This window comes from Nostoc sp., from assembly GCF_036917755.1.
Taxonomy (GTDB): domain Bacteria; phylum Cyanobacteriota; class Cyanobacteriia; order Cyanobacteriales; family Nostocaceae; genus Nostoc.
Map to the genome: position 1 here is coordinate 1 of NZ_JBALFC010000148.1, position 51,635 is coordinate 51,635.

Sequence of the window (51,635 nt, forward strand, 5' to 3'; positions counted from 1 at the left end):
TTGGTTTGAGGTTTAATCTGATTGCTGCTCTTTACAATTACGAGCTTCATCTCCTCCAATCCAAATTTGCCTGAGCGACTTTTGCAAGAGGTCTATTGATTTTAACTTGGGAGTTAAGCCTTGTTCCTGTGCTTCTGTGTAGCCTTGCAGGATTTCTGGTCGTAAATTTTCAGGGTTTATGTCCCAAAGAGGATGTATGAGGGAGCATCCATTTTTGCAGAAATACCGATTCCTGAGTGTAGTATGGGGAGAACACAATACTGACTTAAACCATAGCCATGACCCCTGAAGAAAAAGAACTTTAAACTCCAATAATGAAAAAACTCCAGAAATGTTTGTGGCAAATCTGGAGTCAGGAAAAATACGCATTTACCTATATCAAATTTTCACCATGAGAGAATCCTACGTCATCAGGGTATACACTCAAATCTAGATAAAGGTGTCTGAGGATAAGCCACTGTGCTTCTCGTTTACACACCTTCTCTGTTGGAAGTACGCAAAACAGCCCCAGATGAACTGGGGCTGTTTTGCGAGAGTTGCTTGGTAGGAGGGGAGGGGTACATCAATAAGTGATGCCCTGTGTTCGATATAAATAATTCAGTATATATCGTTATTCAGCCGTGTTCTGGTACATCCGGCTGATTTGGAAAATTTCGTAGGCGCAGCCCGTCGTAGACATCGCTTTTTCCCAAAAGAAACTCCAGATGCGCTTAAGGCATTCTGGAGTAGTAACAGGTTTCTAACATCAATCAATTCTTACCTATGCGATCGCCAGATGTCGTTGGGGTATATACTCAAATGTATTTTATGTCTGATTATCCGCCAATTGAACAGCAGGTTACTTTCTTTTATACCCATGATCTCGATGTGTCCACAGAATTCTATGAACAAAAGCTGGGCTTGGAGTTGTGGCTTGACCAAGGAACCTGTCGAATTTATACTGTTAGTGGCTCTGGATACTTGGGATTTTGCCAAGCAAGCGAAATATCAACTTCTCCAGCCGATAAGCACTCAAGTGTCATTTTTACCTTAGTAACACAGCAAGCAGGGCTGGCTCGTCTACACAGGCAAAACCCACGGAGGTGAGTTTTAAACCCTTAATTTTTCCTTAGTCCGCGCAGGCGGACTTCGTTTGTGTAGCCGCGTACTCCTACGGAGAAGCAAGCTACGCGTCAGCGTGCCGGAGGCTCTATTCTATTCACCCTGTCTCAAGTTGACTATTTCTATAGTTATTATTTTTAAAGTATCAATGTTTAATCTATCGGTTCACTAAATATTCTCTAAGGGTGACTGTATGACAGCCGAAAAAATCACATGGCTACGCACAACATTACAACTTAAAGGTTCGGTGATTAAAGCAATTTATAAACATATTTTATGGTGCGGAGCTTTCGGATTTTTGATTTCTCTACTTTACCATTTTGATGTCCCTGTATCCCAACCTATTTTAGGAAGTGTTATTCCTAGTATTGTTTTAGGTTTGTTACTTGTATTTCGGACAAATACTGCTTATGAGCGATTTTGGGAAGGGAGAAAATGCTGGGGTTCTTTAGTAAATAACATCCGAAATCTGGCGCGGCAAATTTGGGTATCAATTGATGAAATCTCACCAGAAGATAAAGAAAATAAAATTACAGCATTAAACTTAATGGTAGCTTTTGCTGTGACAACTAAATTACATTTGCGGGGAGAAGCAGTCAATAGCGAGTTAGAAGATTTAATGCCATCTAGTAAGTATATAAAACTGAAGATTATGAATAATCCTCCCATAGAGGTTGCCTTTTGGATCGGAGATTATTTACAGGAGCAGTATCATCGCAATTGCCTTAATAGCTACCAGTTAACATCTATGCAAGAATTATTGAATAATCTTGTGGATAATTTAGGTGCTTGCGAACGTATTTTAAAAACACCTATGCCATTAGCTTATTCTATTCATCTGAAGCAATTATTGTTACTATATTGTTTCCTGTTCCCATTTCAAATAGTGGAGAGTCTGGGTTGGTGGACAGGTTTAATTGCTGCGTTCGTTGCTTTTACAGTATTTGGGATTGAAGCCATCGGCTTGGAGATAGAAAACCCCTTTGGTTATGACCCTAACGACTTACCTCTAGATGCGATTTGCGAGACAATGAAACGCAATATTGACGATTTAATTACTCTAACTCCAAATGCGCGATCGCATCCAGCTAATTTGACTGACCGATTGAGAAAAGAGCATCAAGTTTGAATTTTAAGGCTTGGTTATAGGTGTCAACTCCCATCTCCTCACGCTCACCATCTTTTTTCGCAGTATTATATAAACGCGAAACTATCTCTTCACTGGTGGATGTGCAATGATGCCTGTACGTCAAACTTTATCAAAGCCTGATATCCAACTTTCTTACTTAGAGTGGAAGCAAGGTCAAGAACCTTTACTGCTGTTACACGGCTTAGGCGACCATGCTTTAGTGTGGTCTAGTTTAGGAGATTACTTAGCGGCAGACTACCACATAGTTGCACCAGATATGCGGGGACATGGCCAAAGTAGTAAGCCTGAGAGAGATTATAGCTTTGAAAGTGCGATCGCAGACCTCGAAGCACTCATGGATCATCTCGGATGGACTTTTGCCCATATTGTCAGCCACTCGTGGACAGGCAAATTAGCCGTCATCTGGGCAAGGCAAAACCCAAAGCGTTTGCGGAGTATAATTTTGGTCGATCCGATTTTCATTTGGAAAATGCCCAGCCTTTTCAGGGTAACTTTTCCGATGTTGTATCGCTTCTTGCCTTTTCTCAAAAGCATGGGTCCCTTTGCCAGTCATGAAGAAGCCGAACAACAAGCACAGCAGTTAAAGCAATATCAAGGATGGAGTTCCTTACAGCAGCAAGTTTTCCAAGCAGGAATAGAACAAAAACTCGATGGTACTTGGGGCAGCAAATTTACTATAGCCGCCCGCGACGGGATTTTTGAGGAAGTCATGCAAGTGCCTGGTTTTACAATTCCCCTTGATACCCCTGCCCTCTTTGTCCAACCAGAACAAGGTCTAAATCGCCAAGATTGGCAAATCAAACCCTACAAAACCTATCTCAAAAACCTACGCACCTGCCAAGTTCCCGGCAATCATTGGCCGTTTTTGACACAACCAGAGGCATTTAACCAAACTGTAGCAGCTTTCTTGGCAGAACACAAATAGGAAATCTGATTATTAATTAGACGGGATTATCATTACGACAACAGAAGAATTAATAGGAGCGATGTCTAGGGGGATTGGGCATGGGGCATTGGGCATGGGGCATTGGGCATTAGGCATTGGGCATTGGTTATTCTCCCCATCTCCCTCATCTCCCCATCTCCCCCATCTCCCTCATCTCCCTCATCTCCCCCACTCCCCACTCCCCACTCCCCACTCCCCAGTTACCCAGTCATGAGCCTTTGTATCAATCCCGTTTGCCCTAAACCAAATCACCCGAATAATCATCAAAACCGCTTTTGTCAAAGCTGTGGTTCCCATCTGGAATTGTTAGGGCGTTATCGGGTGACGAGCTTATTGAGTGACAAAACAGGGTTTAGTAAAGTTTATGAAGCATACGAAGAAGATACCCCTAAAATCCTCAAGATACTCAAAGAGAATCTATCAGGCGATGCCAAAGCAGTAGAACTATTTCAGCAAGAAGTAACCGTATTGCGACAATTCAAGCATCCCGGCATTCCTAACGAAGATAGTTACTTCCAGTATCAAACCCGAAACGGTTTAGTGTTGCATTGCATTGCAATGGAAAAAATCGATGGGTACAACTTAGAACAATGGCTACAGCAGCATAATCAGCCTATTTCTCAAGAACAAGCGATCGCCTGGTTAAAACAGTTAATAGAAATTTTGGATTTAGTGCATAGCAAACAGTACTTACATCGAGATATTAAGCCATCTAATATCATGATTCGATCCCCCCTTGGGAAGAGTTGGGGGGATTTGGTACTAATTGATTTTGGCACCGCCACTGAAATGGACAGAACTTACCCAAACCAACTCAGCAACGGCGACGGGATGACAGCACTTATGTCATCTGGCTACAGCGCTCCAGAACAAATGAATGCTCAAGCAGTACCGCAATCAGATTTCTTTGCCTTGGGACGCACATTTGTATTTTTACTTACGGGATACCATCCCTTCGATATGTATGATATGCAGCACAATTTGTTGCACTGGCAAAATCATGCCATCCATATCTCACCCTTACTATTGAATTTAATTGATTGGTTAACACTACCGGATATAGAAAAGCGTCCTGCCAATACTAAGGAAATTTCACACCGCCTAGAAGAAATTGAAACCCAACTAACAGAAACTACTCCTACAAATATTAATTTAGTAGGCAATCTTAACACCGAGCAGTTATCCGCGCCAATTACTAAAACTTTGTCGCCTCCAGATAAACAGCCAGAAGAAGTACGACTACTGGCATTTTTTGCAGTCATGCTAGTAATATTAGGATTACTGAGTATAGTAGCTTTAGCAACGCGGACATCAAAATTTACTTTGATGGCAAATTCCGAACAATCTCCAGATAAAAAAGGTAAGATTGATTATTTTCCTTATAAAGAAGGTAGGGACAGTCAGGGGAAGGTGGCGGAATTTAATATAGCTGTTTTATCACTAGAATATAAATGGCTTTTAGGTAGCAATTTTCAAATTAAATATAATAATGAAATTATTAGTCTAGACCTTTTAAAGTTGAACTTAGAACAAGAAGGTATACAGAATATAATGGAAGACCCTAGTGAGATTATCTCTGTAGGTACAGTTTCTTGTAAAGGTGATATAGCAGTTCAAGAACGTATGGCTCTAGAACGTTCCAAACAAATACAATATTTAGTGAAAAATTTATTTATTAATACACCAAGCGTCAAAGGTTATCGTATATTAAATTTGGGACAATTTCAACGGAGTGATTGTCAGGGGAATCAGGATTTAACTAAATATCAGAAAAGTATTATAATTATTGGGGTTAAAAAACAATCAGCAGGTTTAATTCTGGATGAGGCATTACGAGATAGGTTGGAAAAGAAACCTTTTGCTGATTTTAAGTTAGAAGATTATTCTTTGGGGTCGGCGGAAAAGTTTAAGACCATACCGAGTAATTTATAAAATCTCTAGCAAAGTACATCAGTGCATAGGTCTAACCCATCGTAGATATCGTCACTTTAGCCATAAACTACAACTATGGTCATCTACATCTCCTATGGCTAAAGCAGCAGATATTAGCACCAAGCGATTAATCAGCCTCGCGCCCGAAAATTGGCTAAAATGGGTAACACCCTAAAGGGTTCGCCAGTCGCTACAACGGCGGGAACCCCCGCAACGCGCTGGCTCACAGATTCCCGATATTGTATTCGGAGAAATTATCAACTCCGAATTCCAGTGGATTAGCCGTGAAAGCGATGTATTAGTCCGCGCCACCAGTCCCCAATATGGCGAATTTATAGTACTTAACGAATTACAATTACGCTACAAATCGAAATGCCCAAACGGATGCGGGCATACGCAGCACTGGCAGAAGAAAAGTACAATTTGCCTACCTATCTGGTACTAGTTAACATCCTCAAAGAAAGTGATGTTGAAATTCCCACCAGCTATGAATCGCAATTTGCAGGTTTACAGGCGCGTCAAGACTACCGGGTTATCAACCTTTGGGAAGTCGATGTGGAAATCGCTTTTACTCAACCTGTTCCTTCCTTGCTTCCCTTTGTCCCAATTCTCAAGGGAGGTGCAGAAGAATCCACTGTGCAACGGGCATTGCAAATTCTCCGCGCCGATGAACAATTGAGCCAGTTAGAAACCGTCATGGCTTTTTTTGCTACCTTCGTATTAGACAGCGCTATAGTTCAGCAAATTATGAGGTGGGATATGGCAATATTACACGAATCTCCCTGGTATCAACAAATTTTGAGAGAAGGGGAAGAACGTGGGGAAAAACGTGGGGAACAACGTGGCGAAGAACGAGGACGGCGAGAAGGACGGCGAGAAGAGATACTATCAGGTATTGAACTCGCTTTGGAGATAAAACTCGGCACTGAGGGATTGCAAGTGATGCCAGAAATCTCTCAAATTTCAGATTTAGATAGATTAAAAGCAATTCAGCAGGGAATTAAGAGCGTGAATACTTTAGATGAATTACGGCAATTCATTTGAAGTAATGGAACTTTCTTGAGTTTGGCAAATTATGAGGTGGTATATGTCAGTGTTCGAGAAATCTTTCTTTTATCAAGAAAGTTTCAAAAAAGGTTATAAAAAAGGTTGGCGAGAAGGTTTTCTGCCTGAACTTGAATCTGCTTTAGAGAGAAAATTTGGCTGCGAAGGATTAAAACTGATGTCAGAAATCTCTCAAATTTCCGATTTAGAACAATTAAAGGCAATTTACCGAGGCGTATTAAAGATGAATACTTTACATGAAGTGGATGAACTTATCCGCAGCCTTAAAATTTCCTCAACTTAGCCAAACTCTGGGGTGATAAACCTCATAATTAAGAATTGTTCATGCTCCCATCCCAGAATACCGCTTCAAACCCGCACGCCAAAGCAAGCGATTCGCACCCCAAAACACTAATATCCATCCCAGCATTGACCAAAATCCCCGCACTATATCCACGGGTAGCCCTACCAAAAGACTCGCAGGAAAATTAATCAAATAGGGAAAAGGCGTAAACATCACTATTTTCTGCACAGGTTCTGGAAAGACCTCTAAAGGTGCTATCAAACCAGATAAAAATAAATAAAACAACAACCAGAAATTTTCTAAAGCGCTAGCCCGTTCTGTCCAAAAGGCGAACATGGCAAAGGTGTACTGAATCATAAACCGCAAAGCAAAAGCTAGCACTGCGGACAATGTAAATAGCAAAAATCTACTCAAACTTGGTATCCAAAAAGCCTGGGGATAGAGAATAAAAAATAATGCGACTAAGAGAAAAGCAAACGTTAGGCGGGCAAATCTTTCAGAAATATGCCCCGCAACATGATGCCATACTGGGTCGAGTGGTTGTAGCAACCTGGGTGAAAGCTTGCCTTCCACTACCTCTGTTTCAAAGTCCCAAATTACCCAAACAACTGTGAGTTGTCTGATAATGAAAACCGTGATAAAGTAGCGGACAAAATCCACAGGTGATAGCCCAAACTGTCCCCCTTGTGCCGCCTGTATCCAGACACCCATAAGGATAATCGGTAAAGACCCAGCCAAAACCCATAAGATTAGTTCTGCCCGATATTCAACCATATAGGCGTAGTATACTGACAGAAAAGTTAGAGCTTTTCTAATAAATTTTTTCATCTATGATGCATTCTCCCCTTGGCAACTCTACTCCTATTAGTTAACTACACAACACCTGCCTGAAAAACTCGTCCAATCACTTCTTCTACAGGCGGTTCGGTGACAGTTAAATCAATTACCTCCAAATCCGCCAAAATCTGAGAAACGGTGCGGGTGAGCGCCTCTCTCGACACCATAAAACGCACCGATCGCCCTTCTAAAAGTTGTACATTACCATAGGTCATAAGTTTTTCTATCGGTAGAGGTTGGGCTAACTCTATATGGACTTCCCGATAAGGAGCAAAACTTTCCAGCAGTCCATTTAAGCTACCGTCATACATCAGCTTCCCCTCGTGAATCAACAGCACCCGTTGACACAAAGCTGTGATGTCAGCCATGTAATGACTCGTCAACAGCACTGTAGCCTGATAACGCTGATTGTACTCGCGCAAGAATTCGCGCACTGCTGCTTGAGCATTTACATCCAATCCCAGCGTTGGTTCATCTAGAAATAATACGTGGGGACGGTGCAAAAGTGCTGCTAGCAATTCTGCCTTCATCCGCTCACCCAAAGACAGTTTCCGCACTGGTTGGGTTAGCTTGCCTTCTAGGGAAAGCATCTCTGTTAATTCCCCTACCCGCCGTTGGAACTCTTTATCAGAGATGTCGTATACAGCAGCGTTTATTTTCAAAGAATCCAGCGCTGGCAAGTCCCAAATTAGCTGCTGCTTTTGCCCCATTACCAAGGTAATTTTTTGCAAAAATGTTTCTTTACGATGAAACGGAATTTGTCCTGCGACTGTGACTGTACCGCTAGAAGGATGAATCAGCCCTGTGAGCATTTTGAGTGTGGTGGTTTTACCAGCACCATTTGGCCCCAAAAACCCCACTACTTCACCAGGGGCAATTTCAAAGGAAACATCCTGAACTGCTTTAATTGAGCGGTAGGTGCGGTGGAAAAAGTGGGTGATTGTACCTTTAATACCCGGATTTTTAACTGCTACTGGATAAGATTTACTCAGATTTTCAGCAATGATGATTGACATATTTTTTATATTAGAATCACAGATGTAAGTAAGTGGGCAAGAATAAATCAAAGGATGTTACGTAATATAAGTTTAATTAAATTGGCTATTAGTAAGGCTGGAGCCGCTTACTACAGTGAGCATTTCACTTTTGTAAAAGCCTTGTAAAACCTCACCCCAACCCTCTCCTTAGTAAGGAGAGGGAGCAAGAATATTGTTTCTCATCTGGTATATTTGCTTTCACTGAGATGCTCCCCTTAGTACAAATCTTTAATTATTCATACCCATTTACATAGGTAAACACACATAAATCATTGGTGTTTAGCGCTGTTTACAGCAGGAGTCATTGAATTTTAGATTTTAGGTTTTAGATTTTTCCTTCAATCCAAAATCTAAAATTGGCAGGGTCAGAAGTAAAATTGCTGTATGTATCTGTGGTTCTAAATACTGAAGCAGGGATTTTTGCTAGTGACAGCGATCATAATTTCCTAGCACAACATATAGGTTTTACCGTAAACGCCCCGATCGCAATGTACTGATAATTAACCACAAACCCAATAAACTAGCGACTGCAAATAGAATGCTGCTTAAAAAAGATAGCTCTGTTGTCTGCGCTCTGGTGGAAATAATTGCTGCACCCATAATCAGCGAACCCACTAAAATACTAAAAGATAGTCGGTTAGCCGCATCGTCCATAGTCCGCCGCACACCATCTAATCCCCGCAGCGATAGATTCCACTGTAAGGTTTCTGAGGTAACTCGGTCTAATAATAGTTCTATTTGGCGAGGAGATTGGAGAGACAGACTTTTAATATCCAAGGCTGTTCTTAGGAGCGATCGCACTGGATTATCGCCTAGTAATTGCCGACGAAACAAGTCTGTAATTAATGGTTTAACTTCATCAAAAAAATTAAGCTCCGGGTTGAATGTCCGCGCTACACCCTCTAAATTCGCTATGGTTTTGGCATACAAACCCATATTACTAGGCAACCTAATTTTATTGTTGCGGGCAACTTGTAAAACTTCATAGATTATCTGACTGAAGTTTATTTGCGTTAGGCTGACGTTGTGATATTTTCGTAACATGCGATCGTAATCATTTTCTAACCGCGATAAAATTACTGGTTGAGCAGAGTCTGAGAGCTGCAAAGTTAACTGAGCGCACCTTTGAGCATCTAAATCAACGATCGCTAACAACATTTCTGTTAATATCTGCTGTGTACGCGGATCAAGTCTTCCCACCATGCCACAGTCTAAGAGGGCAACACGACCATCTTTGAGATAAAACAAGTTTCCTGGATGAGGATCAGCGTGAAAAAAGCCATCAATATATAGTTGCTGAAAAAACACCCGAAATAACAAAGTAGTTATTTCTTTACGCTGTACAGCAGGGTCTTTACCATTGGTGTTGCTGTTCAAATCCGCCGACAGGAACGGCACTCCATCCAACCATTCCATCACCAGTAATTTTTCTGTGGTCAATTCCCAGTTAATTTCCGCAACCACTATTTGTGTCGGATCAAACCAACGACTTTTAGATAAGTTGCGCCGCAGTTGGTCTGTAAAACCCGCTTCCCGTTTAAAATCTAATTCAGCTTCTAGAGCTTTGGTAAATTCTTCGGCGGTAGATTTGATTTCGTAGGTTTGCCCAAACTCAGTACGTGCCACTAAATCGGCAATCCCTTGAATTAAGGCAATATCTTGGGCAATAGTAATATCAATTCCCGGACGTTGCACTTTCAGAGCGACTTCTCGACCGTCTGCTAATGTAGCGCGATGTGTCTGAGCAATTGATCCTGCCGCTACGGGAATCGGGTTAATTGTGCTGAAGGTTTCTGCTAGTGAACGTTTTAATTCTTTGCGGAGGACTATTTCGATCTCTGACCAAGGAACTGCTGGTACTTCATCTTGAAGAGTTGACAGTTCCTCAATGTAGGCGGCGCTAAGTAAATCTGGACGGGTGGAGAGTAGCTGACCAAGTTTAACGTAAACTGGCCCCAAGTCTACCAGGATATTTTTTAAAACCGCAGGTGTAGGTAGCTGGGGTTCATCAGCTTTGCCACCAGTAAGTAGCCTTCGCATATAGTCCCAACCATTGCGAAGGAATACTTCAAGAATTTCTCGTTGACGGGGAACAGTTTGGGTGAGGAACATTTTGGGGAGTGGGGAGTGGGGAGTGGGGAATGGGGAATGAGGAATGGGGAATGGGGAGTGGAGAGTGGGGGAGATGAGGGAGATGAGGGAGATGAGGAAAGAATTTTCCCAATGCCCCATGCCCAATATCCAATGCCCAATGCCCAATGCCCAATGCCCCATGCCCAATATCCAATGCTCTGCTTTTGGACAGTCAAGTTATAATGGAAAAATAGACTTTTTCGCCTCTGCCAGGGGTTTTAACTTTTATAGCAGGTCAGTAAATCGGGAATCGTTTTGGAGAATTTTGAGGATCTGCTTGATTTCCTGGGTACGTTCTTTTTTAACAATAAGGGTGACATTGCGATCGCGCACAATCACCACATCCTCTAAACCAATAGTAACAACTACGTCTTCTGGATTTGAGGCATAAATAATCGCTCCCTGCGTATCCAACCCTACGTGAGTAGCGAGTTCCACATTTGGAGTCTCTTCTGTCTTCAGTAAGCGTTCGATCGCATTCCAATCTCCTAAATCATCCCAACCAAAATCAACTGGCAAAACGTATGCTAGAGTTGTCTTTTCCATTAGCGCATAGTCTATACTTTTCTTAGGCAACTGGGGATAGATATCAGGACCATGTTGCTCTAAAGGTTCGATAATTTCTGGAGCATGGGTATGTAGTTCCTTGAGAACAACCCCTGCCCGAAAAACGAACATTCCACTATTCCAGCTAAAGCGTCCCGTAGATAAAAAAGTTTCTGCTGTTTCACGGTCGGGCTTTTCAGTAAAACGGTTGACGTGATAAGCTGGCAACTCATTAAAGCTACCTATTTTTTCACCTTGTTCAATGTAGCCATAACCGGTTGATGGAAAAGTAGGCTTGATCCCCAATGTAACGATCGCTGCTGTGCTTGCTGCCAGTTGCGTAGCCGCGCTTAATGTGTGTGCAAACGCCTTTTGGTCAGCAATCCAGTGGTCAGCAGGGAAAAAGCCAATCACAGCGTCTTCTCCATAGCGCTGTTTGATTTCTAAACTTGTCCAAGCAACGGCTGCGGCTGTGTCTCTTCCTTCCGACTCGATCAGTAAGTTTTCAACTGGTAGATCAGGTAATTGTTGTCGTACCCCTTCAGCTATCTGACTAGAAGTGATAACCCACAAGGAATCCCAACCGCCACCGAGTTCTATCAATCGATCGGCGGTTGCTTGTAATAAGCTTCTAGAGCTACCATCAAGACTTAAAAATTGTTTGGGTCGGTCTTTGCGACTCAGAGGCCAAAAACGTTCACCTTTACCACCAGCAAGGATTACGGGGAACAATAAAGTATTCATGTTGTCATACACGCTTACCGAAGAACATTACAAGTTTACAGTGACCTTTTCCACTGGCAATATTTGTAGCTTCGATTAACATAACTTTTAGGGAGTGGTTGAGTGGGGAAATAATTGTGATAAAACAAGTCGAATGGTCGGAAAATCCGCTGACATCTCAGCAAGTAGTAGAATTTGAAACTGAAGTGCGATCGGCGCAAATTCAACGAACGGAAAATCAGGTAACGCCTGCACTAGTAGCAGACTCAGAGGAGGAAGATGTCGAACTAAACCAGCCAGCGAATCCGAACCGTAGCGTCGTCGAATCAGTGGGTGCAATTCCCAATCAGCTTTATGAGAGACTGGGCTTGACCATGCCTCGATGGCTGTTGTGGATCATGACGGTTGTCATCGGCATCATCTTATCTGGTTTGCTGGTATCAACGTTAGCGCTGTGGACTCCGTTATGGAGCAATCTAGATCGAACAGATGAAGATTTAGGAACTACTGCTAAAGACGAGGTAAAAATACCACTACCTGGGGAGTTATGGAGCAAACTCTCACAGTACCAGCTTTCACGACCGATGAATATTTTAATTATGGGGATTGAACCAGTCAGTGGTACTGTTGATGGTTCACCAGAAAGCTTTGCTGGCAAAAGCGACACCATGCTGCTGGTACGCCTGAACCCTAGTGACAAATCTGTACGGGTGCTTTCCATTCCCAGAGATACGATGATCGCCATCCCCGAAAAGGGAGAAAAGGGATTAACTAAGGTATCTGATGCCAATACCAAAGGCGGCCCAGTCTTGGCAGCACGGGTAGTTAGCCGTACCTTAAACAATGCCCCAATCGATCGCTATATCCGTATTTCTACTAGTGGCTTACGGCAGTTAGTCGATCAGTTAGGCGGAGTAGAGGTCTTTATTCCCAAATCAATGGAATATAAAGACTCTAGCAGTCGGCTGTCGATTAATTTAGTCAGTGGCTGGCAAACCATCAACGGCGAACAAGCAGAAGAGTTTGTCCGATTCCGCGAACCAGGTTTGGGAGATTTGCCGAGAGTGCAGCGTCAGCAAGCACTAACAGCAGCCCTGCTGCAACGCTTAAATAGTCCTACCGTCTTACCCAGGTTGCCTCAATTAACTCGTTTGATGCGAAAATACTTTGATACCAACCTGAAGATGGAAGAAATGATGGCGTTGGTGAACTTCGGTCTGAACTTGGATCGAGATAATTTCCAAATGACCATGTTGCCTGGTACGTTTAGCCGTTTTAGCAAAGATCCTGATAGCTATTGGCTGAACATGACTGGACAACAGAGCCTGTTGAATGATTATGTTGGGGTAAATGTACCTGGTCTGAAACCAGATATGCGCCGGGTTCCTAACCTCAAAATTGCTATTCAAAATGCTTCCAATCAACCTCAGCTAACTGAAAAAGTTATTGCTTATCTCAAACAGAAAGGCTTTACTAATATTTACAAAGTGCCTGATTGGCCAGATACCCAACGTCAAACTCAGATTGTTGTCCAAAAAGGCAACCGGCGAGTTGGAGTTGATTTGCAAAAAGTCTTAGGCTTGGGTCAAATAGAAGTGTCGGCGATCGGTGATTTAGAATCTGATCTGACAATCCGCATTGGTAAAGATTGGAAATAGGTAAGAGTCATTAGTCATTGGTCATTGGTCATTAGTCATTGGTTAAATGACAAAGAGAGAAGTCTGAGCGCCGGCTTCCGGCGATCAGAACTTCGGGGACTAGTGAAAAATAATAAAGTTATGAAAAAGATTTTACTCAGGTTTTTTAGTTTGATTGCGATTTTGATACTAGCATTTTTGTGGATAATACTTAATCCCAAACCGGCTTTTGCTCAAGCAAACACAATCAACTACAACAATATAAATTTAGAAAATCGTGACTTTTCTCATGCTGATTTGGCAGGTGTGACTTTTGTGGCAGCAGAAATGCGGGGGGCGAATTTCCAAGGGGCGAATTTAAGCAATGCAATTCTGACTAAGGGAATTTTATTAAAAGCAAATCTGGAAGGTGCGAACTTGAGCGGCGCTTTAGTCGATCGCGTGACTATGGATAGTGCTAACCTGAAAAATGTCATTTTTACAGAAGCAACTTTGACGAGCAGCCGTTTTTACGATGCTGATATCACTGGTGCTGATTTTACAGACGCTTTGATTGACCGTTATCAAGTGTCGCTGCTGTGTGAAAAAGCCGATGGCGTAAATTCGGTTACAGGTGTGTCAACGCGAGATAGTTTAGGTTGTAAGTAAAAAATCTCCGCGTTGAGCATAAAAACAGAGACATTTTACAGAAAAAATGGAAAATACAAATTCTGTATTAAACTATGTCTTATTAATTCTGCGATCGCACCCCAAATTATCCTAAACTATATTGAGTATAGACGAAGGTAGCAACATGACTACAACTAAACAAATAGTTACCTTTGACCAATATTTAACTTATAACGATGGCACTGACACACGCTATGAACTGGAACGGGGAGAATTGATACCAGTGGCTCAACCTCGTGGTGGACATGGTGAAGTTATGCACTTTCTAGAACGTGGTTTGACAACAGAAATTGAGCGACTAGGACTAGATTGGGTTGCGCGTCAAGCTGCTATCGGCGTCAGAGTCCCTCAAGTTGGTAGGCGAGATACTTCTAGAGTTCCTGATGTCACAGTTTTGCCTTTGGAACAGTGGAAAAGTCTGAGAAACAGAGAAGCCGTCATTGAACTCGATGAACCCCCACTTTTGGTTGTTGAAGTCGTGAGTGCAGGAACTGAAAGCCGTGACCATCGAGCCAAAAGAGCAGAATACAATATTCTTGGCATCCCAGTTTATCTGCTGGTTGATTTTCTGGACTTTGACCAAAATGGCAAAGTGATAGATAAGCGGGTAACAGTTCTAACTTTGGTTGAAGGTTTTTACGATGAAGCAGTCTATAGGGGAGAACAAATTATTGAAATTCCCACATTCCCTGAACTGAAGCTGACTGCTAACCAAGTTATTAATGCTGGTGTATAGCTAGCGTAACGCAATACGCTGTATGATGCCTTCGGGGAACGGAGGAAACCTCTGCTTATCCTGGCTCCCCTACTTAAGATTAACTGAGAATTGTCGAAAATCATTCACCTTTAACTAGTGGTGGGAATTTCAATCAAAAACTCTGTTCCTTCTCCTGGTTTAGAGGAACATTTAATCTGACCATGATGTTTTTCAACCACGATTTGATAACTGATAGATAATCCTAACCCTGTACCTTTACCTATTCCTTTGGTGGTGAAAAAGGGGTCAAAAATGTGCGATCGCACCTCTTCTGGAATCCCCAAACCATTATCAGCTATTCTAATTACAATCTGGTTATTAACGGCTTGCGTACTAATCCAGATAGTCAAGGGTATTATCGGACACCTTTGGGACAAATTCAAATAGTTTTCCTGTATAGTTTTAAACTTTTCCTCTAATGCATCAATACTGTTACTCAAAAGATTCATAAACACTTGATTTAATTGCGCGGGATAGCATTCGAGCAAAGGTAAACTACCATATTCTTTAACAATCTCAATAGCTGGGCGTTTTTTATTATTTTTGAGGCGATGCCCTAAGATTAGCAAAGTACTATCCAATCCTTCATGAATGTCTACTGGCTTCAATTCAACCTCATCTGTACGAGAAAAGTTACGCAGTGATAGCACAATCTCACAAATCCGCTCTGTTCCTACTTTCATTGACTCAAGGGTTTTGGGTAAATCTTCCATGAGAAAGTCCAAATCAGTCTTGTCAATTTGCTGTTGGACAGTTGGCAATAAGGAGGAGTTTTGACGGTAAAGTTCCACAACGTTTAACAGTTCTTGAGTATATTCATTTAAATGGATCAGATTACCAAAAATAAAACTGATAGGATTGTTGATTTCATGCGCGACTCCAGCAAGTAGTTGTCCTAAACCTGCCATTTTTTCACCCTGAATTAACCAAGTCTGAGTTTGTTTTAATTCTTGCAGGGCTTGAGTAAGTTCTAAGGTTTGACGTTTAGTTTGTTCGAGTAATTCCGCTTGCTGAATTGCAATTCCAAATTGCACCCCTACTTGAGCCAATAAATTAATTTCTTCCTCTTTCCAATAACGCGGTTGCGAATTTTGATAAGCAACTAATAATCCCCATAATTTTTCACCTTCCCGAATCGGAACAAAGGTTTCGTTACGCGGAAGTTCGTTATCGTCGTCTGTATCCTCAAAAGTTTCTCTAATCATTGGTTGGGCTTGTGTAACAGGTTTCCAACCATCTTTAAAGGAATCTGCCACAAATTTACCGCTCCAATCCGAGTTGAAGCGGTAGATTGCAACTCGCTCCACTTCCAGCAACTCTCGCACAGATTGAGTAGTAGTTATAAAAATAGTTTTAATATCGAGTGACTGGCGGATTTTATCAATGGTTGCAGCCAGCAGTTCTTGCCGTTCCATTGATTTCTCCCGTTCGGTGGCTTCTGCTAACTGGACAACCTGCATTTGAACTTGCTTTAAATAAGAATCCTGTTTTAATGCGACTCCCAATTGCTGGGCTATTTGACTGGCGAATTCAATTTCAGAGGGTTGCCAGTCACGAGGAGCGTTACATTGGTGAATACACAGCAATCCCCAAAGTTCACCTTTTTTCAAGAGAGGTGCGACCAGATTTGCACGCACTTGAAATTTTTCTAGGATTTGGACGTAGCAACCTGGAAACTTTGCTTGATAAATGTCAGCGATCGCATTTACTCGACCTTGCGCGTAAAGGTATGCAAAGTTTTCACCGAAGCAATAATCATAAACTTTTTCTGCTATTACCGAGTTACACTCAGGTACAACATCCTCAGAAATAAATTCTGCTTCCCAATCTTTTTGAAGGTCAAAACGAACGACTGTCACTCGGTCTGCTTGCAGCATTTGTCGTACCTCGGTGACAGTAGTCTGGAAGATTGTATCTAAATCTAAAGACTCCCGAATTCGAGTAATCACGCTAGTTAATGTCTTTTGTTGCTCTGCTTGGTACTGAGCATATCCCAGCAACTTATAGTGTCGCAGTGCCACACCAATTTGTGTGCCGATTTTGGTCAATGATTCGACTTCATAAGATTGCCACTGTCTGGGTGAGGTATTTTGGTAGGCAGCGATGACTCCCCAAAGTTGATCTCCCTGGAGAATGGGGGCAGTTGCAAAGGATTTTGCCTGGAATTGCTCCAACAGGGTTATATGGCAGTCTGTTAATCCGGCTTGATAAATGTCATTAACTGTAAATGTCTGATTGTCAACGTAACGTCCCCCTTGGGTGTGTTGTAAATAAGTATCAGCGATCGCAGGCTGAACGCCAACTAAGGGAGTCCAGCCTGACGCAAATGATTCAGCAACAAAGTTACCACTCCAATCTGGGTTGAACCTAAAGATGGCAACTCGATCAGCTTGCAGCAGCTTGCGTATTTCTTGAGTTGTGGTTTTAAAGATGGTTTCAATATCAATGGGTGAACGAATTTCATCAACAATCTGAGCTATTACTTGGTCGCGTTGAACTGCTTGAGCCAATTTTGCGGCTTGCAATTGGACTTCGTGGAAATGCTTCGCTTGTTGAATTGCAACGGAAAGATGGTCAGCAATTTGACGAATAAACTCAATTTCCGATTCTTTCCAGTCACGAGCTTCACTGCATTGATGAATGCAAAGCAATCCCCACAGTTCGTTCTCCCGCGATAGTGGGACAACAAGGTTGGACTGTACCTGAAATTTACTCAAAATTTCCAGATGACAATCACTCAGTCCCGCCTTGTAAATATCTGCTACTGCTTGCACTCTACCTTGTTGATAACTGGAAGCAAATTGTTCTCCAAAGCAGTGATCGTAAACTTTTAGTGCCAATACTGAGTCCCAGCCAAGTGCAACATCCTCAGAAATAAATTCTCCTTCCCAATCTTTTTCCAGGTCAAACTGGAAGACTGCTACTCGGTCAGCATTTAGCAACTGTCGCACTTGTGTAACGGTAGTTTGAAAAATTGTTTCTAAGTCAAGAGACTTCCGAATTCGTACAATTACACTCGCCAGAGCCTTTTGTTGCTCTAGTTGCTCTTGAAGTTGAGCGCTTGACAAGAGAAGTTGATTTTCTGTGAAATTTGAATTTGGTTCCATTGCTCTGGATTATTAATGATTCCTCATCCCAAACTTCATGGAGTTAAAGAGCCTCAAAAATATGACAAACTGCAAATTTTTGCAGTCTTTAACTATTTCCCAGAAGATGATTATTCTTATAGTTCCCCAATCTTTATCTATCTTCGTAATCGGTTAAAAAATAATTTTGGTTTGTAGACAGCAGAAGACATGACTAAGCACAGCTTTCCGTAAAATCTTAGCGAATTCTCTGCGCCCCTACCCTGCCGATCGCGCCGCGCCTATGGGTTTATAGCAGAAATCATGTATTTGAACCACATCTGTCGTAGGGGCACAGAAAAAGCTCATTGGTGTCAACTTAAGCAAAAACCCTTTTAAAATCTCGTTTCCAGCCTCTTGCTGGCAATGCTCTTCAATTGCGGCCTGCCGCAAGTCTTGAGGCGGCAGCCCTCTCGGAATGCATTAAGAGTCGGAGACTTCTTTTCGAGACAATCTTAAAAGCTGCCTAGAGACTGGCTTTCACGTTAAGTTGACACGTATGAGCATTGCTGTGCCCCTACCGCGTGGTCTATTTACCTGAAAATAGCTGTAAATTTCAACCCTCAATTCGCTGTATCATAGGAATCTCAGGAATTGAATTTTGGGCGTAGGCGTAGCCCAACCTAGGCATCGCACTTAAAATAACTAATTTGTCAAAAATTACCTGACAGATTGCGGAATTTCAGGTTAAATGTTTTAAAGTATGCACTCTGCAAGAGTTGTCGGGTAATATTCGTGACACAACAAGACCAAAAACCCTCTCGTTCTTTCGCTGGAATTGCTGGCATTGTTGCCGCAGCCACCTTAATTAGTAAAGTCTTCGGTTTAGTGCGGCAGCAAGCGATCGCTGCCGCTTTTGGTGTTGGTGCTGCTGCCACTGCCTATAGTTATGCCTATATTATCCCTGGCTTTCTATTAATATTACTCGGTGGTGTAAATGGACCATTACACAGTGCGATCGTCAGCGTTTTAGCCAAGCGTCGGCGAGAAGAAGCGGCTCCCCTAGTGGAAACTGTGACAACGCTGGTGGCTGGAGTGCTGTTGTTGGTGACAGTTGCTCAAGTTTTATTTGCGGATGCGATCGTTGATTTAGTCGGTCATGGTTTGGAGGCGACAACCAGAGCGATCGCCATTCAACAACTCCGCATTATGGCACCAATGGCTTTATTTTCGGGATTAATTGGCATTGGCTTTGGTACTCTCAATACAGCCAATCAATATTGGTTACTCTCCATTAGTCCTTTATTATCTAGTATTACGGTTGTTGCCGGACTTGGTATCTTGGCTATGCAACTGGGCAAAGATATTATTAAACCGGAGTACGCTTTAATCGGGGGAATGGTGTTAGCTTGGGGAACCTTGGCAGGAGCCGTTCTCCAGTGGTTAGTGCAGCTAATTGTCCAGTGGCGGTTAGGATTAGGCACATTACGCCTGCGGTTTGAGTTTAAATCCCCAGGTGTTCAAGAAGTAATTAAAATCATGACTCCGGCAACAGTTTCCTCTGGAATGATGCCAATTAATGTTGCCACTGACCTTTATTTTGCTAGTCCTATCCCTGGAGCGGCGGCAGGATTTAACTATGCCAATCTATTAGTGCAAACTCCATTAGGGATTATTTCTAATATCATTTTACTGCCCCTATTACCGATATTTGCCAAACTTGCCGGCCCCGAAAATTGGCCAGAGCTAAAATTACGGATTCGCCAAGGACTGCTACTCACTGCCTTCACCATGCTACCGCTAGGGGCGCTGATGGTGGCACTATCAGTACCCATTGTACAGGTGGTATATGAGCGTGGTGCTTTCAAGCCAGAAGCCACACAGCTAGTTTCATCCTTGTTAGTCGCTTATGGAATTGGGATGTTTGTCTATTTGGGACGTGATGTTTTGGTGCGGGTATTTTATGCTTTAGGCGATGGACAGACACCTTTTCGCATCAGTATTTTTAACATCTTGCTCAACATCTTATTAGATTGGTTTTTTGTTAAACCTTTTGGCGCTCCCGGTTTGGTGTTAGCAACAGTGGGTGTAAATTGCAGTTCAATGTTAATGCTGTTATGGTTGCTCGATCGAAAACTTAATGGTTTACCTTGGCGTGAGTGGAGTGTGCCGATTTTGGGTTTGACTGCTGGTAGCTTGGTAGCTGGGGTAGCAAGCTATGGGACATTGGTTGCTTCTCAACAGTTCTTAGGTAAAGAAGGTTTACTGATTCTGGTGTTGCAATTGTGTGTATCTGGCTTCGTGGGGATTGCAGTGTTTGCTGCGATCGCTTCATCGATGAAAATACCAGAAGTGAATAGATTTATATCTCGTCTGCGTCAGCGCTTTTTGAAGAAATAACTCTCACTTACAGCAGATTTCAAGGAAAGTCAAGTACACAACGATTCATTTCAAAGCCAGGTATAAAGCATGTTTTACTTCTGAATTCACCAATTCTGACTCCTGAATTCTGCTGTAAATATTTCAGTTGGTACACCCAAGTGGGTGAACAATAATTCAGCCACTTGGGTGAACCAAATGTGCGAGGTTACATTTTGTAAAAAAAGAGATTCTAGTACTAGAGAAGATTGATTTTACTTAACTTTGGTGAGAAGAATCCTATGAAATTTACAAAATTAGCTGCCTCTGTATTTGCTGTTGCTTCAATCGTCCTTTCGGCGGGAATTGCTTCTGCTCAAACAGCCGGTACAAACGGTAATTACATCGGTGCTGGGATTGCTGTTGGTGCAACCAGTGGCGGACAAGGAAATGATGAAGCACAAGTTGGTGGCAATATCCAAGGACGATACGCCGTTCCCAAAACACCTCTTTCAGTCCGGGGTTCTGTGCTGTATGGTGGTGATGCTGCCGCGATTATGCCCATAGTGACTTATGATGCGCCCATTGCCAAAAATACTAATATTTACTTCGGTGGTGGTTATTCTTTTGTAACTGACGAAGGTCAAAAAACCCCATTGGGCAATCAGAATGCACCTGTAGTCACCCTTGGTATTGAATCAGAAGTTAGCAACAATGTCATTGCCTATGGCGATACTAAATGGGGTATTGACGCTTACAGAAATAGTGATGCTGATGCCCTTAGCTTCCAAGCCGGATTAGGCTATCGCTTCTAGTAATTACGAGCTAGAAAACAGCTTATTCATAAGCTAAAGCAATGATGTTTGCCAGCCCTAGTATCGCGGTTCTTAATTGCATAGAATACAGGAGCCAGTCGCCTGGGCGGGTTTCCCGACTTGGGCGAACTGGCGTACCATTCGTAGGGGCACAGCAATGCTCATTGGTGTCAAGTTAACCCTCTTTTATCACTTTCGGGAGAGAATAATCTGTAATGCTTACAGCATAAGACTTTTACCAAAAAACCATGATTTTAGCCATTGTGTTAGAAAATAAACGCTCAAATGCCCGTTCTATCTACAGTTCAAAATTTGGCTTTGATTTTTATTTTCCCAGAGTGACAAAACAGGGTTAAGCCAAAACCCTTTTCAAACCTCGTTTCCACAGCCTCTGGCTGGAAATACTGCTCGTTGCGGCTCTGCCGCAAGTCTTGAGGCGGCAGCCCTCTCGCAATGCATTAAGAGTCGGAGACTTCTTTTCGAGACAATCTTAAAAGCTGCTTATAGACTGGCTTTCACGTTAAGTTAACACGGATGAGCTTTTTCTGTGCCCCTACCATGTATTGCATCCAAACGAGAGCCATAATAACCCAAGTTGCGTGGCAAAACAAAAGCTCGCTTTTGATAACCCTGATTAAATCATTCACCTCGTTTTGGGTGATTTAACCCTAGATTACATGGTATCTTATTTCTCTGCAACTCCTTAACTTTAAATTTAGGCTACAAAAGACGTAAGACACGATTAAAATAATTCGTAATTCGTAATAGAGCCTCCGGCATGCTACGCGAACGTAATTAAGTTTTGTAATGGGGATTTTACTCCAACACAAAACTTACCGGTTATAGAACCGGGGTACTTAAACCCACGGAACTAGTTAAACTAAACTCGTCAGGGAGTCAATTGACATGGTTAAGGAATCTAATGCTTATCTGTTGGGTGGTGGTATCGGCTCTTTGGCAGCCGCCGCCTTCATGATTCGCGACGGCGGACTCCCTGGCGGAAATATTTTTATCCTAGAAGCAAAGCCCCTCTTGGGCGGAAGTATGGATGGAGCCGGGAACCCTGGTGAAACAGTTCCGCCTGAAACAGTTCCGCCTGAAACAGTTCCGCCTGAAACAGTTCCGCCTGAAACAGTTCCGCCTGAAACAGTTCCGCCTGAAATAGTTCCGCCTGAAATAGTTCCGCCTGAAATAGTTCCGCCTGAAACAGTTCCGCCTGAAACAGTTCCGCCTGAAACAGTTCCGCCTGAAATAGTTCCGCCTGAAACAGTTCCGCCTGAAACAGTTCCGCCTGAAACAGTTCCGCCTGAAACAGTTCCGTCTGAAACAGTTCCGTCTGAAACAGTTCCGTCTGAAACAGTTCCGTCTGAAACAGTTCCGTCTGAAAGTATTGAAGAACTTGGGTTAAGCCAAGGCTCGATTCCTATCACAAATCGCAAATTATTACCACAATTTCTACAACATTGATCCATCAAATTTTTTGTATAAATTTAAAAGGAGATCAGCATGAAAGTTATTGAGCCTGAAATTTGGCAATTCTAGCTGTCCAGGTGAGGTATTTGACCGCCTTCGCGCCCGACTATGCAGTGAAATATGGCATGGGGTGCAGAGCGGGATTAGGTTTTCAAGTCGGTTATCTTCAGGCGTAAAATTGGCATGGTGTAACGAGAGTGTCATTACTGTCCATTCAGAGCGGGACAGTCCCTTTGGCTTCTCGCTCTTGTCGCAAACACTTTTGCCTACAGTGCTGACATTGCCACCGAGCCGCTTGTTTGACAGCTTAGTTTACCGCCGTAGGCATCGCTATTTCGTCCCAATTGTTTGCGTAGCGTTTTCTATAGATGGGCATTGCCGATGATACTCCCCAAAGCTGTTCGGTAGTCTTATCAACTCTACCAATTTTTGAGAGCAGCGATAACAGCCAAAGTGTAGCTTGACGTCGTAGATATCACTTATCATTCAAGCGAGGATGCATAGCGATCGCTCTCCCCATTCTTGGAGGAAACTATTTAGAGAAAAATCCTTGCTGTATTTAGATTTAAGTCTCAGTATGTTTTCAAAATTCAAACTGGATTCCTATAGCAACTTGGGTTAATAGTAATTCCTTCTGTCATATCTGAGTATGGATACTCAGATATGAGCCATTTTTTTAATCATTTTTATTTATGATTTTGATAAGCAATTATATTAGCTATTATAAGTAGTTTCTCTTAAAGTGAAATGACAAATTTTGAATACGCATAAAAGATATTACTCATGGAAAACATTAATCCCATTCCAGAAATAGTTGGTGAAACAACTGACGTGGAATCTTGGCTGATTCGAGCGGGGCTAAGATTTTCAGATTTAGGTAACGATGCTGCAAGTATTGCAATCCGCAAGCAATGGCGAGAGTACCAAGCCGCAGTGCAAAGATGCTGTGCAACCCTACACCAACTACCGTCAAGTGTTCAACTAAGCGGCGACTATGCCAAGCTGAGAATACCTGGTGCGGCATCAACTTATTCGGAAGCTAGGGCGGTGAAGTTTCTTAGGCGTGAGAGTGATTCCTTTGATCACTGATACAGCATTCAAGGAAGGTGAAGTACACAACGATTCGTCTCAAAGCCAGGTATAAAGCCTGTTTTACTTCTGAATTCTGACTCCTGAATTCGGAATTCTGCCGTAACTGTTTGACTAATTCTCCTGTTGCACACCGTTTACTACTGGCTTAACTTCCGAAAATGGATCAGTGCCGCCACCCCAGTTAAAATCACTAATTCTGATGCTGAACCCGCCTAACTCCAGCACCGGATTGTAACGCAAGGTGATGCCATACGTGCGACGGCTATATTCCAAAATGTAGTCGGTGCTAGTTTCTATACCAGTATCCAAGTTAACAGATGTTTGGAAGCCTAAGCGAACAGGGCCGTAGATTTGCTGTGATATCCCACCACTCAACACTTTGTTATCAACGGAGCGATCAAACAAAAAGGGTGATAATCCGTTATTTAACCCTTGGGAATAACTAATATTAAAGGCGGTATAGTCTAAAAAAGGTCGAGAAAAATGACCAATTTGACCTTGTAAGCCAATTGTACCAGTTAAGATGCTTTGGTTATCACCATTGCTGTAATAACTGCTAGTGCCTGTGATGGCAGCGATCGCTTGCAAGTAAGGAACTACAGGTTTTGCCGTGTATCGTAATCCCTCAGTGGCAGTGGGTGGTAATGGTTTTCCTTGCCACAGTAACAGCCCACGACTGAGGGTAGCGCTGCCTTGTAAACGACCTAGTGAGATGCGATCGTTTTCACGCTGTGGTTTTAGTAAGTCTTGGCGATCGGTGTTGGCATCGATATACTGAGCGCTAGCCTGATAGTTGAGGTTAATGCCACTTTTTCCTAAAGGAATCAGAGGAGAGGTAATAATGCCGCCAAAACTGCTCTGGACAGTTTGAAAGCCGAGGCTACCGTTGTAGAGGCGATCGCGGTAATTATATTGCAGATTAAAGATGTAGGGAAGGCGATCGCCTAATGTCTGGCGCAATGCAAAATTCGCCCGCAAATTGTTTTCCACCTGGCTCAAGTCAAGACTGGTTAACTGCCCAGTCCCCTGAAATGTTGTCCGTGGACTCAAAACGGAATTTATCGTTGTCTTCAAACCAAACAGTGCGCCTAAGTCACCCGTGCCTTCTTGCACAGCTCTCTCTAATAATAACTGGGGTGTGATCGTCCAGCGAGTCTGGCTTGTACTAATCACTGAAAAGCCACGCTGAATATAAAAACCACCCCGATCAGTTCCATCAAAGCCAGGGGAGACTATAAAGGGTGTAACGTCCCGCTCCCGGCGGTCAATAGTATGCTCATCCACCGGAATTGGTAAAGACAATGTTTGATCCAATACCAAACGCTGTCCCTGTGTCCTGATCCGGTCTACCAAGGGTGTCTCTCGCGTCAGAGTTACTTTATCTGCGCGTAATTCTAGTTCTGGGGGCGAAAAAGGATCGTTGGTGATGCGGACATCGCTTCCTTGCCAGCCTTGCGGATAGAAATCAATATGTTCAGCTTCAAACCTGAGCCGATTGACTACACCCCCTGATTTCGGTGGCGGGATATTGGTAGCGGCTGCCTGACCACCAATTGTTACATCAATTCCTCCAGGGCTGCTCACACCGGAAAGGGGCTGATTGGCTCTAATGCGATCGCTTGGCGGAAGTTTTGAGACTCCACTAGCCGTTACATCGGTGGGTGAGAAAGCAAAATCTGTTTGTGCTGAGGGTACATAAATTTCTCCTCTACCATTTTCCAGTTCCCCACTATCTTGAACAAAGTTATAAGTAAAGCGTTGTCCACGCAGTATCTGATCGCCCCGGGTTAAAGTTACGTTGCCTTCCCCCGCAGCGATCAAATTGTCCAAATTGACTTGCAGGCGATCGGCATCCACCACCGCCCCATCAAATCGCACAACTACATTACCTACAGCTGTAACAATTCGCCGTTGCTCGTCATACTCTTGCCGATCTGAAGTAACTTCCACAATTCTCGGTCTGGCTGGCGGCGTGCTAGCTGGTGCAGTTGTACCAGATGGTTGACTTTGTGGCTGATTAGTGGTATTGACCTGTGGCGTAGGTGTTGGTGCTTGGCTTTGTTGCTGGCTTTGGGACTTAAATTCTACAGTGATGGGTGCTGAGAGTTGGTTTGTCGGGCTGCGAGACTTGAATTCTATAAAATTTTGTACTGATTGAGAACTCGGTGCAAGATCAGCAGCAGATACAGAGATATTCTCTTGTCCTGAAGACTGTTGTGCAGTAATATCACTTTGCTGTTTTTGTTGGGTTAACTTCTCAGCTAAAATTTCCGCCTTCGACTCAACTAACTTCTCGGTGTTTGTGACACTTGGAGCAACGTCAAGCGTAGGCAGAGGAGCAGAGAGTATGGAGAATGGGGGAAGTTTCTCCCCATCTGTCCCAATTCGCACTCCGTAGGGGTTTTGAGTCTTACTGGTCTGATGGCGATTAGGGGCTAGAACCTCCTCCATAGGATAACCAACTACTACCGGCTGCCCCAAAAGTGCAGCACTCCTAGAAGCGGTAATGGGGGAAAATTCTAGTGGAAAGGTTTCTGGTGAATGAGGTATAGAGGAAGTTTTGGCAACTACCAAGTCATCCTGAGTTGAGTTGATCACAGTTGGCAATGGCGGATCAATCTTAGTGTCACCCGCAATTGCCAACTGAGCCAAAGCCTTGGGCTGCTTGAATTTGTCTATCTTTTCGTGTATTCCAGTCTCGACACCTGAAAGAAACTTTGAATGACTAGCAGATGAGGCGGGATTTACAGGTTGTAAAGATTCGAGGATCGGAGGCGGATCGGGCGGCAGAACTGGATGAAGCATATTTGAGCAAAATCGGGCTAACAAACAGCCAAATGACGGACGGAAGGATAAATATACATTTTGCCTTCCGACTGTCGTCTTCTGCTACCTGGAGTAAGCCACTTGGAAGAGGAAACTTACTAGGTGAAAGTTTAGTAAGTTTCCGTGGCGTTTAGTATCTTCCGCCTTCCAAAGTCGCGGATGATTTATCGAACAGAATAAAGGCGCCAGTCGTCAGAATTCAGAATGAATTCTGTACGATTGGCGGATGAATAACCGGGTTTAAGACCCCACCAAATCGTAGATTTGGTGGTGCAACAATTCAGTGGAGGGTCCCAATCCCCGACTGATTGATTGCTGAATTCTGAATTCTGGATTCTGCATTCTTCTTCAACGTTCTTTTACTCTGAGTCCCGACGGCCGGGGTTACGAGCAGGATCGTTCGATAAAAATCCGAAGATGAAGAGAGCGACGAAGAAGGCAACAACAATATAAACAGCGATTTTTAAAGTCAGCATAGAAATATCTCCAACGGGTAAGACTAAAGAGAGCTTTTCTTTCAGGATCTGCCATGCAGAAAACATAGCTCCTTTATATTACCCAAATCTCGTCCCTTTTTTAGAGGACTCTGGGGACTTGGGACTAGGAATTGGGGACTGTGGACTGGCACTACCTTTCCTACGGTTTTTGAGAATGGTGCAAGGTGTCAGTTGTCTGACTTTTAGATGCCCTTAAGAAATAACTCAGAGACGAATGGCACTAAGTTAAAATACAGCCCTTGCCCTGACCAGAGGTAGAACCTCTCGGAATACATTCCCAGCCTGGAGGCTGGGAACGAGGCAACACAAGCCTTTGGGCTTTACAAGCGTGCCATTCAACTCAGAGACTGTTTGTTCTTGTGACGTTGACTAACAGCAAAGGTTTCTTAAAAAAAAGGAAACAGGTTACAAGTTACAGGAGATAGTTATTATGCCCATGCCCAATGCCCCATGTCCCATGCCCAATGCCCCATGCCCAATCCCCCATGCCCTATTTCTCAGTTTGAACTAATGCTTAAGTCTTTGCCAATTCTGTTTTTGATTACTCGTGCAGGTATACCTACAGCAACGGAGAAAGGAGGAATATCTCTATTAACAACTGCTCCCGCACCAATAACACTGCCTTTGCCGATAGTAACGCCATCTAATACTGTTACCCCATGTCCTAGCCAACAATCATCCTCAATCACAATTCCCTTGCGAGTAACACCTTGGTATTTAATCGGCTCCATCGGATCGGCAAAATTATGATTATTGGCATATATCCCTGATTGGGCAGCAATCAAGCAGTGTTTACCAATTTTAATGTCTCCTGGCCCCTCAATACACACGTTGGGAGCAATGAAGGTGTCTTCATCAATATGTATATACGTATCTTCCAAAGACCCTATATCAACGTTACGCTCAATAGCGACTCTATTTCCTAGATGAATTCTATTATTTTTGTGTCCTCTAGCATCCATCCGCACACCCTTGAAAATATAGACTCCACTGCCGATCTCAATACACGAAGTACCGTTAAATTCAACACCATTTTGAATATACACTGGGCTACCTATCTGGGCAAAAATACTACGATATCCCAAATTACGCAGCTTTGACCCCAGAAGAAGTGTCGGAATATCTCCTAACACCGTAGTTACTAAAAGTTCTTGCACGCGCTGCAATTTTGAAAAATATTGCTCGTTAGGCATGGTTACATATCTCTTGAATCAATTGTTGTTGACAGTCTTGAAAGTTGTTTTGGCTGTATCCTAATCTTTTGCCAATACCAACAGTGCTAGTATTCATTGACACCGAAAGTCAATTGTCAATATTACCGAATTTTTCCCATATTTTTAGGTGGTTTTCCAACATTTGAAAAACCAGAGCATGGCTTTGAGTATGTGAGCAATTCTTGAACTTAGGTGTGTAGAATCACTCAATTTATATGCAAAATTGCGTTAATTCGCTAGAAGCTTTTGGGGAGCATCTCAATGAGTGTAGAAAGCCTAAACTTCACCCCAGCCTTCTCCGAACTCACGGAGAGGGAGCAGGAATCTTCTTTTTCCTATGGTGTAGTGTATTTGCTTTCACTGAGATGTTCACGTAAAAATTTGGCTTCTTTTTCATCAGCTAAATTAACAAAACAATTTCAGTGCATTGCCAGGCCAAACCTCAGACGATTAAATTGTCTGATGGGAAAATTTGCTGGTTTAAATAGGATACTGTTTTGGTTATCCAGTAAATTTGCAAAGCTTGTTACGCAACTAGGGATAGAGTTGTTTGCTTTGAGGCTACTTTCTCTCAAGCGGTTTTAGTCTTTTGAAACAACTCAGTTCCACAAGCTATTTTGCAACAAAAAATACATTTGACTAGACTATTTCAAAGATTTAGATAAAATTTTTGCCTAGCATGACAATGTAATTATTGTTGGATTTTTCTGGGTATTTTTGCCCAAATAAAACCCAATTAGGGTGGATTATCTCCCACATCAGCCATCACATTGAAGTTAACCATCGGTGCAAACAAGTAAGCGCTTCCCCGACTGCTATGACGGCTTTCTTGCAACGAATTTCTAGAGTATGCTGCTCCAATCATGTTGCACACGGATGATTTACAGACTAACCAATTCACGTTTATAATTAGATGAATGGTTTTTAATAACAATTGTTTTTAACGATAACACATTTTATTTTTAGTGGAACACTCTTAATAAATAAGTTGATTTCCAGGTTGCTTGTTAATGAGAATGGTGGAAATCAGTTAACTTTTTTACTGGAGCAATGCCTAGATTGGGCAAAGCCTACGCTACTCCCAAATAATTTTATACACTTAAATAAAATCCCTTGAGGATGGGGAGTTGAAAAATACTCTAAGCGGTTAATTGGCATTTTTGTCTACAAATTGTAAATCACCCATTCGGGTGAGCCAAGCGGGGGATGCGTTCTTAATACTACTTATTATAAATTCTATTGAGAGAGAGCTAAAACGTAGCTTAGTTTTCAGGAGAAGTCCACAAAAGAACATCAAACACCCAAATTGAGGTATCGGTTTTAACTCACACACTTGGTTCAAATTATGGCTTTAATTAAAAAAATTGTGCAAGAAGCTCTAACTACTGGCTATCTGAGTGTTGGAGCCGAAGATCAACTGCGATCGCAACTTCAAAGTAATTATGACTCAGAAGACCTAGATGCCTGGATCATTTTACAGCGAGCTATTGTCGCAGGTGATATCAAACAAGAGTCGCGCCGAAAAAAAGCTTCCCTCTCTCCTAAAGCCAAGGACACTTCATCGAGTATCAAACTTGCTTATCAAATGGCAGCGGAGATTGCTTATGCAGCAGCTGTAGCTCTGACGATGACAAAAAATACTAAAGATCAGCCTTCATTAGGTGCATAAAATAACACTCTACTAAGTTATTTTCGTGGTTTAGTTTCAATATTTAATACCAAGTAGTTAGCTATTCACCAAACAGTGGACAGAGCTAGACATCTAGTGCTGCTACTGGACAGATAGCGATCGCTTTTTCTGGTTAACTGCTTGGTACAGTTTTTACACGATCCAAAGGCGATGTCCACGACGGGCTGTGACGCTTGATGACTCGCTCTAAGCGAAGCTATGCCGTTCGCGCAGCGTCTCGTAGAGAAGGCTTTACGCTATGCTATCGATGACGCATCTCCTTAAGCTAACCTTAACCAAATAATCATCTAAGTCTTTTTTCTCACCCTGCCTCTTTGACAGCTTAAAAAATAATTAAAAATTTAACTTTCCGGGGGACAGCGATGAGGAATTTTCACCCTCAGCCAAGACCGTAGAATTGATCCCCGGAAGAAATACTAAAATAAATATAAATTATTTTTGAATAAATAATTTTTTTAAGTGAGATATGCCAGTAAATGATTAAATCTTAATATACCAAGTACAGGGCTGAGGGTAACGCATAGAATTAGAAACACCTTGGTGTAAACTTTACCAACGAGGTTAAAAAGAATTCTCAATGCTTAACAAAGTCATCGTTTTTTCACAAACTACAGTATAAAGAATTGGCAACATTGGGAAAGAGAGTAAACAATAACCATAGCTAAACTTGGAGTTTTGCCAACCTATGCAGCCAATTCGCACATTTAACGTATCCCCTTCACTACCGCCGCGACTCGAACCACTGCGGCGGCTAGCATATAACTTGCACTGGGATTGGAACGTTGACACTAAAGATTTATTTCGTCGCTTAGACTCCGACCTGTGGGAGTCTAGCCATCATAACCCGGTGTTGATGCTGGGTACTATCTCTCAATCGCGGCTTCTGGAAGTTGTCGAAGATGAAGGCTTTCTAGCGCAAATGGATCGATCTGACCGTCAGTTAGAAGATTATTTGCAAGAGCGCACCTGGTATCAGAAACAACGGGAGCAGAAACCAAAAGAATGCTACGCCTATTTTTCGGCGGAATTTGGACTTGTAGATTGTTTGCCCGTCTATTCTGGGGGCTTGGGCGTTCTGGCAGGGGATCACCTCAAGTCTGCCAGTGACTTGGGGCTACCGCTTGTAGGTGTAGGTTTACTGTATCAGCAAGGCTACTTTGCCCAGTATCTCAACGCCGATGGCTGGCAGCAAGAACGCTACCTGCTCAACGATTTCTACAATATGCCCTTGCATCTAGAGCGCAATGCCGATGGTTCAGAACTGCGGATTGCGGTAGATTATCCAGGACGCAAGGTGTATGCCAGAGTTTGGCGCGTGCAGGTGGGAACGGTGCCCCTATATTTGATGGACACCAACATTGAACCCAACATTACTTACGATCACGACATCACAGATCAGCTATACGGTGGCGACATCGATATGCGTATCCACCAGGAAATCATGCTGGGAATTGGTGGTGTGCAAATGCTCAAAGCCTTGGGGCTGAAAGTGACCGCCTACCATATGAATGAAGGTCACGCCGCCTTCTCTGCCTTAGAGCGTATCCGCTTGCTGATTCAGGAAGAGGGACTGAATTATGCCCAAGCTAAACAGGTGGTAGCTTCTAGTAATATCTTTACCACCCACACGCCAGTACCAGCAGGGATTGACTTGTTCGCTCCCGACAAAATGTTGTACTACCTGGGGTACTATGCAGAGATATTTGGGTTGCCCAAGGAGCAATTTTTAGGACTGGGGCGCGAGAATACAGGCGATTTATCTGGGCCTTTCAGTATGGCGGTGCTGGCGTTGAAGATGGCGACATTTTCTAACGGTGTAGCACAACTGCATGGTGTGGTGTCGCGGCAAATGTTCCAGGGCTTGTGGAAGAAGGTGCCAGTAGAGGAAGTGCCGATCGCAGCCATTACTAACGGTGTCCATGCTCGGAGTTGTGTTGCGAAATCGACTCAAGAATTGTACGATCGCTACTTGGGGCCAAACTGGTCATCAGCACCACCAGACAGCCAATTGTGGGAGCGGATGGAAGCCATACCCGATGAGGAGTTGTGGCGCAATCACGAACGCTGCCGCTTAGATATGGTTTTGTATGTGCGAGAGCATTTAGTCAAGCATTTGCGCGATCGCGGCGCTTCCGCCTCGGAAATTACCCAGGCACAAGAAGTTTTAGATCCTTACGCTTTCACCATTGGCTTTGCCCGTCGCTTTGCCACCTACAAACGCGCTACCCTCTGGATGCGTGATTTGGAACGCATTAAGCGGCTTTTACTGGCTAACAAAGACCGAAAAGTGCAATTCGTGATTGCTGGTAAAGCACATCCCAAGGATATTCCCGGTAAAGAACTCATCCGCGATATCAATCACTTTATCCGCGAACAACATTTAGAAAAACAGGTAGTGTTTGTTCCCAATTACGACATTTACATCTCCCGGTTGATGGTTGCAGGTTGCGATATCTGGTTAAATACACCGCGTCGTCCACGGGAAGCCTCTGGTACTAGTGGCATGAAAGCCGCAATGAATGGATTGCCGAATTTAAGTGTACTAGATGGCTGGTGGGATGAAGCTGATTATGTCCGCACGGGCTGGGCAATTGGACATGGAGAGAATTACGACGATCCTAACTACCAAGATGAAGTAGAAGCAAATGCTCTCTACGAGTTGTTAGAAAAGGAAGTTGTACCGCTATTTTATGAACATCGAGATAGTGATGGCTTACCCCGTCCGTGGGTTGCCAAAATGAAGGATGCAATTCGGTTGAATTGTCCATTCTTTAATACAGCGCGGATGGTAGGAGAATATGCACAAAGAGCTTATTTTCCGGCTAGCGATCGCTATCATACCCTGACTGTTGATCACTACGCTCCAGCTAAAGAACTAGCTGCTTGGAAAGAAAAACTGGGCGAACACTGGTTCAACATCAGAATCAAAGATATTGACGTATCGGCAGCTGTGGACATTGAAGTTAACCAAACTGTTGCTGTTAAAGCCAAGGTTGACTTAGCAACTTTGACAAATGATGATGTGCAGGTGGAGCTATATCAAGGTGCGATCGATGCCAATGGTGAGATTGTCAACGCTGTGCCAGTGGTGATGGATTACCAAGGTGAGGATGCACAGCAATTGAGTATTTACACAGGTAATATCACCTATACCGCTTCTGGTTTGCAAGGCTTGTCTTTGCGTGTATTGCCGAAAAATCAATACCTGGCTAATCCCTATGAACCAAGGTTGATTGCTTGGGCAGAATAAGAGTGCTGAGTAGTTATTAAATACTCAAGAAAAGGCGTTGCTGATTTTAGTTTAGCAACGCCTTCTATCTGCATGGTAAATATCTCGGCTCCACAGTTGTAACGATACTGCCATCAAACCTTTACAGAGTAAAATTTTTGGGCTTCAATAATTGAAAAAATATGTGAAAATTTATTTTTTTAACGAACCACAGAGACGCAGAGGGCACAGAGAGAAAGAATAGAAGTAGGTCGGCGCAATTAAAGCTAACTGGTGAAGGCTGTCCTTTGTCATTGGTCATTGGTCATTAGTAAGGGCTTTAAGCCTATTTACGTTTCGTAATATACTTCGGTTTTTTCGCGCCAACTTACTGAGATGTTCACAAATGATTAAGTAGGACTATATAAACCCGGCTTCTATTCCTCTCCCCGAAGCGGGGTCAAAAATTTAGTTAGTGAGCCACAACAAGAACAATTATTTTATCTAAATTTTCTGCTTACCAGTGACTTAAATATGTAACCTGCTCAAAAGTCAATGATTAAAACAATAATTTTCTTTCTGATCATTGGGCTGATAATCACTGGGATTTTAATCAATCCCATTCTAGTTAAAAGGCGAAGAAACCGTCTGAAATATCGTCCTTTTCCCCCACTTTGGAATGCCATTATTGAGAATAATCTTCCCATTTATCCTTGTCTTTCTCCCGATGAACTCAGACGACTTCAGGGACATATTCAAGTATTCTTAGCAGAAAAGCAATTTATTGGCTGTAGAGGATTACAAGTAACGGAGGAAATGAAACTGACCCTTGCATCTGTGGCCTGTTTACTCCTACTAAATGAACGTGGACAGTACTTCCCCAGACTTCGTTCAATTCTGGTATATCCCAATGCTTATTTTGTTCAGGAAACGAATTCCATCGGAAATTATGTTGTTGAAGAAAGGCGTGTAGCAAGACTGGGTGAATCGTGGACAACTGACCAATTAGTAGTGTCTTGGGAACAGGTGAAACAAGACACTACTAATTGGAAAGATGGACGTAACGTTGTACTTCATGAATTCGCCCATCAGTTAGATCAAGAAGATGGTAAAGCTGAAGGAGTTCCTATACTGCAACACAACTCAGACTATCCTATTTGGGCTAAGGTGATGACAGAGGCATATCAGCAACTTTGCAATGATGTTCTACAAGGCGTAAAGACGGTAATGGATAGCTATGGTGCAACGAATCCCGCAGAATTTTTTGCCGTAGCGACTGAGACATTCTTTGAGAAACCGCACCAATTGCTATCCAAGCATCCGGCACTTTATGAGCAACTGCAACGTTACTATCAATTAGATCCTGTGCAATGGGCGTGAAATACCCACCTCTGGGTTTAACTGCGGTAAGCTATGACGGCATAAAATGGATCTCCTCCAGCTGCACCCAACCACTGTAAGAAATTCGGTAATGTTGACTTATGAGCTATAACTTCTGCGGTTGTAAATCCTGGGACTGAGGCGAAGTAGGCTTTGACTAATTCCACTCGCTCTACTTCTGAAGCCTCCCGCCAAGCTTGAATTGCCTTTTCAAAAAACATCCGGTTAGAAAAGCTGATAATTGCGACACCACCGGGTTTCAGGATGCGGTAAATTTCGGAAAATACTGCTTCTGGATATTGCACATACTGCACAGATACGCAATTGAGAACAGCATCAAAATCTTCATCTGGTAAAGGTAGCTGCGGATTTTCGTTAAGATTTTGGACAAAGTAATGATTTAAGCGGGGATTTCGTGCTAGTTCCTCGACGTTGAGTCCGTGTCCCTCCACATGGTCAAACTGCATCTCTTCTGGCAGATGAGACACCCAACTGCTCATCATATCAAAAATACGGGTGTTGGGTTTGAGGCGATCGCTATATAAATCCGTTAACTGTTGAATAAATCCTTCATCGACATGGGTGACGAAGCGGGGATAGGCATAGAACAGCTTATCGTCTGTGTCGTCTAATTTCAGGCGTTGATTCGGTCTTAACTGCATAAATCTCTGTTATGGAGAACTTTTTCCGAAGATTGCGGCAATTTCAGGTATTTTTCAACAATCACTATCTAACATATTTGGTTCTTCAGTACTAACTATAATTCCTACTGAAGAACCTTTTTTTGTTAAGTCAAAGTAGTTCATCAGCATTGCTATTTAAATCAGATATAGGACTAGTATTTGGTTTTTGAAAAAAATCAGTACACCCCAAAAAGGCTTCTTCCCCACTCCCCACTCCCCACTCCCTACTCCCTGTCTACGCAAATAATTATGGCTACGCCACGCTGCGCGAACAAAAATCAAATATGATTCCTATAGCTTTGATTATAATTGGGCATTGTGTTCAAGTCTTGATTACGGCTTTGATACATTCTGTTTTGAGAAGGACTAAATTATCAGTCTCCAAAACTGCACAAGAGTTAATTAATGTCGCTAAGACAGGTAGAACCTTCTGTAAGTTGGCGTTTGCTTGTTGTGCTGCTGGCTGATATTGTTGTAGCCAAGTGTTTTTAGTTATATATTCTGGAGTGAATGCAGAACGTTCTAATAGCCAAAAAGTTACATGGTATTTTTGGATAAAGTCTTTAATCTGGTTAATATCTTCAGTATATTGGGCATTAATAAGGTCAAGCATCCTCTGGCGAAATTGAGCATAATATTTTGTATGGAACGGTAAAGCATATTCTTTCCCCACCAAAATTGTTCTTTGAGCAAAGATAGGTATGTTATCTGCTTCTCCAGAAGTAGAGGCGATGACAATATTTTGCGGTTGCTTTTGCAAAAAATTATATAATGTTGGGACTTGACCTACTACATAAGGGGTTTTGGGAAAAACTTTTAAGCTGAAGCTACTAGGGTACAAAACGAGCCCTGCACCAAGGATAATAGTAGCCCCCAAGATTAAAATTTGTCTCCCATTTTGTCTCGACCATCGAAATGTAGCATCTAAAATCAAGGTAATAGAGATTGCTGCTGTAAGAGCAAGTACCATCTTAAAAGTATGATGGGTGTAGCGGCTAGGCCAGTGCAGTTTAAAAGCTAAGGCATGGGCAATAAAAAACATTATTAAACTAGCTATTACTACTTGTAGTAATAGTTTTACTTCATCCTTGAGTTGCTTGGTTAGGAGGAAGTGAGACTGGAATTTCAGGATAATTGGTAATAAAAAACCAAATAATAGTTGAGGAGGTGAAATTAAAGCAAGAAAACCGCTATCTCTACCAAAAAACCAATAAATAATAATATTATGACTAAAATAGCTGACTCTTCCTCCATCCCAGTACTCCGGCATAGTTCTCGCAACAGCAGCAGTAATTGCCGGGCCAAATTGTGATGATTGAATGGCATAAGGTAAAATTAAAATACCAGCAATCATCATGGCTGCTGCAAATAAAATAAAATCTTTTCGGTTCTGAGAAATAGTTATCTGCCCATTCTGCCAGCGAAATAATCTCAGAGCTAAAATTAATAAATCGACAAAACCTATTAAAGGGTATATTAAACATTGGAGTGCAAGTACAATTAATATACCTAACCGAGAAGACCGTATTGAATAATATAGAAAAGCTAAAAATAGGGGATAAATAAAATCTCTAGGAGTAGCAGAAAAGAGGTCATCATGCATACAAAGACTTTGATTTAAAAGTAAAGATGCGATAAAACCCACCATTGGCACTGGTAATATCTCCATACAGACTAGAAAGCAATAGCTAGTTGTAATTAGTCCCAGTACTATTGGAAAAATTTTGCTAAAGAAAGTTAGATCGATATCTAAAGCCGCAATGATTTTATAAAGAATACCATATCCAATTGGTGTCACCGACTGAAAATAATCAGCGATTAAATCCCCAGGAAATAAATCTGGATTAAAGTAACGATACATCCAAGAAATATATTCCCGTGCATCGTCGCTAACTATATATTTACTGCTGAAAGCTTGTCGCAGCCCCATAAGAATATAACCAACAGCAAAAGTTAGACTTAGACTGTACCAAAAAATGACAGTCAATCTAGATTGATCTTGTCTACTTTTTTGAGTGATAGGTGTTGTTAACAGTTTTTGTAATTGTAGAATTAGCATTGTGCCTGTCTATGTCTGAATAAATCGTGTTAATTAGGAAAATCAAAAGCTTTCTTCAATTTTTCTGATTGGATAATCTTCAAGTACTAAGCGGTCATTTATAGAGTCAATAATTCTAGCAAAAATCTGTTTCTTACCCAGCAGAACAAAAGCTAATCAAAGCCTAACTATCTGGGTTAAAAGGATGGGTGTCGCTTGCCCATGCAAAATTTCAGCTAGAACTTGTGCAACGCTTTTCTTATGAGTCACAAGTTGATATTATATAATTATTAGCTTGTGCTACTTGATTATACTGAGATTTTGGTTCACGATCGCCCTTAAGAAAAACTTTGCGATTTACTTATTTTAGTTTGTTAGTTTGGATACTACCCTTATTATTATTTAATTCTGGGCACAATAGTCTGATGGCACATGATGAAGGGCTTTACGCATCGCGTGCGCGTCTGATGTTTGATTCTGGTAATTGGATATCTCCTTGGGAACATGCACATCATAAAACCCCTGGCCCTTATTGGTTAATTGCCAGTTTCTACAAGCTGTTTGGTATCAGTGATACTAGTGCGCGTCTTCCTAGCATGATTGCTGGCATTTTTAGCTTATGGCTTGTGTATGAAATCGGCAAAGTTATGCTAGGTAAAAAATTAGCAAGGCTTGCTGCTGCAATTTTAAGTGTGGAATTTCTCTGGCTGCAATACTCTCGCTTAAGTACACCTGATGTACCGATGGTTCTCTTGGTACTTTTAGCTATTTGGTCTTTAATAAAAACGGAATTACATCCTAAATATCGCTATTTTTGGAGTTTTCTAGCTGGTTTAAGTTTAGGTTTAGGCTTCTTAGTCAGAAGCTTTATGATTTTTTTGCCAATCATAGCTTTATTTCCTTACTTAATTTGGGAACATCGCCGTCATCGTCATCTTACTAACCCAATTTTATATTTAGGCTTTTTCGTAGGTTTAATACCTACCTGTATTTGGCTGTGGTTAAGTTGGCTACACTACGGAAATCAGAGTTTTGAGGAGTTGTTCAATTTTGTTGTGCAGCTAGGTTCTGAGGATCGTTATAATAGTGGGTTGCTGTTCTATATATGGAATATCCCTTTAAGAGCATTTCCTTGGGCTTTTTTCGGGATTTTAGGTTTAGTTTTAACTCTCCGTCGTCCTATTGTTCGTTACCAGTTAATATTAGTTGGCTTTCCGCTTGTCCTATTTTGTGAACTTAGTCTTTTTACCACTCGTTTCCCTCACTATAGTCTTTGCCTTTATCCTTTCATAGCTTGGTTTGCATCTGTGGGTTTAAACTGGTTAGGCAATATTTACCAGACATGGATTCCCCTACAATTACCTCTTGAAAACCGTAAAAAAAATATATTAAACCTTTTTGCGAGGAAGAATCTTCCCCGAAATCTCAGTTATGGCTTTGGTGGGTTGGGTGTTTTACTGGTAATAGCGAGTATTGGCGTTATTAGTTGGGGTGGTTCTGATATTCGCAAGTATGCAACTATTGGCTTGGCTATGGGCTTGGGTTGGTTAATTTTGCCTGTAGTGTGGATTAGTCGTTACCACTTTGGCAAAAAGTTTCTCACAGCCCGTTACTGGATTGCAGGTTGGTTAATTCCCTGTTGGTTGGCTTTGGCGACGATGGGTAGCATCGGTCTGTTAAGTGATTATAATCCTGTTTTGAGAACTTTTTTACAACAAAGTGCGATCGCCTCAATTATCCAAACTCATCCGATCTATTTTGTGCAGCTAGACGCTAAAACCAAAGTACTGCTTAATTTCTATCTTTCTACTCGCCCCCAACCAGTAGTCTCTATTTCCCAATTGCCAGCTTTGAGCTATGTTTTGATCTATACTGACCAGTCACCGAAATTATCTAGACCTCACCGGATTATTGGTACAGTAAAACAGTACCAGTTGATTCAAATCCTTTCCTAACAGAGGTGGAAAATCTAAAAGGCCACTTCTTCTCAAAAGTATTTTACTCATGAACCGTGTCACTATAGAAAATATCGCTGCAAATTGAGCAATAGGAAGACTAAAGAACACCGTGCAGATAACATTCTTAGGGACGAGTTCCGGTGTACCGACGCGATCGCGCAATGTTTCCAGTGTCGCCCTGAGATTACCCCAAAGGGCAGAACTGTGGCTATTCGACTGTGGCGAAGGTACTCAACATCAAATTATACGGAGTGAACTGAAAATCAGTCAACTCTCCCGAATTTTTATCACTCATATGCACGGCGACCACATCTTTGGCTTGATGGGACTTCTTGCTACTTGCGGCTTGGCTGGCAATGTACAACGAATTGATATATACGGTCCACCTGGATTAAATGATTATATTCAAACCGCCTCACGTTACTCTTACACACACTTTTCTTACCCGATTAAAGTTCACGCCGTCCGTCCAGGGGTAATTTATGAAGACGATGACTTCACCGTTAGCTGCGGTAATTTGCATCACCGCATTACAGCTTTCGGCTACCGCGTAGCTGAAAAAAACCGTTCAGGACGCTTTGATGTCGAAAAAGCCAAGGCGTTGCAAATTCCTCCCGGTCAGATTTACGGTCAACTCAAGCGCGGTGAAACTGTTACCCTTGCCGACGGACGGGTGATTGATGGCACCCAATTATGTGGCCCTACAGAAATTGGCCGAAAGATTGCCTATTGTACAGACACAATTTATTGTGATGGTGCAGTGGAATTAGCTCATGATGCAGATGTATTAATTCACGAAGCAACCTACGCCCATCAAGATGCAGATATGGCTTTTCAGCGATTGCATTCCACAACTACAATGGCAGCGCAAACAGCTTTAGCGGCTGGGGCACATCGACTGATTATGAGTCATTTTAGTCCCCGCTATGCTCCCGGAAATACCTTGGAGTTGAAGGATCTGCTCAAGGAAGCCCGTGCTATTTTTCCCCGTACTGATATGGCTTACGATTTCATGATTCATGAAGTACCCAGGCGACGGGAAGTTGAGTTAACCAAGGTTGGCGTTTGAATTTTGGATTTTGGATTTTGGATTTTAGATTGAACCCTTCTAATGTGAACTACCTACACCGCCCTAGCGGGTCGGTGCAGGCTTCCGGTTTCATCGACAAATGCCTTTCCACCTTGCGGCTTGTTGGCCTTACTTCGCCTCGACTCGGCAAGAACGGGGTTCCCTCCGTCCATAGATAATATCCGAAGTCCTTCTGTTCTTATGTTCTGGCTGGCGCTTCCATCACGATCGTGATGACTACCACAACTCGGACAATCCCATTCTCTGATATCAAGTGGCAATGTATCCATGATATGTCCACAACACGAACAAGTTTTAGAACTGGGGAAAAATCTACCTATTTCTACAAGTTGGCAATCATTGTCTTTCAACTTGTAACTTAGGAAATTAACAAACATTCCCCAACCTACGTCGGATATACTTTTTGATAGCTTGCGGTTCCGTATCATTCCCTTGACGTTGAGGTTTTCAACGACAATAATTTGACTTTCATTAACCAAGTTTCTGCTGAGTTTATGCAGAAAATCTTGGCGGGAATTTGATACTCGCTCATGAACTTTTGCTACTATTTTCTTCTGTTTCTGTCTGGATTTACTGCCTTTTACTTTTCGAGCAAATTTTTTCTGCTTGCGGGTTATATTTCTCTCGTGACGTAAAAGGCATTTAGGGTTGGAATACTTGGTAACTTCCTCTCCATCATGGACAATTGCAAAGTCTTTTAATCCCAAGTCAATGCCGAGTATTTTATCTCCATCCAATTTATTATCAGTAGATTCTACTTGAATCAGAACTGAGGCAAAGTACTTGTCAGTAGGGGTTTTGCTAATAGTGACAGTTTTAATTGTTCCTTTGATTGGTCTGTGAAATACTGCCTTCACTTCACCAATCTTAGGAATCTTTAACTTATCACCTACAACAGTGACACTTTGCGGATACTGAATAGACTGCTTATCAAATTTTGATTTAAACTTTGGAAACTTAGCCCGTCCATCAAAAAAGTTTTTGTAAGCTTTATCTAGATTAATAGCTACGCACTGCAAAACGGATGAATAGCAGTCTTGCTTTAACCAAGAATACTCTACTTTTAGTTGAGGTAATAAGCCCTTGTATATACTCAAGCTTTTTGACTTGCCTGTTTGGTCATAGTGTTGAATGCAAGCATTTAAAGCATAGTTCCAATACCATCTAGCGCATCCAAAAGATTTTGATAATGCTGTTTGCTGCTCAGTTGTTGGATATAGTCTTACTTTAATTGCTTTCAACACTTTAATCACCTCCTTGTTATCAGAAAAATGGGTTTAAAACCCCGTGCTTCTAGCGCGGCTTAAAGTAAGAAGTAAGGATTGACACTCCCCGGTCTTTAGACACGGGGATTCTTAATCAAACAATTGCAAACACAACTGCTCGAATAATATCCGCTTTTCAGGTATTACCTTAGATGTACGGTTCTTGCCCTGATCCCGAATGCCTAGAATGGCGGAATCATCTCTGACAAGCGTTACTTTTCGAGAGTCCCCCGATAGGTTTTTACGTCTTGTACTGACGAATTTTAAATTAGCTCTACGCAAAATTGTACGAGAAGCTTGAGTATCAGCATGGTCGATATGACCACAGTCTTCACATAAGAACTTCTCCCCATCTCGATTTAATTTACTGGTATGACCACACGCTGAACATTCTTGTGATGTGTGCCTTGGATTAATTGCAAGGACTGGCTTACCTGATTTTGCCGCTAGCCAATCAATCTTAGAAAATGTGTCGCCCCAACTTGCATCAGATATAGATCGGTTTAATCCGCGCTTTGCTGATTGACCATTGGGCATGAACCGACCCAAAATCTTGCGTGGTTTGCAACGCGACTTCATGGCTGCAATATTCAAATCTTCTCGAATAACTGCTTCCGCCGTATTTACAACTTTGTTAGCTGCTTTCCACTGATAGTCATTACGTTTATCCGCAATTTTTTTATGAAGTTTAGCAACCTCGATTCCAGCTTTTCTGCGATTCTTGGAACCCTTGACTTTCCGATTAACTCGCCGTTGCCTAATTCGTAGCTGACGGCGAGTTTTCTTGTTTGTCGCAAATCTGGGATTCTCAATAAAAGAGCCGTCAGATAGTGCAATGAGTTTGTTAATTCCCATGTCGATTCCAACAGCAGAAGTAACTGTTTCAATCAGCGTAACTTCTGGTAGCGATTCCGGTAGATTTAGCAACACGCTCATGTACCAACCGTCTGCCTCTTTCATCACCGTAATAGTTCTGATATCAGCATCAGGAGGGATAGTACGACTATCCAAATATCGCATATCCCCTAAACCGGGGAGATAGACATGAGAATAACAACGCTTTTTCTTAGACGTGCGGTTAACTGTTAATTTTGCGGCTCCCGGTTTGTACTGAAAACTATTAAAGTTTGAAGCTCTGCGAAACGCTGGAAAACCTCGCTTGTGCTGGAAGAATCCCAAATAAGCAGCATCTAACTTAGCTAGGTTCCCTTGCAAAACTCCTGAATAGATTCTCGAATAAAAAGAGTTTTCGTTTCTAAGTTCTGTTGTCCTGGCAGACTGAACACCACTAACACTCAACCACTTTCCGTCCTGTTTGGTTAATGTTTGAGAGGACATCACGCCATGCTTGACTACTGGGCAAGTGAGAGGGCAGAAAGCCCCGTACTCAACATGACTTTGAATATCGCAGAATGCACCATAACTGTACATTACGGGCTGATCTGAGTGCTGATTATTCGACTCAAAGGAGCGCCGACGTTCCGCTAAACAATAATTCCGATGTTTCCGCAAGGTTACAAGCCACTCGGACATAAGAGCTAATTGTCCCTTATTTGGTTGTAGTTTGTAGTTCCAGCGTACTTGCATTACCAGAATCTTATGGTTTTCATCACCTTATAGTACTATGAGCCGTTCGCTTATATCCCCCGGTTGGAAACCGGGGGCTTTACGCATCACACTCGTAAAACAAGGGTTATAAGATTGTAAAGAAAGATGTGACTAATGGATAGCCTTACTAAGGAGAGGGCTAGGGTGAGGTTTAGGCTTTCTACGAAAGTGAGATGCTCCCAAATTAACCAGGCTCTGTCTTGGAGTTTAGTAGCCCAATTCATAACGTCCAGCAAATAGACAGCAGTTTAATTTTACGAGTAAGTCAACTAGTTAACCAAGAATTTACGGTTAACTAAGTGTATCAATAACCTATAAAGATTATGGGTTAAATATTTTTCTCAAGATGTTTTTTAGATTACAAGTTATAAAAAGAACTTTAATATCTAGTAATGTTGTGAATCAGAGAATTTTTTACTGAAATACTTAGGAAAATAATTAATTTTTCGTCAAGATTTTTCTTTCTGAAATAAAATATTTATTGAAAATTTATTCTTTCAACACTGATTAAGAATTTATATGCATGAATTGATGAACATGAAAGCACCACTTGGCATAATATTGTGCCAAGTGAGCTTGTCATCGTTGGAAGAATAATTAAGTATGTTTTTGCGGCTATTAGGTGTAAAAAAAATCATTTCACATTTCTCATAAATCTTCCAAATAAATATAGTGTTTCGATATTAGAGGAGTTTGATAGTGGCTAAGATTAGTCTGAATCAAGAGCAACAGGTTACGACTTCAGCACAAAATGCAGTTGACATCAGACAACTATCTAGTATTTTGCTTCGCCGACGCTTTCTAATCTTGGGGGTTTCCTGTGTAGTTATGTCAGCTGCTAGCCTGTTGGCTGTCATTGCCAAACCTACTTACCAGAGCAATATGCAGATATTGGTGAGTTCCAATTTATCTCAAGGGGCACAGTCAAATAATATCCCAGTAGGGGCAGATACTCAGATCAAACTCATGCTGAGTTCTAAGCTACTCCAGAAAGCCGTAAATATACTTCATTCTGATTATTCTAATATTACCTTAGAAGATATCAATAGTCAAACACAGCAGAAGAAAAAATCATCTCTAGAAGTGACTCCAGAAGAGGGAGGCATAGGAGCTAATCAAGTTTTTAGTCAAGTATTTAAAGTTTCTTTCAATGATGACGATCCAGTTAAAGCACAAAGAGTACTTCAAGCTCTAGAGAAAGTCTATCAAAACTACAACAAAGAGCAACAACAAGAACGTCTGAATCAGGGACTAGCTTTTGTAAACGCTCGCCTACCTGAGATAAAAAAAGAGGTAAGTAAAGCTGAGAAAAATTTAGAACAGTTTCGTAATAAACATAAAATACTCGATCCCGAAGTCCAAAGTAAAATCCTGCTAGAATCTCTAGCCGATATTCAACAACAGCTACAAAGTACTCGTGCCAACCTTCAAGATGTAAACGCTCGCTACGATAACCTAGAGCAACAAATAGCGTCTTCATCCCAGCAGAATGAACGAATTTCTTCTCGTTTAAATCAGTCAAGCCGCTACCAAGCACTATTGAGTGAAATTCAAAAAACTGAACTAGCGTTGGCTAAGGAACGGGTGCGTTATACAGACGATTACCCATCGGTACAAAAGCTAAAGCAGCAGCGCCAAAGTCAATTGTCGCTATTACGAGAAGAGGTGAAAGCTATTACTAATAGCAATCAGGGAGAACCGCTCTTCAAAGGGCAAACGGTAGGGGTTGAGCCAACGCTATTAGACGAGTTTATTCTGGTGCAGACAACTGTCTTAGGACTAACTGCCAATGAAAAGAATCTAGCCGAGTCAGAACAGCGACTACGCTCTGAAGTAAACAAATACCCAAGTTTAATAGCAGAGTATAACCGTCTGCTGCCAAAGGTAGAAAGTAGTCGCAAAACCCTTGAGCAACTACTTCAAGTGCAACAGTCATTGGGACTGAAAATTGCTCAGGAAGGATATAACTGGCAAGTTTTGGCAGAACCGGCTCTGGGTACTTATATGGGGAGCAACAGATTATTACTTTTGGTTGGGGGAGCGGTAATTGGGCCGATTTTAGGTATCTTAGCAGCCCTGATTTTGGAAAAGTTTAATGACGCTATTTATTGTGCGGCAGATTTAAAGAAACTGACGAACTTACGTGTACTAGGGTCAGTGCCAAAACTACTGTTGCATGATGTGAAAAAGCGGCGGCTGGGACTGCCTTGGCATGGGCGGCGAAGCTCAAATTCTTCTGTAATAGAAGCTAATACTAAATTGCCCGTCCATGAAACCCTGGACATGATCTATCAAAATATTCAAATATTAAAATATCCCTTACCCTTGAAGTCGCTGATGTTGACTTCAGCACTACCAGGGGAAGGAAAGACAACCTTAGTATTAGGGCTTGTGGCTAGCGCTACCCGGATGCATCGACGGGTATTAGTTATTGATGCTAATTTGCAGAATCCTAGCCTGCACAAAATACTGGAACTATCCAATGACTGGGGACTATCTCTGTTATTAGTTGATGAGACAACTACTCATTTTCAAGATTACATCCAGCCCATTCACCCCTCTATTGATATTTTGACTGCTGGGCCGGAACCAGAAGACACGGTAAAGTTGCTCAGTTCTCAACGGATGAAAGAACTAATAGAGTTATTTGAGCAAAGTTATGACTTAGTATTGATAGATGCTTCACCTATTTTAGGCACGGTTGATGCCAGGATTGTGGCATCTTTTTGCAATGGGATTGTGATGGTAGAGCGCATGGGAAAAGTGACGCGAACTGAAGTGACTCAAGCAACAGAAATTTTGAGTAAGTTGAATTTAATTGGAATTATCGCTAATGAAGTGAGTAGTTCTCAAAAGGTATTGGCATCGTAGAGCGAAGAAGTAGGGGGGATTGGGCATTGGGCATTGGGCATTGGACATTGGAAAGAGGCAGAGGAGAGGAATTCTTCTCTTCTGCCTCTTCAGCTGATTTCTACCTTATAGCTAAAGCAAAATGCATAATAAGTAGGAGGTGGCAACCTCCTGCGTTGGAGAAGTGTCTCATCTTAAAGTAATAGACGCCATAGTTCAGAGCGTCAATTAGATACTAGTGTGATTAGATGATCAGCATGAAATTCCAACTTTATTTAGGCTCTTTATTTTCCCAGATTAAAGTAGGTCATTGGTGGGTAAGTATCCTTTTGTGGATAGCTTTGGTTGCACCAGCCCAAGCGTCTGTAATCCTGCGCGTGGCAATTGAGAGGGGTGTTAATCAGGTAAAAGTGGGCAGTTCCACCACTGGGATCGTTAAGGATAGTACTGGACGGACTCTTGGACAGTTACCAGCGATGAGTGCATATTATGCCCAAGCCGTTCCTGGCGGAGTTGCTTTAGATAAGTGGCAGTCTGGTTTATTTTGGATTGAGCCAACTGGTAAAGGATTCGTTTATATTGGCGATCGCTGGTATCGAGGTAGAACTCTGGTTGTCCCTACAGACAAAGGCTTAACTGCTGTTAACTGGGTTGATGACCAAGAGTATCTCTACAGCGTTCTTGGTGGCGAAATGGATGCTAGCTGGCCTCAAGAAGCGCTGAAAGCCCAAGCGATCGCAGCCCGCACCTACGCCCTCTACGAACGTGAAAAACAACGGAATAATCCCGTTTACGATTTAGGCAATACCCCCGATCGTTGGCAAATTTACAAAGGCGTCATTAGTGAATCTCCTGCTACTTACGCCGCAGTCGATTCCACACTAGGGCAGGTACTAACTTACAAAAACCGGATTATTCTCTCAGTTTTCCACGCTTGTTCTGGAGGACACACCGAAAATGTGCAAGACGTTTGGGGAAGCAACGAGCCTTATCTACGTGCTGTTCAAGACTACGATCAAAATATCCGCGAGTGTAGTTGGGTGAAAACCTTCTCACCTACTGAAATTAGCGCTAAATTTCCTGAGGTGGGCAATGTCAAGGATATGATTCCAGAGACATACTCGCCTTTTCGCAGTGTTAAAGTCTTGAAAATTGTCGGCAACAAGGGTACGAAGGTACTACAGGGCGAGGAAGTGCGGACAGCCCTGAAGTTAAAAAGTACCCGCTTTACTGTCGCCAAGGGAGCCGATGGTAGTTTTGTACTCCAAGGTCTTGGCTTCGGTCATGGTTTAGGCATGAGTCAGTGGGGGGCGTATAATCTGGCTCGGCAAGGAGTAAACCACCTGCAAATTTTGGGACATTATTATCAAGGTGTAGCCTTAACACCAATTCAGCCCAAGTAGTCCACTTTTGTATTTGAAGAAGAATACAGAATTCAGAATTCTGAATCAATTAGTGGGGTATTCAGCGCAAAGTGCGGCGGGGGAAACCCCAAGACCGCACTGGCTCCTCTTGAATTCTGTTTTGTCAAATTTGCCGTACTAATGGCTGACCATCTTTGACTTCACCAACTAAAACTAAATCGACACAGTTAACGAAGATACCATTTTCCAGAACGCCGGGAATGTTATTCAATGTCTTTTCGAGGCCGGCTGGATCTTCAATCGAGTCAAATTTGACATCTAAGACAAAGTTCCCTTGGTCAGTGATCACTGGCCCAGCTTTTCTTACACCCATGCGGAGTTCTGGTTTGCCACCGAGTTTTTTGATGGCATTGGTAACAGGAGTAATTGCCATTGGAATCACTTCTACAGGCACAGCGAAAGTAGAACCTAATCGGTCTACTAACTTGCCACTATCTACCACGACGATGAATTGTTCTGCCAGGTAATCTACGACTTTTTCGCGGGTATGTGCTGCACCACCGCCTTTAATCAAATTCTTCTGCGGATCGACTTCATCAGCCCCATCAATGGCAATATCGATGTGGTCGATAGCGTCTAAGGTGGCGAGAGGGACACCGTACTGCTTCGCCAGCACTTCTGACTGAAACGAGGTGGGTATCCCAATGATATCTTTGAGTTCACCAGACTTGAGGCGATCGCCCAAAAACTGAATCGTATATGCTGTAGTTGACCCCGTACCCAACCCCACAATGGAACCCGACTTGACTAGGGCTGCGGCGGCTTTGCCAACTTCTTGCTTCATCAACTTTACGGGATCTGCTGCTGCTGTCATTCCCAAAACTCCTGAAAAACTGACTATAGTCCATAGTAATGGGCAGATAACGCTAAAAGATGAAAGGTAAAAAATTAGGAACACTAAATTTTGCGTTAATTTCAGTAACGTAGTTTTTTAAATTCATTTAGTAGCTAAAAGTGGTTATAATCATGCGTCAGCTTTCAATTACTGTATCTTTAGTGGCACTACTACAAAACTTGCCAGCAATTGCTCAAGTACCAGAATCTACTTCTGGAATCCCATCTGATTCCATTCAACAGGTAACTGCTGTCAAATGGATGACAAACTTTTCTGATGGCAAGTTTTATCCAGAAAGGTTACTGAGTAGGGCTGAATTAGCGTCGATTATGGTAAAGACATTTCGGCTAGATAAAAGACAAGGTGTTAACAAAGAAAATTTAACTATTCCAGATGTTCCTCGTTCTTATTGGGCATTTAATGATATACAGATAGTCTTAAAAACTGACATCATGAAAGGCTATCGGGGCAATGAATTTTTCCCTAATCAAAAGGTGACAAGGGCAGAAGCTCTGGCTATTTTTGCCCAGGCTTATGGTGTATTTCAGTTTTCCGATGACGCTGTTAATGAGATTCTTGCTTCACATCCAGATGAAAAGTCTATCCCAGCTTGGGCTAGAAAAGCGATCGCTACAGTAGCGACTGAGGGATTCCTTAACACAGATGCTCAAGGTAATATTTTCCCATTAAAACCCGTGACCCGTGGAGATATGGCTTATCTATTGAGTAAATATTTGCAACGACAACAGCAACAACCCGAAACACCAGAAGTTCCGATTATTCCAAATAGCCCACAATCACCTTAGCTAGACTTTATCCAGGCAACGTGCTTAAAATCACCTTTGCCCATTACCTGTATACTTCTGTTGAAGCTGGCGAAGATATTGGTAATTAGACTGTGGTATTTGCGTCGGCTGCTGCATACCATAATTCCCATATGACTGTGGTAGTTGCGTCGGCTGCTGCATACCATAATTCCCATATGACTGTGGTATTTGCGTCGGCTGCTGCATACCATAATTCCCATATGACTGTGGTATTTGCGTCGGCTGCTGCATACCATAATTCCCATATGACTGTGGTATTTGCGTCGGCTGCTGCATACCATAATTCCCATATGACTGTGGTAGTTGCGTCGGCTGCTGCATACCATAATTCCCATATCCTACAGGGTTTGTAGGGGTGACAACGCCTTGACTTGGACTCTGGCTAGAGTAAGGTGCAATATTACTTGGTGCGAGAGAGGTGACTGGGGGTGTCAATGGTGATACATTAGGCACTACCTGACCACTATTTAAATTATTGTAGGGATTTTGCGGTAAGTTCGTACCCGTTGAAGTATAACTAGTACCAGTAGTTAACCCATTATTAGGCAATAGCTGACCGTTATTTAAATTACTGTAGGGATTTGGTGGTAAGTTTGAACCCGTTGATGTGTAGCCTGTCCCAGCAAACCCAGTACTTGGTAGAGAATTCTGACTGGATAAGCTGTTGATGGGTGGCATTAGCGTTGTTTCTGGGTCAGAGACTCGGCCTAAAGCATTTGTCTGAGTTGCAGTACCATTGAAGCTAGACAATTTCTGGTTTGTCGATTGGTTGAGCGCCGCTTGCAGAGGGCTGATAGAGAGAGAATTTTGATTCTTGTTGGTTTGATTAGTAAATCCAATACCGAGGCTAGAGGATGTTTGTCCTCCCCCTGTTGGTTCAGACGCTGCATTTAAGGTCTTAATACCTAGAAACTGGTTATTACTATCAACCGTTCCAGTACGCAATAAATTTTGTGTTTGTACAACAAAGGGATTTTCCACGGTTGGCGAGATGTCGCCATTAACGCCTAAACCAGGATTTAATTTGGTATCACTAGCAGACTTTTGTGTGTTAGTTATATCGTCTAATAAGTCTTTGCTGTTTTTTCCCTGAGTGTTTTCCTTCGGGGTATTTGCTGTTGCTGAGAGAGTTGCTTGATCAAAGTCATTAAATAAAACTGGTAAGTTATCAATATCTGCTGCAATAGCTCTGTTTTCTGCTGACAGGTCGGAATCAGCAGGCTTTTGGGAAGCGACTTGGTTTTTTTGCTTATAAACGAAAATATCTGGATTTGACCAGTATTGCCAGGTTACTAGCCCTACTACAGATAAAAAAATTGCAGTTGCCCAAAAACCAGGTCGTCCTAGATTCCATAATAATCTGGCTTTGAGATAGCGTAAGTAGGCGGGAGGATAATGTCGATGTGGCATGGGATTGGTAATTGAAATTTACTCGAAATCGGGAAAAGTTGACGGAAGCTGAAGACATTGCTGTTTAATGCTTTTGCTTTCCTCAACAGGAAATGTCTCAACTTAAGTTTGAATGGTGATTTGATCCTAACTTCTCCATCAGTTATTAGTCATTAGCAAGTCAAAAATTTACTTATTAGCGGCTGGTGTCCTTGGGCAAGATTTTCTAGAAAGTTATGGCAATTTATGGTTAGTTTTTGGATATCGGTAACACTGGATAACATCAGGAGTTAACAACTGGTCTAATTTATTGTTGTGGCTGGACAAAAGTTCAACTTTTTTACTAACTGTGCGCTGCAATGCTTCGATACGCCTCTGAAGGCGCTGTGCTGCACCGGACTATTAACCAGGAGACTACAGCAATGATGAAAGCTGAAGATATCATGACCAAAGATGTAGTTACCATTCGCGGTTCGGCGACTGTTGCTGAAGCTGTGGGGGTGATGAAGGAAAAAGGATTGCGATCGCTGGTCGTGGATCGTCGCTATGACAATGATGCTTATGGTATTGTCACAGAAACGGATATTGTCTATAAAGTAACAGCCTACGGTAAAGATCCAAAGCAAGTGCGGGTTTATGAAATTATGAGCAAGCCCTGCATTGTAGTAAATCCTGATTTGGGTGTGGAATATGTAGCGCGGTTATTTGCTAACACTGGTATCCACAGGGCACCTGTGATTCAAGGCAAGCTGTTGGGCATCATCTCGATTACCGACATTTTGACCAAAAGCGACTTTGTGGAAGCGCCACAAGCACTACTGCTGGAGGAGAGAATTCAAAAAGCAATTGAGCAGGCTCGTGCTATTTGTACTGAACAAGGTGCTTATTCTAAATCCTGTGCAGCCGCTTGGGATGAGGTGGAAGAACTCCAGGCAGAAGCAGCTCATCAGAAAGCTGAGGGTATGGTATCAGCCAAAGTTTCTTTTGAAGAATACTGTAAGGAAAATCCAGATGCACCGGAATGTCGAAATTATCATCCGTAATCTAACGTGAGTTCGATGGCTGGAATTTGACCTCTCTCCTAGAAGGCTACGGTGTACACACAAGTCTCTCTGGACGCAATACGGTTCGGATAAGACTTGATCCCCCCAACCCCCCTTTTTTAACTATCCATTACCCACATCTTTCTTAACATAAGGTTTGACAAAAGCCAGAAATTGTGTATCCTCTATGC

At 42.4% G+C, this 51,635-nt stretch carries 38 protein-coding genes and 1 pseudogene; 23 read left to right on the top strand and 16 right to left on the bottom strand.

Translation table 11 applies throughout. The annotated features are described in order from the left end of the window. The first annotated feature begins 807 nt into the window (after positions 1-807). The 3 genes from V7L05_RS31240 (at position 808) to V7L05_RS31250 (ending at position 3,176) form a co-directional block, all read left to right on the top strand. Positions 808-1,086 carry a VOC family protein gene (locus tag V7L05_RS31240; protein ID WP_335170053.1) on the top strand — a complete coding sequence of 93 codons (279 nt, stop codon included), beginning with the start codon at positions 808-810 and terminating at the stop codon, positions 1,084-1,086. Positions 1,087-1,294: 208 nt separating this feature from the next. Beyond that, the gene (locus tag V7L05_RS31245) at positions 1,295-2,230 is read left to right on the top strand and encodes a bestrophin family protein (RefSeq protein ID WP_335170054.1); all 936 of its coding nucleotides are present in this window, start codon (positions 1,295-1,297) and stop codon (positions 2,228-2,230) included. A gap of 109 nt (positions 2,231-2,339) precedes the next feature. Then, on the top strand, positions 2,340-3,176 hold the full coding sequence (locus tag V7L05_RS31250) for an alpha/beta fold hydrolase (protein ID WP_335170110.1): 837 nt from the start codon (positions 2,340-2,342) through the stop codon (positions 3,174-3,176). Between the two features lie 65 nt (positions 3,177-3,241). On the opposite strand, the gene V7L05_RS31255 is transcribed toward V7L05_RS31250, so the two are convergent. After that, on the bottom strand, positions 3,242-3,376 hold the full coding sequence (locus V7L05_RS31255; RefSeq protein WP_335170056.1) for a histidine kinase: 135 nt from the start codon (positions 3,374-3,376) through the stop codon (positions 3,242-3,244). A 31-nt stretch (positions 3,377-3,407) separates the two neighbouring features. Between V7L05_RS31255 and V7L05_RS31260 the strand changes: the two genes are divergently transcribed. From V7L05_RS31260 to V7L05_RS31270, 3 genes and pseudogenes are all read left to right on the top strand, one after another. Beyond that, complete coding sequence (locus tag V7L05_RS31260; RefSeq protein WP_335170058.1) at positions 3,408-5,129, top strand: serine/threonine-protein kinase; 1,722 nt, start codon at positions 3,408-3,410, stop codon at positions 5,127-5,129. 94 nt (positions 5,130-5,223) lie between these two features. Then, positions 5,224-6,173, top strand: a pseudogene (locus tag V7L05_RS31265) (Rpn family recombination-promoting nuclease/putative transposase). 43 nt (positions 6,174-6,216) lie between these two features. Then, complete coding sequence (locus tag V7L05_RS31270) at positions 6,217-6,477, top strand: hypothetical protein (protein ID WP_442937110.1); 261 nt, start codon at positions 6,217-6,219, stop codon at positions 6,475-6,477. Positions 6,478-6,516: 39 nt separating this feature from the next. On the opposite strand, the gene V7L05_RS31275 is transcribed toward V7L05_RS31270, so the two are convergent. From V7L05_RS31275 to V7L05_RS31285, 3 genes are all read right to left on the bottom strand, one after another. Next, a complete protein-coding gene (locus V7L05_RS31275) occupies positions 6,517-7,305 on the bottom strand; it encodes an ABC transporter permease (protein WP_335170061.1) in 789 nt (262 codons plus the stop codon). Positions 7,306-7,349: 44 nt separating this feature from the next. Beyond that, the gene (locus V7L05_RS31280; protein ID WP_335170063.1) at positions 7,350-8,330 is read right to left on the bottom strand and encodes an ABC transporter ATP-binding protein; all 981 of its coding nucleotides are present in this window, start codon (positions 8,328-8,330) and stop codon (positions 7,350-7,352) included. Positions 8,331-8,816: 486 nt separating this feature from the next. Beyond that, a complete protein-coding gene (locus tag V7L05_RS31285; RefSeq protein ID WP_335170065.1) occupies positions 8,817-10,463 on the bottom strand; it encodes an ABC1 kinase family protein in 1,647 nt (548 codons plus the stop codon). Between the two features lie 15 nt (positions 10,464-10,478). On the opposite strand from V7L05_RS31285, the gene V7L05_RS31290 reads away from it, so the two are divergent. Continuing rightward, positions 10,479-10,667: a hypothetical protein gene (locus tag V7L05_RS31290; RefSeq protein ID WP_335170066.1), complete on the top strand. Its 189-nt coding sequence runs from the start codon at positions 10,479-10,481 to the stop codon at positions 10,665-10,667. 42 nt (positions 10,668-10,709) lie between these two features. Here the strand turns inward: V7L05_RS31290 and V7L05_RS31295 are convergent, their stop codons facing one another. Beyond that, complete coding sequence (locus V7L05_RS31295; protein WP_335170068.1) at positions 10,710-11,774, bottom strand: mannose-1-phosphate guanylyltransferase; 1,065 nt, start codon at positions 11,772-11,774, stop codon at positions 10,710-10,712. Positions 11,775-11,890: 116 nt separating this feature from the next. On the opposite strand from V7L05_RS31295, the gene V7L05_RS31300 reads away from it, so the two are divergent. From V7L05_RS31300 to V7L05_RS31310, 3 genes are all read left to right on the top strand, one after another. Next, positions 11,891-13,411 carry an LCP family protein gene (locus V7L05_RS31300; protein ID WP_335170070.1) on the top strand — a complete coding sequence of 507 codons (1,521 nt, stop codon included), beginning with the start codon at positions 11,891-11,893 and terminating at the stop codon, positions 13,409-13,411. A 120-nt stretch (positions 13,412-13,531) separates the two neighbouring features. Further along, positions 13,532-14,038: a pentapeptide repeat-containing protein gene (locus tag V7L05_RS31305; protein ID WP_335170072.1), complete on the top strand. Its 507-nt coding sequence runs from the start codon at positions 13,532-13,534 to the stop codon at positions 14,036-14,038. Between the two features lie 145 nt (positions 14,039-14,183). Continuing rightward, the gene (locus V7L05_RS31310; protein ID WP_335170074.1) at positions 14,184-14,795 is read left to right on the top strand and encodes a Uma2 family endonuclease; all 612 of its coding nucleotides are present in this window, start codon (positions 14,184-14,186) and stop codon (positions 14,793-14,795) included. A gap of 110 nt (positions 14,796-14,905) precedes the next feature. Here the strand turns inward: V7L05_RS31310 and V7L05_RS31315 are convergent, their stop codons facing one another. After that, positions 14,906-17,923 carry a GAF domain-containing sensor histidine kinase gene (locus V7L05_RS31315; protein WP_335170076.1) on the bottom strand — a complete coding sequence of 1,006 codons (3,018 nt, stop codon included), beginning with the start codon at positions 17,921-17,923 and terminating at the stop codon, positions 14,906-14,908. A 753-nt stretch (positions 17,924-18,676) separates the two neighbouring features. On the opposite strand from V7L05_RS31315, the gene murJ reads away from it, so the two are divergent. The 4 genes from murJ to V7L05_RS31335 all read left to right on the top strand — a co-directional run bounded on the left by murJ (position 18,677) and on the right by V7L05_RS31335 (position 23,616). Continuing rightward, entirely contained in the window at positions 18,677-20,281 is a 1,605-nt protein-coding gene (murJ, locus tag V7L05_RS31320) for a murein biosynthesis integral membrane protein MurJ (protein ID WP_335170077.1), read from the top strand. 260 nt (positions 20,282-20,541) lie between these two features. Further along, on the top strand, positions 20,542-21,054 hold the full coding sequence (locus V7L05_RS31325; RefSeq protein WP_335170079.1) for an outer membrane beta-barrel protein: 513 nt from the start codon (positions 20,542-20,544) through the stop codon (positions 21,052-21,054). A 906-nt stretch (positions 21,055-21,960) separates the two neighbouring features. After that, positions 21,961-22,521 carry an oleate hydratase gene (locus V7L05_RS31330; protein ID WP_335170081.1) on the top strand — a complete coding sequence of 187 codons (561 nt, stop codon included), beginning with the start codon at positions 21,961-21,963 and terminating at the stop codon, positions 22,519-22,521. A 789-nt stretch (positions 22,522-23,310) separates the two neighbouring features. Next, positions 23,311-23,616, top strand: coding sequence for a hypothetical protein (locus V7L05_RS31335; RefSeq protein ID WP_335170083.1), 306 nt, complete (start codon positions 23,311-23,313; stop codon positions 23,614-23,616). Positions 23,617-23,730: 114 nt separating this feature from the next. On the opposite strand, the gene V7L05_RS31340 is transcribed toward V7L05_RS31335, so the two are convergent. The 4 genes from V7L05_RS31340 to V7L05_RS31355 form a co-directional block, all read right to left on the bottom strand. Continuing rightward, positions 23,731-26,424 carry a DUF3769 domain-containing protein gene (locus V7L05_RS31340; protein WP_335170084.1) on the bottom strand — a complete coding sequence of 898 codons (2,694 nt, stop codon included), beginning with the start codon at positions 26,422-26,424 and terminating at the stop codon, positions 23,731-23,733. A 380-nt stretch (positions 26,425-26,804) separates the two neighbouring features. Beyond that, complete coding sequence (locus V7L05_RS31345; protein ID WP_334950308.1) at positions 26,805-26,921, bottom strand: photosystem II reaction center protein I; 117 nt, start codon at positions 26,919-26,921, stop codon at positions 26,805-26,807. A 518-nt stretch (positions 26,922-27,439) separates the two neighbouring features. Beyond that, positions 27,440-28,135 carry an acyltransferase gene (locus V7L05_RS31350; protein ID WP_335170086.1) on the bottom strand — a complete coding sequence of 232 codons (696 nt, stop codon included), beginning with the start codon at positions 28,133-28,135 and terminating at the stop codon, positions 27,440-27,442. Positions 28,136-28,892: 757 nt separating this feature from the next. Then, positions 28,893-29,030 carry a hypothetical protein gene (locus V7L05_RS31355; RefSeq protein WP_174707946.1) on the bottom strand — a complete coding sequence of 46 codons (138 nt, stop codon included), beginning with the start codon at positions 29,028-29,030 and terminating at the stop codon, positions 28,893-28,895. Positions 29,031-29,501: 471 nt separating this feature from the next. On the opposite strand from V7L05_RS31355, the gene V7L05_RS31360 reads away from it, so the two are divergent. From V7L05_RS31360 to V7L05_RS31370, 3 genes are all read left to right on the top strand, one after another. Then, a complete protein-coding gene (locus V7L05_RS31360; protein ID WP_335170088.1) occupies positions 29,502-29,825 on the top strand; it encodes a hypothetical protein in 324 nt (107 codons plus the stop codon). A gap of 706 nt (positions 29,826-30,531) precedes the next feature. Beyond that, positions 30,532-33,096 carry an alpha-glucan family phosphorylase gene (gene glgP / locus V7L05_RS31365; RefSeq protein ID WP_335170089.1) on the top strand — a complete coding sequence of 855 codons (2,565 nt, stop codon included), beginning with the start codon at positions 30,532-30,534 and terminating at the stop codon, positions 33,094-33,096. A 513-nt stretch (positions 33,097-33,609) separates the two neighbouring features. Beyond that, positions 33,610-34,434 carry a zinc-dependent peptidase gene (locus V7L05_RS31370; RefSeq protein ID WP_335170091.1) on the top strand — a complete coding sequence of 275 codons (825 nt, stop codon included), beginning with the start codon at positions 33,610-33,612 and terminating at the stop codon, positions 34,432-34,434. A gap of 17 nt (positions 34,435-34,451) precedes the next feature. On the opposite strand, the gene V7L05_RS31375 is transcribed toward V7L05_RS31370, so the two are convergent. After that, positions 34,452-35,096, bottom strand: a complete 645-nt coding sequence (locus tag V7L05_RS31375; protein WP_335170092.1) for a class I SAM-dependent methyltransferase — start codon at positions 35,094-35,096, stop codon at positions 34,452-34,454. 343 nt (positions 35,097-35,439) lie between these two features. After that, entirely contained in the window at positions 35,440-37,047 is a 1,608-nt protein-coding gene (locus tag V7L05_RS31380; RefSeq protein ID WP_335170094.1) for a hypothetical protein, read from the bottom strand. Between the two features lie 533 nt (positions 37,048-37,580). Between V7L05_RS31380 and V7L05_RS31385 the strand changes: the two genes are divergently transcribed. Together V7L05_RS31385 and V7L05_RS31390 are read left to right on the top strand one after the other, a co-directional pair. Then, on the top strand, positions 37,581-39,110 hold the full coding sequence (locus V7L05_RS31385) for an ArnT family glycosyltransferase (RefSeq protein ID WP_335170096.1): 1,530 nt from the start codon (positions 37,581-37,583) through the stop codon (positions 39,108-39,110). 112 nt (positions 39,111-39,222) lie between these two features. Further along, positions 39,223-40,182, top strand: coding sequence for a ribonuclease Z (locus V7L05_RS31390; RefSeq protein ID WP_335170098.1), 960 nt, complete (start codon positions 39,223-39,225; stop codon positions 40,180-40,182). Positions 40,183-40,235: 53 nt separating this feature from the next. Here V7L05_RS31390 and V7L05_RS31395 read toward each other — a convergent pair whose 3' ends face one another. Continuing rightward, positions 40,236-41,447 carry an RNA-guided endonuclease InsQ/TnpB family protein gene (locus V7L05_RS31395; protein WP_335170100.1) on the bottom strand — a complete coding sequence of 404 codons (1,212 nt, stop codon included), beginning with the start codon at positions 41,445-41,447 and terminating at the stop codon, positions 40,236-40,238. Positions 41,448-41,558: 111 nt separating this feature from the next. Then, positions 41,559-43,055, bottom strand: coding sequence for an RNA-guided endonuclease InsQ/TnpB family protein (locus tag V7L05_RS31400; RefSeq protein ID WP_335170101.1), 1,497 nt, complete (start codon positions 43,053-43,055; stop codon positions 41,559-41,561). Positions 43,056-43,775: 720 nt separating this feature from the next. Between V7L05_RS31400 and V7L05_RS31405 the strand changes: the two genes are divergently transcribed. Together V7L05_RS31405 and V7L05_RS31410 are read left to right on the top strand one after the other, a co-directional pair. Continuing rightward, a complete protein-coding gene (locus V7L05_RS31405) occupies positions 43,776-45,947 on the top strand; it encodes a GumC family protein (protein ID WP_335170103.1) in 2,172 nt (723 codons plus the stop codon). A gap of 227 nt (positions 45,948-46,174) precedes the next feature. Then, a complete protein-coding gene (locus tag V7L05_RS31410; protein WP_335170104.1) occupies positions 46,175-47,329 on the top strand; it encodes a SpoIID/LytB domain-containing protein in 1,155 nt (384 codons plus the stop codon). Between the two features lie 124 nt (positions 47,330-47,453). Here V7L05_RS31410 and rpiA read toward each other — a convergent pair whose 3' ends face one another. After that, complete coding sequence (gene rpiA / locus V7L05_RS31415) at positions 47,454-48,164, bottom strand: ribose-5-phosphate isomerase RpiA (RefSeq protein ID WP_334950304.1); 711 nt, start codon at positions 48,162-48,164, stop codon at positions 47,454-47,456. Positions 48,165-48,316: 152 nt separating this feature from the next. Between rpiA and V7L05_RS31420 the strand changes: the two genes are divergently transcribed. Beyond that, a complete protein-coding gene (locus V7L05_RS31420) occupies positions 48,317-48,991 on the top strand; it encodes an S-layer homology domain-containing protein (protein ID WP_335170107.1) in 675 nt (224 codons plus the stop codon). Positions 48,992-49,021: 30 nt separating this feature from the next. Here V7L05_RS31420 and V7L05_RS31425 read toward each other — a convergent pair whose 3' ends face one another. Continuing rightward, positions 49,022-50,422 carry a hypothetical protein gene (locus tag V7L05_RS31425; RefSeq protein WP_335170108.1) on the bottom strand — a complete coding sequence of 467 codons (1,401 nt, stop codon included), beginning with the start codon at positions 50,420-50,422 and terminating at the stop codon, positions 49,022-49,024. Between the two features lie 401 nt (positions 50,423-50,823). Here V7L05_RS31425 and V7L05_RS31430 point away from each other — a divergent pair, with 401 nt between their 5' ends. Further along, positions 50,824-51,444 carry a CP12 domain-containing protein gene (locus tag V7L05_RS31430; protein WP_334948175.1) on the top strand — a complete coding sequence of 207 codons (621 nt, stop codon included), beginning with the start codon at positions 50,824-50,826 and terminating at the stop codon, positions 51,442-51,444. The last annotated feature ends 191 nt before the right edge of the window (positions 51,445-51,635 follow it).

Bases quoted from the DNA above. Each gene is read 5' to 3' on its own strand.
- V7L05_RS31275 (WP_335170061.1), bottom strand. From the start codon at position 7,305: ATGAAAAAATTTATTAGAAAAGCTCTAACTTTTCTGTCAGTATACTAC.
- V7L05_RS31385 (WP_335170096.1), top strand. From the start codon at position 37,581: ATGGCACATGATGAAGGGCTTTACGCATCGCGTGCGCGTCTGATGTTT.
- V7L05_RS31360 (WP_335170088.1), top strand. From the start codon at position 29,502: ATGGCTTTAATTAAAAAAATTGTGCAAGAAGCTCTAACTACTGGCTAT.
- rpiA (WP_334950304.1), bottom strand. From the start codon at position 48,164: ATGACAGCAGCAGCAGATCCCGTAAAGTTGATGAAGCAAGAAGTTGGC.
- V7L05_RS31315 (WP_335170076.1), bottom strand. From the start codon at position 17,923: ATGGAACCAAATTCAAATTTCACAGAAAATCAACTTCTCTTGTCAAGC.
- V7L05_RS31340 (WP_335170084.1), bottom strand. From the start codon at position 26,424: ATGCTTCATCCAGTTCTGCCGCCCGATCCGCCTCCGATCCTCGAATCT.
- V7L05_RS31400 (WP_335170101.1), bottom strand. From the start codon at position 43,055: ATGCAAGTACGCTGGAACTACAAACTACAACCAAATAAGGGACAATTA.
- V7L05_RS31380 (WP_335170094.1), bottom strand. From the start codon at position 37,047: ATGGGGCTGCGACAAGCTTTCAGCAGTAAATATATAGTTAGCGACGAT.
- V7L05_RS31285 (WP_335170065.1), bottom strand. From the start codon at position 10,463: ATGTTCCTCACCCAAACTGTTCCCCGTCAACGAGAAATTCTTGAAGTA.
- V7L05_RS31425 (WP_335170108.1), bottom strand. From the start codon at position 50,422: ATGCCACATCGACATTATCCTCCCGCCTACTTACGCTATCTCAAAGCC.
- V7L05_RS31350 (WP_335170086.1), bottom strand. From the start codon at position 28,135: ATGCCTAACGAGCAATATTTTTCAAAATTGCAGCGCGTGCAAGAACTT.
- V7L05_RS31410 (WP_335170104.1), top strand. From the start codon at position 46,175: ATGATCAGCATGAAATTCCAACTTTATTTAGGCTCTTTATTTTCCCAG.
- V7L05_RS31250 (WP_335170110.1), top strand. From the start codon at position 2,340: ATGCCTGTACGTCAAACTTTATCAAAGCCTGATATCCAACTTTCTTAC.
- V7L05_RS31245 (WP_335170054.1), top strand. From the start codon at position 1,295: ATGACAGCCGAAAAAATCACATGGCTACGCACAACATTACAACTTAAA.
- V7L05_RS31295 (WP_335170068.1), bottom strand. From the start codon at position 11,774: ATGAATACTTTATTGTTCCCCGTAATCCTTGCTGGTGGTAAAGGTGAA.
- glgP (WP_335170089.1), top strand. From the start codon at position 30,532: ATGCAGCCAATTCGCACATTTAACGTATCCCCTTCACTACCGCCGCGA.
- V7L05_RS31280 (WP_335170063.1), bottom strand. From the start codon at position 8,330: ATGTCAATCATCATTGCTGAAAATCTGAGTAAATCTTATCCAGTAGCA.
- V7L05_RS31240 (WP_335170053.1), top strand. From the start codon at position 808: ATGTCTGATTATCCGCCAATTGAACAGCAGGTTACTTTCTTTTATACC.
- V7L05_RS31375 (WP_335170092.1), bottom strand. From the start codon at position 35,096: ATGCAGTTAAGACCGAATCAACGCCTGAAATTAGACGACACAGACGAT.
- V7L05_RS31335 (WP_335170083.1), top strand. From the start codon at position 23,311: ATGGAAAACATTAATCCCATTCCAGAAATAGTTGGTGAAACAACTGAC.
- V7L05_RS31420 (WP_335170107.1), top strand. From the start codon at position 48,317: ATGCGTCAGCTTTCAATTACTGTATCTTTAGTGGCACTACTACAAAAC.
- V7L05_RS31325 (WP_335170079.1), top strand. From the start codon at position 20,542: ATGAAATTTACAAAATTAGCTGCCTCTGTATTTGCTGTTGCTTCAATC.
- V7L05_RS31330 (WP_335170081.1), top strand. From the start codon at position 21,961: ATGGTTAAGGAATCTAATGCTTATCTGTTGGGTGGTGGTATCGGCTCT.
- V7L05_RS31310 (WP_335170074.1), top strand. From the start codon at position 14,184: ATGACTACAACTAAACAAATAGTTACCTTTGACCAATATTTAACTTAT.
- V7L05_RS31345 (WP_334950308.1), bottom strand. From the start codon at position 26,921: ATGCTGACTTTAAAAATCGCTGTTTATATTGTTGTTGCCTTCTTCGTC.
- V7L05_RS31370 (WP_335170091.1), top strand. From the start codon at position 33,610: ATGATTAAAACAATAATTTTCTTTCTGATCATTGGGCTGATAATCACT.
- V7L05_RS31430 (WP_334948175.1), top strand. From the start codon at position 50,824: ATGATGAAAGCTGAAGATATCATGACCAAAGATGTAGTTACCATTCGC.
- V7L05_RS31305 (WP_335170072.1), top strand. From the start codon at position 13,532: ATGAAAAAGATTTTACTCAGGTTTTTTAGTTTGATTGCGATTTTGATA.
- V7L05_RS31270 (WP_442937110.1), top strand. From the start codon at position 6,217: ATGTCAGTGTTCGAGAAATCTTTCTTTTATCAAGAAAGTTTCAAAAAA.
- V7L05_RS31260 (WP_335170058.1), top strand. From the start codon at position 3,408: ATGAGCCTTTGTATCAATCCCGTTTGCCCTAAACCAAATCACCCGAAT.